The sequence below is a fragment of the Shewanella sp. SG44-2 genome (assembly GCF_014164215.1).
GTDB classification, from domain to species: domain Bacteria; phylum Pseudomonadota; class Gammaproteobacteria; order Enterobacterales; family Shewanellaceae; genus Shewanella; species Shewanella frigidimarina.
Genome location: NZ_JACJEU010000008.1, coordinates 173,014 through 219,041, shown reverse-complemented (window position 1 = coordinate 219,041; position 46,028 = coordinate 173,014). Strand labels below are relative to the sequence as shown.

The following is a 46,028-nucleotide window of genomic DNA, read 5'->3' as shown; positions in this document are numbered from 1 at the left end:
CTGAAAATTTTGATTAATAGCAGATTACTCTAACTTAAGTGGTTCGATTAATATTGCTATAAGTTAACGTAATGCCATCAACTGAAACACTCAGTCAATGACATCACTGGCAACTAGCAGATGGCGACTAATAACTAGCCACTAATGTCTAGTATAAGTACACATTTAAACTACAGGCACCATGAGCCCCCACCACTAATGCTTGCTCAATATCAGCGGTTTTAGACGGACCCGCAATAAATAATCCTAATTCGCCTGGCTGTAGTGCCACTTGTTTAACCGCTTGGTGCATGTTGGCGACAATATTGTCTTTGGCCAATGCCAATATCAGGTTTTCACAAATAAAAGGCGTTACTCGATGACTGGGTTGATTAACCCAAATAGCGCCGTTTTCGGCCACACCAAGATCGCCAGGGATCACAGCATAATCAATATCAGCCAGATCGTGAGCGGTCTCAGGCACTTGGCGATTACCTTTAATACCGTCCAATAACGAGATCACCTGCATATTTTGTTGGATCAATTCATCTACAGCCTGTTGTAACGCTGCTAAACCGCCTTCACTATGCAGCGTGCCTGCTACTGTGTTCAAACTTGCATTAAATTGGCCAACAAGATCATCATTATTAGCAACAACATCCATGGCAGGCATAGCATGTTGATCCAAAGCCGATTGCTTTAGTGCAGATAAAATAGTGTGTTTATTCGACATATTAACGACTCCGATTCTTATTATACCAGCTGGCAAAGCTAGACTCTGGCGCGACAGGCAACTCACGGTATTTACCCCATGCACCACTAAACGGCTTGAGTAAACTCCCCGGTAATACTCGCAGTGCTAATCTTGCTGCAGACATAGAGGTATTCATTAAGGTTTCATTAGACATAAAACGGCCCACTAACGGCATATAGCCACCTTTGCCATACGGCAACCTCTTAGCTTCTGCTTTCAAACGACGATGATGGGCAATAATTTTATCTAACGGCACCATCGTTGGGCACACATAAGTACAACTGCCGCATAACGTACAGGCCCAAGGAATTGAGTTGGTATCGTCATGCTTAGCACCTACCGCAATACCAATAGGACCAGGAATCGTGTAGTTGTAGCTATAACCACCTGAACGGCGATACACAGGACAGGTATTTAAACAGCCGCCGCAACGAATACACTTTAACGACTCAGCTAAAATTTTGTCTTTCATCATCTCAGTGCGACCATTATCAACAATGATCACATGCATCTCGCCGCCCTCTTGTGGGCCACGGTAAAACGATGAATAAGTGGTAATAGGTTGCCCTGTGGCATTGCGGGCTAATGTACGCAACAACACCCCAACAGAATCCATATCAGGAACCACTTTATCGATGCCCATTGAGTGCAATTGCAACTTTGGCAAGTTAGCGCCCATGTCTGCATTACCTTCGTTGGTACACACAACAATCGCACCTTGGTCTGCTATCGCCATATTGACACCGGTCATGGCAGCATCTGCAGTAAGGAATTTCTCTCTTAAATGCGCGCGAGCAGCTCGGGTTAAATACAGCGGATCAGACTCACCCGCTTTAGTGCCTAACTGTTGATGAAATAACTCGCCCACTTCCTCTTTTTTCATGTGTATAGCGGGCACCACAATATGCGAAGGTGGCATATTGGCGAGCTGAATAATTCGTTCACCTAAATCGGTATCAACCACTTCAATACCGTGGCGTTCTAAATACGGGTTCATGTGGCATTCTTCGGTTAACATCGATTTTGATTTAACCAGTTTTTTAACCTTATGTTTCGCTAAAATCCCATGAACAATTTCATTGTGTTGCTGGGCATCGCTAGCCCAATGCACCTTAATGCCATTACTCAAGCATTGTTGTTCAAATTGCTCAAGGTACTGGGCTAAATGGCTCAAAGTATGCAGTTTGAGTTGCGAGCCAAGCAGCCTTAGTTGTTCCCATTCAGGCAAACTGCCTGCAGCGCGATCACGTTTTTCACGTAATGCCCACAGGGCTTTAGAATGCCAATCAACTCGGGTTTCATCGCGACAAAAAATATCAGCTTTATGGGCATGCACCTTAGAACCCGATGCGGTATATAGTTCGGTCATAGTGGCTCCTATAAAGCATCATTAATGATTTGGGCAATGTGACGGGTTTCAATCGGTAATTTTTGACGACGGATCATGCCATCTAAATGCAGCAAGCATGAAGGATCAAACCCCACGACATACTTAGCCCCAGTTGCCGCATGAGCTTGGGCTTTATCTTTACCCATTTTGGCCGACACCGCGCCTTCATCAACGGCAAACGTGCCGCCAAAACCACAACATTCATCAATACGAGCAGGATAGACAATCTCGAGCCCGGCAATGTTGCCCAATACCGCTTCCACTTTATTAAAGCGTTGTTTACCCATTTGCTCTGTCGGCGTCGCTAAATTAAGCATACGAATACCATGACAGCTCATTTGCATGCTTATTTTGGCCGCTACAGGGCGGGCAAATGCTTTAATCGGGGCAATATCGTGCAAAAATTCCGTTAACTCATAAAGCTTACTAATAACCTCTTGGGCTTCTTGGCTGCCATCAAACTCATGGAAGTTTTCTTTAGCTGCCACCAAACAACTGGCAGCAGGACACACAATGGCATCACAATCGACACCTTTAAAAGCGTTGAGTAATTTAAGGGTGGTGTTTTTTGCTTCATCAAAGCAACCCGAGTTTGTCATCGGCTGACCACAACAGGTTTGCCCAGCAGGAAAAATGACTTCATGGCCTAACTTTTCTAATAATGTCAGTGTTGCAATGGCCACTTCTGGCATCATTTGATTCACTAGACACGGTATAAATAGTGCTATTTTCATAAGTTGGTATTATCCCCAGGCGCGTTATTACACATCATCTGAGTGAGTTTAAAATCAACTCAGCAATGGCTAACGACTCATTATCGAGTTATCAATGTATGCCTGTACCCTTATAAAATGTAGTGCTAATTAAGCAAATATCGCGGCAGACTTTTTCACTTTTGATCTGAATACGCTTTCATCAGCACCAAAAGCTCACATCAATAACGACAAAAACCGATGCTCACAGATGAATCAGCAATGAATAAGTGCAACACCATGGTATACCTCGATGTGTGGTAACCAGTAGTTAACATTGTTCATTAATTCAAGTCAGTAGCCTGCGACATTGTGTCGCAGTTTGGTGTTTTTATATTGTCAGAATGGTTGAGGTTAAGCACACTCATGTGATGGATAACGTCGGAAACATCCCCCGTTTAATAACTTATATCTAACTGACGTTATCGATTTTTGGTACATACTTTGGCGTTGTTTGGTTGATGGCTTTGAGTCGCAATCAAATGTCTACTCAATGCTTGGTGACTTTACTCAGCCTCTATCTGCTATGGGAATGGGGATAGCGGCTGATTAAAGGTATCACTTTAAATCTGAATAAGATTATTGGGCCTCTATTGATATAGAGGCCTTTTTTTATGGTTATTTCACTTAAATTTTATACCTACACCCAATGAGACTAGCGCCCCAATTAAGGTTGTGATGACCACAGAGATCAGTGAGCCAATCAGTACATACTCAGTCATGCTTCGGTTGGCTGATTGATTTAACTCACCAAATCTGAATATCGACTTAGCGGCTAATACAAAACCCACTGCGGCATAGCTGCCCACCAACATAAACGTCAGTATTAATAATCGCTCTAGGTAACCAATCAACTCGCCACCCGCAACAAGGCCGCTCACATTTGCTGTCTTATCACTAACAGGATCTGCAATAACATCTGTGTCGGTAACGGCGTCGGTGTCAGTATCCATTGTTGAGTTAACGATGGGATACTTATTCAACACAGCGCCAATCACAATTGAAGTTGGCTTTAGAATGAGTACATAAGCAAACACCACCAACACGCCATCAGAGAAACGTTCATGCTGTAACACTGCATCAATCGATGCGCCATCTGCAACATGAAAAGCAATCGCAGCCAGTACCGAAACATGCAAAGCCTGATCAATAACAAAGTAGGCTAACTTATCTCCCTTTGGTGTAGTGACCTTCCATAAATCGATAATAAAATGACTTACCGCGACAATAACGATTAAGCAAACCGTTGAACGCCAATCAATCCCGAGTGCCATTGCAGGCAGTAACAATGCAACACCCTGTAAAGCCGCGTGAAGGTACAACTCAGGTGAACGGTAAGTGCGAGCTTTTTTCGCTTCTACCCACCGATCGGTCTGAAGATAAAAGTCACAGATGGTGTGAATTAATAAAAATGGAATGAGCACGCTGAAAAAATCAAACATACTTGAGCCCCGCGACTTTCTTTATAAACCGACAATTTAACTCATGGATCAACGGCCAACCAGACGCTTTAAGTGACTTGCTGACAGTGGCTGTAGCCACATCGAGCATGTCAGCTAACTCACTAATCGACAAATCCTCATTGGTTCGAAGCATTGGCAACATTACTTCACATTGGCGCGCAGTTAAGTCGTTAAGTTGCTTATCAAGGTACTTAAACAGTAAGTCAAAATACTCAGTGAGAGCGATGCTATCGGAGCTAAACAATAATCGGTCATTCTTAAGGCCACTGAGTCCGCGGCCAGACAGCACAAATGCTTGCCCCATCGACTCCGACACCGACTCACGTAAATCGGCATTTGCAGCAATTGCAAAACTAATCCGGCTATCAAATGCTTTACCAAGCGCCTTAATACCAATCCGGTATATAACGGTATATCTCAACGCATTTTCAATATCATGCACGACAGACTGAAACTCATCACCGCGCTCAATACTGTGCGCATTTTCGCTATGCCCCTCGCTAATCCAAGACTGGATAGATTTGATCCGTTTAAGTAGTTGCTCAAACTGCGCAGAAGTTAGCTTTGTTGAGTCAACAACATCGCCAACAATCACGGCTATAGGTTTATTGGTAGGCTCCACATAACGCTCCTTTGTTTGCAGATTTAGACCAATTTAGCCAAAAATGGCTAATAATGCAAGCTTAGCCATTTTTGGCTAATAACGACTAAGAGCATTGATAGCACACAGGCTGATTTAGCCGTTTATGGCTAAAAATAAACATTTAGCCACTTTAGGCTAATGATAATATACCAGCCTAATCGTCAGATACGTTGAGAAAACCATCCTGACGCAGGTGACATAAAGCATGACACCAATCAAAGCTGATAGATTATCTCAACATTACGACGAGCAGCTTAAATGCGAGCATCCACCTACCCCAAAGAACTCAGATGCCTTGAGTCGATAGTATTTGTCTTCAATTTCTTGAGACTGCTCTGCATATGGCTGGGTCATCACCTTCTGCAATTCTCGAACGAGTGCATAATTGCCAACACTGGCTTGCTGATAAGCAGGCACCAACAACCACTCGCGTAAAGTATATTTAGGGTTAACTCGTTGCATCTGCGCAATAATATCATCACGGTTACGTGACTGTGCGTCTGCAATAAGCATAGTGCTATTGCCCTCGGTGCCTAATAGTGTTTGCCACTGTACTAACCAAGCAGACCAGCGTTGCTCCAACCCTTTTGGCCCTTGCGCTAAGTCTCGATAGAAGCTTTTAGTCAGTGAACCAATATCATCAGGCAACGACGAAAGCTCTCGGAAAAACAGAGTGTAATCCACTGGGGTTTGCAGCATCAGCGTTTCAAGCTCATTAAATAACCCCGCATCAAAAGTGTTAAGCCCAAGCTTGGCCGCCCACATCTGCTCCATCTTTGTTTGCATCTCAGTGGCAAAACCATCGACCAACTGCTGGAGCTGTTCTAGATAATCTGGTGTAGACATCAATAATGGGCTTAGTGCTGTACAAAACATCAAGAAATTACGTTCTGCTGCCACGCCTTGATTCAAAAATGCAAAATGTTGTCCGCCACCCGTCCATGGTTGATATTGTGGATTGAACACATCGCAAAATCCGAACGGGCCGTAATCGAGCGTAAAGCCACCAGCGGCACAGTTATCGCTATTAAAGTTACCCTGACAATAACCAACACGGATCCAGTTCGCTATCAATGAAGTTAAACGGCTACGGAATTCACGCGCCAGCAAAAGCACTTTTTGCTCGTTAGTGAGTTTTTGGTCGATAACATCAGCGTATTCACGATCAATTAAATGCAACATCAGTTGTTCAAGCTCTGCCATCGCTTGCGGATGTTCCTGCGTGCGGGCGCGGCGACCAAAAAGCTCAAGTTGGCCAACCCGAATAAACGAGGGTGCCACACGTGTCGAGATAGCAACCGCCTCACTAATCATTTGGTCAGGATCTTGTGCGTTAGAGCCCTCAGAATACCAAGGCCGCTGCACAGTCTCGGTTTTAGATACATACAAACTCAGCGATCGCGACGTTGGTACGCCAAGCGCGTGCATGTGTTCTTGCGCGAGAAACTCACGCACACTGGATCGCAGCACAGCGCGACCATCCGCACCGCGGCAATATGGCGTGCGGCCACCGCCTTTAAGCTGCATTTCCCAGCGTTTATCATTAATCACAGCCTCAAGCACAGAAACAGCTCGACCATCGCCGTAGCCATTACCCGTTCTGAACGGACATTGTTGGATGTATTCGGTACCAAAAATGGACAATGCATATCCACACGCCCACCCGACCTTGCTCATTGGCTCTGGAACGTTCGACAGGTCACCGGAGAACATGCCCATAAAATCGGCAGACTGCGCCATGCTGTCAGCAAAACCCAATTCAGCAAATAAGCTGCTGCTGTGTGCTACATATTCTGGATTTTCAATCAGCGTCGGTTTAACGGGAACGTAGTGGCCAGAGAATACTTGTCGCGGCGCGTGGTCGTCGCCATTAGCTGTCGCGTCAGGATCGCTGTTGAGCGTGTCCATCAATGAGTAGTTGACCAATTTAGCGAGATCGTCGACTGTCTCGACAGTAACGGGAGTTTGCTGGGACAGTTGATTAGTCATAGGGATACCTTGTTGTTTGAGTCGAAGGGGTGTTCACAACTTGATGGTTCATCGTGTCGACGATGATTCGATTTGTTAGATTTCTGGAAGCGGATCTTGTCAGCATATATGTCGAAGGCCTGAGCTGTGATATTTGAAAGAGCCTGAGAGAAATAGATGGAACCGACACCCATGGTAACGACTCGTTATAGTAATGGAAAGCTTAGCTTGCTGCATCTGCAAAGTATCTATTTCATCATATGATATATGGTATCTGAATTATGGCCTGCGGCCACTAACGTCGTGGCGCTTCACCCACACCCGATTTATCAAACTTCGTTTGAATTAGATCGCAAGGTTCCACCCTGCACGGGCCAAAAGGGGATCAACAGCAATCCCCTCTTGGATCACCCTTGCCGTTCCGGCAACATTTTCGCTATTTACAAAACAATAGCGGCGAAAAAATTGCGACGGAAAGTAATCCAGCTTTTAACTTCATTTGAATCCTGCCTCGGACTTATTCGAAAATGCTAACGCTTACGATGGGGCGTCCCTTCCCCTCGAAAGCTAGCCTGACATCCATGTCAGAACTCACGCTATTTTCTTCAACGCCCTCAAGTTCAGAGTTGAATTTGACCATTTTCAAGTCAAGAAAACTAACTCGTTTTTGCCCCATTCCGTGCTAGCTCTCCAAACTGAATAATCATCAGGCAACGACGTTTGCCATACAATTTCTAATAGATAGGCAAAATTCAAGACCTGCCCCGAAGGACCGTAAATGCTCACTGACTTAAATACATTTTTAAGTAAGGCTCTTTATGTGCAATATAAGGTTTTGTATATGACTCGTACAATTCTCGTTGTTATCAATTAAAGACCTTAACTCATATCATTCGGAAAGTTAGATTGCTTTGGCCTGCTCGCTTAAGGCGTGTGAGGTCACTAAAACAGCGCTTGTAATCCACATTCCACTCGATGCCTCAAATAAAACATAGGCATAAAACCAAACAACCAGAAAATACTGGGGCCTACTTGTACATAGGATGCTCAATTAGTTGCTGTTATCCCTAGTATTGTGTAACTTGGAATTACTTGATAACCAACAACAGAAAATATGGCTAAGTCAAAACAAAGAGACGATTTCAAAGCTAAGATAAAAAGGGAACTCGCAGACAGAGCAAGCAACCTATGCTCTAAACCTGGATGCCAAAACCTAACGAAAGGCGCAAGGGCTGGAGCCCCGGGCTCCGCAGGTGTTGGTGTTGCAGCTCACATTTCAGCTGCGTCCGAAGGTGGTCCAAGATACAACCCTGACTTAACTCCCGAACAACGTAGCGATTACCAGAATGGAGTCTGGCTTTGTCAAACTTGCTCTGTACTCATTGACAGTGATGCCCTTAAGTACCCCGTAACTACTCTTGTACAATGGAGGAATGAGGCCGAAGCATACTCCAACGCGAACCTAGGCAAACCCCTATATGATGCGAGCACAGTAAGAAAAGAATGCATCAAAAGCGTTGTTGAGCATGCTACTGGCGACACCATTTCGTCATCAACGCAACTAGCGGTCGAAGCGCTAAACATCAACAACACAGAGTTATCTAGATTAGACCCGCGCTTTGACATCACAACTAACATTGTCAACAGCAAGGTCAATATTTTTATAGTTCCAAAAGACGAGATCGTCACAATATCAATAGAGCCCGTAGGATCCGATGGTGTCCTATATGAGTCTCTAGAAAGTCTTATAGAGGAGGGAAAAGAGTTTTCTATACCTACCGATCAGATTAAGGCAAGTGGATCTGCGCTCTTTGATAGGATTCTATCAGAGCCAGGTGGCGTGTTAAGCGCACGCCCTAAGATTGTAAAGATCCAATGTCAGCTATATGCATCAAATAAAAATACGGAATTACTGATATGTAGCTTCAATGCAAGCATGTTTGGCGGCACTAACCTCATAACAATAGAAGGAATGGCACTGAATAAATTTCTACATTTTTCTTCAAAAATATCAGATATTAACTATTCATCATTTACAGTTTGCACTAAGTCTTGGTTAAACAAGAAAATTAGCGTTCTCCCTTTTTTCCATAAACTTGAACGCGCTGCTGCTATACTTCACGAATCGGGCGTTCTGAAGGTTGTGCATGATGACTCCGAGCGAGGTGAGGTCAAGCTTGGGCAAACAGACCCCGAAGGCGTTAACCCTCTTATAGAGCACTTAGTTTCCGTAATCAGGTATGTAAGTAATGCACGTATCGTGAACAATTATTTTAAGGCAAACCTCACATTTCAACACTTCAATATACCGGTAGAGCAAATAAAAGCTTTAGACGAAATCTGTGAGCTTATTGAAAAACCGAAGGTCATAACCTCTGAGCAGGTAACATCAAACATTAAAACAAATGTACTTCTCCACAAGGATTTTTGTGCCATCGCAACAAGCCCCATAGGCAAATCTAATATGAATATTATTATAAACCCACAAGGAACCTTGCTTACACTATTCAACCAACCTATCCCCAAATACTTCATAAGTTATGAGTTTACCGACGTAACTTTATTATCAAAAGACGAGTTAATCCCTGGCACAGAAATAGAACTGGAGATAGAAATGAACGAGGGAAGCCAGTGTATTAAATCTCTCCACAAACAGAACCCTAGCCTATAATACAGGGGACTAATGGCGCTCTGCTTTGCTTAAGTCGACTTAGGGCTAGATTTAGTTCTAATCCTCTTACCCCCGGCTGTTCTGGTTGCTCGTTGCTGGATTGAAAACCCATAAACAATTTCTTCATATATCAGGCCTAGCGATAGGACTGGAATAACTTTTTTATGAATTTTTATCTAAGTTCTTACTCACCATCCTTAGGCAAGACGACTGCAACTACACCCGAAACACAACCGCAATTTTGAATAAACTAAGATATTTTTTCTAATCGATGCAAGGTTAACTAGAGTGGTTGCACTAGCTCACTTCTGTCCATAAATAAGCTAGATAACTTCTCAAGTAATGTCCAACTTTCGTTAGCCAATACAGTTTCATCTTGGTCTGGTATGGACTAAGCGCCACAACGGTCATGGCTATGTGCAAGACCTAATAGGTTTAATATAACCCGATTTGTCTTCACCGATCTCTAACACGTTAACGTCTTCCATAAAGGTAAAAAACTCATCATTCTCATTAAGTTTTATAAACACGTTTAATTCATTATTTTTAACAGAAAACTGACTATTTTTACATACAGACTCGACACTAAGATTAAAGCTTCCTCCGCCATCGCTATTGTTCATTCTGTATTTCTTTACAAGCTCCTGCCCTCGAAGCATTTTTAACGTATCATCTTGACTCAATTGCAAAATATAAAACTTACTGTCCCGATTTATTTCTTGTGTTAACTCATTAGGTAATACGTATTGAGTATTCAATTTTACAAAATACTCGTCCTCAAAATTATAGTTTGGGTCATTCGTTGTAAATTCAAACTTAATCACTACGTCGTTATTACTAACCACGATTCCATTAGGGGCTTGAACCGCGACAACTATCTCACTTGGTTCAAGTTCTAGCGGATTGACACTCATCATTTTATACATTGTTGTCAGTGGAATACTGCTGCATCCAGAAACAGCACAAATCATCATTAAAAATATAAAAACAAATCTACGTTTCATAATCCGTTAATACCTTACTAAAAATTAATAGTACTGAAATCCGTTTTATTAGTTTGATAAGCACAACTAAACCTCTAATAGTTATACTCATTTATTTATGTTGTGTCACGTTCAACAGCAATGTATATCACACCGCAGTTATTGTTCTAGTTCATAAATGCCTTATTCAACTCTGAACTTGAGGCCGTTGAAGAAAATAGCGTGAGCTGGCCATGGATGGCCCGCTAGCTTTCGCGGTACAGGATGTACCATCGGAAGTGTTAGCATTTTCGAATAAGGCTGAAGATGGTTACATTCGCTGTCAGAAGCTCGATAATTTCCGTCGCAATTTTTTCGCTGCTGTTGTTTAGTTAAAAAGCGAAAATGTTGCCGGAACGGCAGGGGTGATCCAAGAGGGGATTGCTGTAGATCCCCTTTTGGCCCGTGCAGGGTGGAACCTTGCGATGTTAGTCTGGTGTGAGTGAAGCGCCACGACGTTAGTGGCCGCAGGCCATAAAGCAATATCTAAAAACACCCTTTGTCCAAAGTAGGACAAACACCCAACTCCCCTATTCTACCGATTATCTGCCGTTGGCTTTTTCAGCAATTTGCGCTGCAAGGTTCTGCGGTGCATGCCCAGTTGGCGGGCAGTTTCTGATACGTTACCATTGTTGGTGGCGAGGACTTGTTGAATGTGTTCCCATTCGACCCGTTTGGGGTTAAGGGGTAGTTCTTCAATATCACCATAAGTCGTTGTAGTGTCTGGTGTGACTAATAATGCATTTAATAAGGTTTGAGTGTCGACGGGTTTGGCGAGGTAATTGTCTGCGCCGAGGCGGATGGCTTCCACCGCAGTCGCGATGCTGGCAAAGCCAGTGAGCAATACCATGTGGACGTTGGGTAATAATTGTCTTAACGGTTTAATTAACGACAAACCATTATGTTCAGCCAGTTTCATGTCTAACACGATATGCGTTGGCACAAATTGCCTGGCCATTAATAAACTGTCGCTGGCGTGATGGCAGCTTTTACACTCAAAGCCATGTTTGCCAAGGCGGCGAGCTAATATGGTCGCTAGGGCTAAATCATCTTCTATAATCAACAGCTTATTCATGGTGTTCTCAATTCAGCTTGTATTTACTTCAACGTCTATTATTTGAATTTCGGTTTATTTCAATTTTGGTTTATTTCAACGTCTGTTTACTTCGATTCGCTTCTATTCGTTTAAAATAGCTGCAACTCGCTTTTTATACGCTTAACGGCAACGTCACGATGGCTTCGGTGCCGCATTCTGAGTGTGGTTTAAGGTATAACTTACCGCCTAAACGCTCGAAGCTGGTGTGACTTAATAATACCGCGATGCCCATCCCTTTGGGACTTTTTACCATCTTACTGCCTAATGTTTGTAACAAATGAGTCGCAATGCCGACACCGTAATCACGTATAGTCATAGTCAGCTGATTGGGTTGTGACAAACCAATATTGATATCTACGCGGGTCTGGTGTTGGTTATCTTCACTGGCTTGAATACCATTTTGAATTAACGCCATTAATGCAGGCAACAAGCTCATGTCGGTCATGACTATACGTGACTCAACTTGTGGTGCTATGGCGATATTCAGTTGCGCTTCTGGCATCAACAAACTTATCTGTTCGGTTAAGGTTGCCACTAATTTGTCGACACGCTGCTCTGTCAATTTGTGCTCTCGTATCGACTCGGTCGCTAAACGTAAGTCTGCTAAGGTGACCTCGCAGCGATTCAACGCTTGCTGCATTTCGCTGATCAATTCCATTTGTTCTGCATCATGATGGGTATCGACTAACTCATCGGTGAGTAAACGCAATGTGGCTAATGGCGTTGCTAGTTGGTGGGCCATTTGCGCTGATGCGGTGCCTAAGGCCAATATTTTTTCCTGGCGTAACTGGGCTTCTCGTAAATAACGTAGCTCGGCATTTTTTTGCCTAATGCGTTTAGCAATAAAGCCTACGGTAACGGTTAACACCAATGCGGAAATCACAAAATTAAACCACATGCCTAAATAGTGCGATCCCATGTCCATACTGTGGCTTGCAGGCATAACATGATTTGCTGCCATTGGCATTTGGCTCATGTCATGATCCATTACCGAGCCACTATTTTGTTCGGTGATATCAACAATCATCAAAGTATAAAATATCGTCGATACGATGGTTAAGCACCACGGTGCCCATCTGGGTAAGGTAATCGCTGAAATCGCAATCGGTAATAACAGCAATGAAACAAAGGCATTGGTTGCCCCACCGGTAAAATATAACCAGGTGGCCCAAAACAAGGTGTCTAACAATAAGGTTAAAAACAACAAACCATTGTTGTTCATGCTGAGTCGATGAAATCGGTAGCTAAAGCCGACATAACAAGCTTCAAATATGAGCACGTAAGACAAGGTTACTGGAGGCGTGGTTAAGCCAAATAAGTCGGTAGCAAACAGAATAAGGCCGATTTTAAGTCCCCAATTGACTAATCGCAGTAACGCTAATTGTTGCTGACTTGCATTAAAAGGCAGACTCGCATTTGTCATACTATTATTTATCCTAATTTTTATGATGTATTAAGCTAAAGAACCCGCTTTCAAATGTTAGAGCCTTACAACACGGCAATTGTGGAGCATTTTATCAAAAATTTACCCTTGCAGTGCCAATATTAACGATATTAATTCAGCGAAGCAGACTCACTTTTTTAGTCAAAAATAAAGTTAACAACTAACAAAAACGCCTCGCCTAGCGTTAAATATGTAGATACAATGCATATCGATTCAAATAACAAAATCAACCAACTGCATTATAACCCCTCTTACAGGGTTATTAACGCATTTGGACGTTGGCAGTGTTTGCATTCATAGGTCATTTTTTCGAAATGTAACCTTTTTAAATATCTAATAATAAAACGATAAAACCAAGGAAGTTGTTCAATGATTAACGACATTATATCGCTCGCCAACAATGTGCTATGGGGCGAGTACCAAGTACTCATTTATATATTGGTATTTGCCGGTATATGGTTTTCATTGAAATTAAGATTTATTCAACTTCGCCATTTTGGTTACATGTTTAAAGTGATGAAAGGCAGCACACAAGGTGACAAATCTGGCATTAGCTCGTATCAAGCATTATGTACTGGCCTGTCTGCCCGAGTGGGTACAGGTAATTTAGCCGGTGTCGCGATGGCGATTTCGTTGGGTGGCAGCGGCGCAGTATTTTGGATGTGGGTTATCGCGCTACTGGGTATGGCAACCGGATTTGCCGAAAGTATTTTAGGTCAGTTGTATAAAGTGCGCGACGACCATAAAGAATACCGCGGTGGACCCGCTTATTATATCCGCGCTGGGCTGAATAAACCTTGGTTAGCGGTATTATTCGCGCTGTGTTTATTCCTGGGTTACGGCATTAGTTTCAGTGCCATGCAAGCCAACACGATTACTGACGCACTCAACCACACTTTCGAGTTATCGCCGGTATATTCCGGTGCGGTTATTACCTTTATTGCTGGCATCATCGTTATGGGAGGTCTTCGCAGTATTGCGCGTTTTGCTGAGTTCGTGGTGCCGTTTATGGGATTGGCATTTATTTTATCCGCGGTGGTGGTCACCATTATTAATATCCAACAAGTACCCGGAGTATTGATGGATATTATTAACTCTGCTTTTGGGTTAAACGAAGCGGCTGCTGGCGCACTGGGTGCTGCGATTAAAAATGGGATTCAACGCGGTTTATATTCTAACGAAGCCGGCGCCGGTAGTGTGCCGCATGCCGCAGCTGGTGCCACACCAGTTCCTAATCACCCGGTTGCGCAAGGTTACGTACAAATGCTGGGGGTGTTTATCGACACTATGGTGTTGTGTAGCTGTACCGCGATTGTGATTTTATTGGCTCAAGGCAGTATTGGCTCTGAAATGGAAGGTATTCGGATCACTCAAAACGCCATGACTTACCATATGGGAATAAGCGGCGATATGTTTGTTGCTATCATTATTACTCTATTCTCTTTTACTTCTGTGGTGGCCAACTATGCTTATGCCGAAAGTAACTTACATTTATTTAAGCTCGACAATATCTATGGCCGCACCATTTATACACTTTTGTATTTAAGCATGGTGTATTGGGGAGCGAATGCCTCATTAAAAGAAGTGTGGAACATGGCCGACATGGCACTAGGTTTAATGACGGTAGTGAACATCAGCGCCATAATGCTGTTAACCCCGACCATCGTAAATTTAACTCGCGATTATCAAGTTAAACTTAAAACCACTAACAAGCCTGAATTCAAACTGGCCGATGTAGAAATACAAGGTAAAACAGAAGACGGTGTGTGGTCTTAGCCTGTAATCAACGTATTTATACAATAGAGTTAACTTGAGTGTAATTTAGTGGTTAGTTTTAAAGCGGAATTGAATAAATTAGTTCAATTCCGCCCCTATATTTACAATAGCGCCATTACGACCGCACTAATACAACAGAACTATGACAACAGCTCTATGACAACAGCACTAGTAAAAAATAAGCCTGCTTACCGTTACGTTATCTCCTACTCTATTAACTTTTCAATTAGTCCAGCATTGAAACTGCATTGTTGATTAATCGACATTATTTGCTCAGTTCATATCACATCCATAATTAACCATAATCAGCAGCAATAGCCGTTATGATTAAAAAATTGCCAAAAGGTACTGGCCTTATCTCATAGGGTTAACGTAAAATAGAAGGCTAACAAAAGAGGATGTAATGGCTAATATTTCTAAATTTGATCGCGAAGACGTACTTGAAAGAGCAAAGAATCTGTTTTGGCAGAAGGGCTTTTTAGCCACATCCACGCGAGAAATTCAAACGGCAATGGATATGCGACCAGGTAGTATTTATGCCGCTTTTGGTAGTAAAGCTGATTTATATCAAGCGTCACTTATGCGTTATGCCCAAGCTGGCGAACAGAATTTAAATAACATGTTAGAACAGCACGATCGTGCGTGGGTTGGATTAACCCATTATCTACGCGGACTGATTAAACCATGCTGTGAAGGTTCACCAAGCGAATTGTGCATGTTGGTAAGAACGTTATCTGAATTAGATGAATCTCATCTTGATACATTAAACGTTGCCCGTGAGCTGCTCAGCAAATTTGAACACCGATTTGCCAGTATTATTGACAAAGCTAAACTTGAAGGCGACTTACCTGCCCATTTAGACAGTCAACTTACGGCTAAAAAAATTCAAATCAATATTATTGGTTTACGCTCTTATTTAAAAGCTACCGATGACGTTGATATGGTGAGACAACAGCAAGAAGAGTTTTTTACGCAACTCGCCAGCGTTTAACCACAAAAAAGCGCCTTATTAAGGCGCTTTTTTAATTCACGTTTTAACTCACGTTTTAGTTGATACCTTGATTACCTTGCTCGCTAACGTCTTCTTGAGTACTGCGTTGCGTCTCAATTCAGATAATAATATTAGCCAACATTAATTGCGCAAATAAATATCTGTACGTTACAGGTTACTTGCGAGTTGCTCTTAACATCCACGCTGTTTTTTCGTGTATTCGCATGCGATCAGACACTAAAGCAGCAGTTGACTCATCGTCAGCAGCTTGGGCTAACTTAAGCACTTGTCGCGATGTTTTAACCACTTGTTCATGGCCTTGGGTCAGTAAGTCAACCATATCAGCAGAACTCGGCACACCTTCAACTTCTTTAATTGAACTCAGGCGAGCAAACTCTTTATATGTTCCCGGTGCTGCCACATCCAAGGTACGAATACGCTCGGCAATATCATCAACCGCTACCGCAAGCTCAGTGTAATGTTCTTCAAACATTAAGTGTAATTCGCGAAAATGTACCCCTGTGACATTCCAATGGAAATTATGGGTTTGCAAATAAAGTGTATAAGAGTCGGCCAATAAGCTTTTTAAACCTTCGGCTATTTTTAGTCGGTCATCTTTTTTTATACCAATATCGATGTCAGTCATTTTATTCCTCATAAAGTAGAATTAATTAGTCATAACATTACAGCATTTGTATAAATGGTGATTACAAGCCAGCAAGCTCAACAATACATTATTAACAACTTGCTTACATTGTATCCCAGCGTGTCTTTGTCGTCGTTTTATGACACCAACGAAAACAGTTCACGCTGTTAAAACGAATATCACACCACTAATAAAACTGAACTCAATTCAAATAATGTTCATTTATAAAACAGATATATTAATTGAATGTCTACATGAATTAACGTAATAAACTCGCGTAAACCAAATCATCTCGAATCTATTCATTACGGTTTCGCTAACTCATCGTTAATGTTAGTGAGTATTTATACTAACATTATCATTTAATGGATCAACCGCTAGCCATTAAACTCTGTTAATACTTTTATCTTAATAAGTACAAGCAAACATTGAAGTGGATCTCATATTACTGCACGACGAGGAAACAACACAAAATACATATACATGACCACCACAAGGTTAATCAGCAGCACAATTACACTGAGCATACTAAAATGGCGAATCATTTCATAAAGCTCAAAAGGTAAATATATCGCGCCGCTAAGCAGTGCAAACCATTGGGTCCAGCGCATGTTATGCCATAAACCATAGGCTTCAATAAAGCGCACCGATGTATATACTGCCGCACCAAACGCCATTAACGTCAGACTAGATTGCGATACTGAACCCACCGCAGAAATAAAAATACCAGGGTAATGACTCGCTGGATTTAGGTGCAAATGCCTCACCAACTCAAGCGCTAACGCAGACAGATTTTGGCCCGTGTAGACATGCAAGCCAATGGCAACCAGTAATGCCAGTAAGCCTTTTGTTGCTTCAAGCACCGCGACAGCACGAACGCCGCCATCAGAATGTTTCATTATTATTGCTTTCCTGAAATAAAGATTGGTTTATATTAAGGTCGGTTGATTTTTCAAGGTTGTTTTTGCAGCGAATTATTGGTCATTACTTAAACAGGAGCTACAAGGAATAGACGTTGAGGTGTAGTCATTCTACATAAAAAGTCGATAACGCAGTAGAAATGAACAACAAACGCTGCCCGAAGGGTTCGGCTAAAAACGTTTTACTCCTTGTTGAGCGATTCTTTGGTAAGCACCTCGATTAAAATGTTGTTATATTGAACGAAATTTAACCAAAAAAGTTTACCAGGCCCTAATGTCTTATACTGATTAAGCCTATGATGGCTCATTAATACTAAAGCACATCAACGTAAGTATTTAGTCATTGGCGTAAAACCGCGCAATAAAAGATACATTAGTTAAATAACAACCCTGATTTCTTCGCTTAGCACTGAAACTGCATTTCCATATAGATTATGTATACACCTGTATGTTCAACAAAAATAGTGTAGAACGACTTCATATTCAATTTTTAACATTTAACATTTAACATTTAACATAGAGTCTGGCATTTTTACTGCTATGACAGTGCCTTTAGCACAAATAACATTGTTTGCAGAGACTGTTATTTCTACTACGACTTTCTTTTCTTTTACTTCGACAAAAGTCCCAATTAATTCAAGTTCAGCTCCCATGGGCGTTGGCGCTAGATAGCTCACATTCAATGCCGCGGTAACAAAACGTAATGGCGGCAATGTTCCCATAGCTCGATTTGCCTGCTGAAAAGCCACCGCTGCGGCGCTACCTGTGCCATGGCAGTCAATTAATGATGCTAATAAACCTCCATAAACAAAGCCGGGGATAGCCGTATAGCAAGCTTCAGGCGTATAATGAGCAATGGTTAAGCCCTGTGGGTTTTTATTGTTACTTTGCCAGTAACTTTTAAGTTGATGACCGTTAGTATTATTTTTTCCACAGCCATAACAATGGCTAAGCTCATCTGGATAACAGTCTTGAAAAGCAATTTCGCTCACAATATTTTCCTTCTATGCTAGGGTCTGTTGATCTTTGCGGGTTAAATTTTGTTCGAGATAAAAACGTTTTAATCGAGGCGAGTGGATTGCTGCCTAGCAATCTAAGTACCACTTGATTTACAAAGAATCGCTCAACAAAGAGTAAATCGTTTTTAGCCGAACCCTTTGGGCAGCGTTTGTTGTTCATTTCTACTGGGTTATCGGCTTCTATTGTAGAATAACTACACTACAAAGCCTCTACCTTGTAGATCATGTTTAAGTAATGAACAACAACTCGCTGCAAAAACAACCTTGAAAGATTGACAGACCCTAATGTAATGCCCTTTGGAATTACATTATGATTTTTGAATGATTAAAAACTGCGAATAACGGTTAATCAAAATCCCTTTGTTCATCAATCACCTTACCATCATCAGGTAAGCTATTAAGGGGTACTAATTCTACTGAGCCTGTTAATTTGGTTACTGTCTTTAATGTTTGGGCAATTTTATCTTTCAGTACCTGTTCATTACCATCACGAAGGGCTGATTCAATGACTTCACAAACTAGGTGCATCTTATCTTGATGATTAACCTGACTCACGACTAAACGCGCTTTTATAATACAGGCATCACTTTGACAGACTTTGTCAACTTGTTCAGGATGAACAAACATACCTTTAACTTTAGTGGTTTGGTCTGCACGTCCCAACCATCCCTTTATTCGCATATTGGTTCTACCACAAGCGCTTTCACCTGCCTTGATTGCAGATAAGTCTCCTGTCGCAAAACGAATTAAGAGATAATCTCGATTAAAACTTGTGATCACAACCTCGCCTATTTCGCCATCAGCAACCGGTAATAGGCTACCTGGACGCACAATCTCAACAATGACATCCTCGCTAATAATAAAGCCATCGTCGGCTATAGTTTCATAACCAATTAAGCCAACATCTGCAGAAGCATAAGCTTGTAAGGTACTAATTCCTGCAGCGTCAAACTCGCGTCGAAGTGCTGTAGGTAATGCTTCACCTGTAACCAATGCTTTTTGTAAACTACTCACATCACGATTGTCAGCAGTTGCTTTATCCAATAAAATTTTCAAAAATGAAGGTGTACCACAATAACCGTTAGGCTTTAAATCCTCGATAATATCGAGCTGTTGTTCCGTTTGTCCTGGCCCTGCCGGTATAACCACACAGCCACAGGCTCGCGCTCCTGAATCTAAAATAAACCCGCCAGGTGTTAAATGATAAGAGAGACAGTTTTGAACAATATCACCTTGCTTAAATCCAGCTGCATGGAAAGCTTGCCCGAGTCGCCACCAGTCATCCGCACAATGTTCAGGATCATAAATAGGCCCTGGCGATTGAAAAATTCGATGCAATTTTGCGCTTGCAGCATTTAATCCTGCCAGCGGAGGATTCAGCTTTTGCAGATTAATCAAATCTGATTTTCGCGTAATAGGTAATTTAGCTAATAGCGCTCTACTATCAATTTTATCAACATCAATATTGTTCAGTGTCTGCTGATAGTGTAAACATTCATGTTTAGCAAAGTTAAGAAAATCAGGCAGTTTAGTGAATAGTGAATGCTCTCGAGCATCTGCATCTTGGCACGCATTTTTATTAAAATAGCTGTTCATTGTTAGCCTATATTTGTGATTTTTCATTTAATTTGAGTTTTTCTAAATGAGTACTTAATTAACGTCACAAACTAATTAGTCAATAATAGTTATAACCAACGCTTGCGGCGTTTATAAGATTTCAAGCCTTTAAAACTCTTACGTTCTTCATTACCGCCGCCAAGATAAAACTCTTTAACATCTTCATTACTCATGAGTTGTTCTTGCGTACCATCAAGCACAATTTTTCCTGATTCCATGATATAACCATAATTTGCTGCACGTAGAGCGTAATTGGCATTTTGCTCGACCAACAACATAGTGATCCCTTGGTCTTGGTTAATTTTTTTAATAATACCGAAAACTTCTTTGACTAATAGTGGGGATAGACCCATTGATGGTTCATCTAAACAAATCATCTTTGGACGCGCCATTAATGCACGACCTATTGCAAGCATTTGCTGCTCACCACCGGATAAATAACCCGCTAATCCAGTCCGTTCTTTCAAGCGAGGGAAATAGTGGAATACCATTTCAATATCTTGATTTATTCGAGAATCTTTACGGGTAAAAGCACCCAGCTTTAAATTCTCTATTGATGACATATCCTCAATAATGCGGCGCCCTTCCATCACCTGAAATAAGCCACTAGCAACAACATCTTCAGCATTTTTACTGTCAATACGCTCACCCATAAAAGTAATATCACCTTTCGTTACCTCACCATTTTCGGTTTTTAACAAACCTGAAATAGCTTTAAGCGTCGTTGATTTCCCAGCACCATTAGGGCCTAGTAAGGTAACAACTTCGCCATCTGGCACATCTAAGCTTACACCGCGTAATACCTGAATAACGTCATCGTAAACCACTTCAATATTATTCACCGTTAATATAGATGATGTGGGTTGTATTTTTGTTGCAATTTGTGGCATATCTACTCCGTCGATGCTATTTGGCTATTAAGATGGTTACTGAGAAACACACACTATGCTGTGCTCCCAGCAACCTAAACGTTATTGAATTAAGTGTTAATTAAAAGCCTAACCAATCGTCTCTACGCTCTAGCGTAACTTGCGATACTTTCTCTACGACGACATCACCGCCGTTATAATTACCTTTATAGATATTGACCTGGTTAATTCCACGATGGTCTTCATTACTCCAATTAGCCGCTAAACACACGCCCTCTAATCCTTTAGGCACCCAGTTTTTATGCACGTACATGCCTTTTTTAACATTTTCACCGGTAATACCGCCGTTATCCTTTGCCCATTCCATTGCTTCTTTCATAAAGAAGGTTGAACAAACACCGCGCATATAATGATGAACACGCTCTTCTGTACCTGACTTATCAGACTGCTTAGATATTTCACGTACTAGCTTCATACCAGGCGCATCATCATTCCAAAAGGGTGTCATGGTCGGGAAAATATAATCCTTTATCCCTTCGCCCGCAGCGGCGAAGATATTCTTATCCCCGCCCCAAATATTCGACATAAATTGAATATCAGTACCTACGGTGTTACAAGATTTCACCAGTGAAAGCACTGAACCGCCTAAGTTACCAATGTAACCATAGTTAGAACCTGAACTTTTTAAACTTAAACATTGCGCCTTAAAGTCACCGGGTTTCATTGAAATAACAATCGATGGTTGTACATCAAAACCGAGTTCAGTAGCGTATTCCGCACATGCCGCTTTGGGTGCGTTAGGAAATGGATGATTGGCACCGATATGAGTGAATTTAGGCTTACCTTTTTCACCTTTGTCTTTCCAATCTTGTGCCGCCCATTGCACTAAACCACGACAAGCATCTGAGTAAGAGGCGCCATAAAAAAAGTTATAAGGTGCTGGTTTTTTAGTATGTGGATTTTTTCCGGTAGGATCAGTTAAATGACCAGAGTATGACGCTGAAAAAACTGGAATTTTATCTTTTGCAACAAAAGAAATTAACGCTTCAGTATCAGCGGTTCCCCAACCTTGCATCGCGACCATTTTTTTACGTGAATGCCATTTTTTATATGATGCGATGGCTTGCGGTACTTTGTAGGCATAGTCGATAGTTTCATATTCTAAGGTTGTGCCTTTAATACCACCGTTCGCATTAATGTAAGCGAGTGAATCTCGCACACCATCAGCATAGTTTTTACCCACAAAGGCTGTTGGTCCTGACATGTCGGCTAAATGTCCGACAAATACAGAATCTTCTGCTATTACCTGAGTGCTCATCCCCAAAGCACAGTATACGAATAGAGAACTTAATTTTGCTTTATGTTGCATGACTATTTCCTTCTTCTTTTAATGGCTATATTGCCAATGAATTGTTGTAATAATTTTTATTTATTCTTTCCCTTTCTATCCACACGGATTAGTAAGAAAAAGGGTAGAATTTCCAATAGTTTTTAATTTGTGCCCAACGATGTGCCATACCTTCGGGCTCAAAAATGAGGAATAAGATGATGACCAAACCTATTGCCATTTCTTTGATGTAAGCCAAACCATCAACCACGGCAGGAATATTGCCCCAGTCAGTCATTTTCATTAGGCCAACACCGCTTTCTAGCACTTCTGGCAAAAACACCATAAACACAACGCCCATCAACGTGCCTTTAATAGAACCCAAGCCACCAATAATGATCATCGCTAGAAATTGAATTGACATAAATAAGGTAAAACCTTCAGCAGACACATAGCCCAAGTAATGCGCATATAACGCACCACCAATACCGGCATAAAATGAAGAAACACCAAACGATAACAAGCGATATTTATTGAGTTTAATACCCATAATTTCTGCAGAAAGGTAATGATCTCGTACGGCAATAAACGCGCGCCCTTCTCGGCTACGCATTAAATTACAACCCCAGATATACATGAAAACTAAAGCAAATAATGCCACATAAAAAAAGCTTTCATCGGTATCAAAGACAAAGCCGAACAAACTAATAGGGTCTGCAGAAGAACCCGATGAACCACCTGAGAACCAGTCGGCACGTGCAAAAAAGTCTTCCAAAATAAATTGTGCTGCGAGTGTTGCGATTGCTAAATACAAACCTTTAATACGAGAAGCAGGTAAACCAAATATCATGCCCACCCCCATAGTTAAAAAACCGGCCAGTGGAATACAAAGCAATACCGGTATACCAAATGAAGTATTCAGCCAAGCGGATGCAAACGCACCAAAGCCAAAAAAAGCACCATGACCTAAGGATATTTGTCCGGTGTAACCAACGAGAATGTTTAACCCTAAAGCAGCTATGCCCAAATACGATATTTGAATAAATAGCGTCAAGTAGTAAGCGTCAACAACAAAAGGCGCAAGACATAGCAGTGCAATAGTAATTACTGCGATACTTTTGATGGTTTTAGTTTCAAAAATAGTATTATCTTGTTTATAGCTAGTACGAAAATCTCCGCACGGTCGCATTGTTAAACTCGACATAATTAACTCCTAAAAATTACATATAATATGCAATACACGAACAGAACTTTTTAATCCTTAGCGCTGCTCATGTTTTATTTTGAAATTGCAAATAGCTTAAATTCGTTCAATATCTTTGGTTCCGAATAAACCGTACGGTTTAAACCAAAGAATAATTAACAATACATAGAATGGTGCGATGTCATACATGTTGCCGATATGAAGATATTGACTATCAAAAAACTCTGCCACATTCTCTAGCACGCCAATAATTAAGCCTCCAACAATAGCGCCAATAATGGAATCTAGTCCGCCAAGGATCACGGCTGGAAACACTTTAACCCCCATCACGGCTAGTGAATTTGAAACACCGTTTACCATGCCAATAACAATACCTGCGGTTGCCGATACTGTTGCAGCAATTCCCCAGCTCATAGCAAACACTTGCTTAACAGATATCCCTAAACTCTGTGCGATTTGTTGATCGAAAGCGGTTGCTCGCATCGCTAAACCATATTTGGAATATTTAAAGAATAAGAAGAACGCGACCATGATAATTAACGCTATCACTGTGCTCATTAAGTAAGCTGATTCGATATTCAAACCAAAAATTTGGATATTTTCAGTTTCAAATACTTTTGGAAAACTCTGTGCAGACACACCGAATATCCACTTCATTAACGCTTGGAAAAATATTGATAACCCAATGGTGACCATAATCACTGAAATAATGGGTTCGCCAATCATCGGCCTTAGTACAATCATTTGGATTAAAATACCAAATATTGCCATAAATACCATTGTTGCTAAAAAGCCGACGATAAATGGTAATTCCAAGTAAATCAGCATTGCCCAACAAACCCATGCACCAACCAATAGAAACTCACCTTGGGCAAAGTTAACCACTTGAGTGGATTTATAAACCAGTACAAAACACATACCGACTACGCCATACAGCAAGCCAACAATTAAACCATTGATAACCAGTTGGATTAATAATTCATAATTCATGATGCTCTCCGTTCTGATGTGAGTTCATTTGTTGATGTATCGGGATTAGGTAAAAGCGAAGCCACTGTAAGCGCTGTTTGAATACGCGTTTTAGTACCATCCTGAAAGACAATAACGGTATCAATATCAACCTTTTCTTTGTCTTCATAGATAGATGAAATAATATCGCCGTATTTATCGGCAATAACCCCACGCCTCACTTTACGTGTACGTGTTAATTCACCATCATCGGCATCAAGCTCTTTATAAAGTAGTAAAAACTTATGGATTTTTTGTGCTTCAGGCAGTGATTCATTAACACGTGCAATCTCTTCACTCATTTTTTCATACACCTGGGGGAGCGTAGATAAATTGGTGTAGTTAGTGAATGCATAACCTTGTTGTTCCGCCCATTTGGCGACAATGCTAAAGCGAATACAGATAAGAGCAGAAAGATACGGACGATCTTTTCCTAAGATGACGGCTTCACCGATAAATGATGAAAACTTCAATTTATTTTCAATATATTGTGGTGAGTACTGGACGCCATTGCTGGTACAAGCAAGATCTTTAATACGATCAATGACCACTAGGTGGCCAGACGGTTTAAAGTAGCCTGCATCACCTGTTTGCATCCAACCATCAATAACATCTTCGTCATACGCTTTTTGGTTATTTAAGTAGCCTGTAAACATTCCAACTGTTTTAGCAATAATTTCACCAACACCTTCTTCATCAGTGTTAATGACTTTTACTTGGGCATTATCAAAAGCAACCCCTACACTATCGTAATCAACATCACCTTCATGATGAATTGTGTAGGCACCACACATTTCAGTTTGTCCATAAAGTTGACGTAACGGCACTCCGATAGTTTGGAAAAACCTAAAAGTATCAGGTCCCATAGCAGCCCCGCCCGTAGCAGCGGATTTTAAAAATGAAAAACCCAACCTATCGCGTAGAGCTTTCATCAATAAGACATCAGCAAGCCAAGACTTTTTACCCTGTGCTTGGCTCTCTTTAGCCAACTTCATAGCATAGTTAAACAGTTTTCTTTTAAGCGGGGTTGAATCCATCATACGCGCTTGAACATCTGCCAATATGCCTTCCCAAACGCGAGGCGCAAGCAAAACAAAACTCGGACCAATTTCACGTAAGTCAGACATTAAGGTTTCTTGCTCTTCAACAAAGTTGACAATTTGGCGGGCGATCAACGCTTGACCAACGGCATAAACCTGTTCCATGATCCAAGGTAATGGCAGCACAGAAACATAATTATCACCCGCATTACGAGGATCGGCTCTTAAGTAAGCGCTACAGTGCTTAACAAAATTTCCTCCATTTAACAGGGCAATTTTAGGTTTAGACGTGGTACCTGATGTCGTGCAGTAAATTGCTGTATCTTCTGGCGTTGTTGCTGCAACTAATTGGTCATAATACGTTGGTTGTGCTTTATCAATTTCTTGACCACGTTTATAAAGTGTCTCTATATCAATAAGGCGTGGATCATCATATTTACGCATACCTCGTGGGTCGCAATATACAATGTACTTCACTTTAGGAATGCCATCACCAAGCTCAAGTAACTTGTCACATTGCTCTTCATTCTCAGCAATAACAACAGTCGCGCCACTGCTATCGAGTAGGTAAATCACCTCGTCATGCATCGAGTCTTGATAGATTCCAATCGAGTAACATCGCATCGCATGGGCAGCGACTTCGCCCCACACCCATTCAGGTCTATTATCACCAAGCAAGGCAATAGCATCGCCTTTTTCTACTCCCATATCGAGTAAAGCTGTTGATAGCCATTTCACACGATTGTTATAGTCATTCCAGGTGAATTCATTCCAAATACCAAACTCTTTCTCACGCATTGACACATCGTTAGGCCAATTTTTTGCATTATGTTGTAAAATTTTAGGGAAAGTATTTAAACTTTCCATTTCAAAATCATTTTCATTATTGCTAATTGATGAAGCCATTAGTTAACCCCCTCTAATTGCAATATGTCTTCTTCCTCTTCTTCAAGACCAAGATAAGCACGCTTAACATATGGATCAGCCATCACTTCATCAGGTAAACCACAAATCAGTTTCTTGCCAAAATCAAGTACCATGACTTCATGAGAAATATCCATAACCACCCCCATGTCGTGCTCAATCATTACCACGGTAATACCAAACTCTTCATTCAAATCGAGAATGTATCTGGCCATATCTTCTTTTTCTTCAAGGTTCATGCCCGCCATGGGTTCATCTAAAAGAATTAATTTCGGGTTTAATGCCATTGCACGAGCAAGCTCTACACGTTTGCGTAAGCCGTAAGATAATGTGCCTGCAATTGATTTTCGAATATGAGAGATTTCTAAAAAATCAATAATCTCTTCCACTTTCCGACGATGTGCTAACTCTTCTTTTTGTGCACCAGACACCCAATATAAAGGTCCTGTAAGCCAATTATTTTTTAGCAGGTGATGACGACCAACCATAATATTGTCTAATACCGACATATGCCCAAATAAGGCTAAATTTTGAAAAGTACGTCCCATACCAAGATCGGCACGGTCATTGGGGCGTAAATCGGTAACATTTTTACCATCAAAGATTATTTTTCCACTATTAGGACGATAGCGCCCCGAAATGCAATTGAGCATTGAAGTTTTACCCGCTCCATTTGGCCCTATAATGGAAAAAACTGAGCCTTTTTTTACTGAAAAGCTAACATCAGTAAGGGCTTTCACACCACCAAACGCCAGTGATATTTGCTCTATATTGAGTATTGACGCAGTCATACTCAACCTCCTAAATTCAAGTGGGGATAAAATTCTGTCACAACTATTATGTTAAAAAATAGAGGGGGAAAACCCCCTCGAAAACGCAACAAAGATTGGGAAAGTTACGTAAATTTAAACAGTAGAATTGATAACGAGATCACAGTGCGTATCTCATGGTTGCTTGTATGTAGTTAGAATTTTTATCTAGCTCATCAAGAGAAAAGTTACCGACTTCAAAACCTACCGTGAGTTCCTTCGTTAAGTCTTGAAACAGATTAACTCCCCACTGTGTACGTTCTCGATTTGAAACATCACCTTCGACTTTTCCGTACAAAACAGTTGAGCGTAAAGATTCAGTCCAAAAATGGCGGTAAGCAACAAGTACAGAGGTTAAATCTTCCACTTCTTCACCATAAAGATCTTTAACAGCAGCAACGCCAACATAGCGACCTAGTTCACCTTTATGAAATTGGAAACGGATATCATCCTTACCCGTGGTGTTAATTCGACCGGCAATTGAGGCACCAAAAGCGGATTCACTATTTCCTAAACTGGTATTTAATTGACGTGCGAGACCCGAAACAGAAATACTGCCCCAGTCCCCTTCAATATTATATCGAGCAATAACATCCGGTACGCTGTCATTAGCGGTATCACCACCCCAGCTTTCTGGATTTTCAATTGCTACTTGAAAATTACCCATGTTATAGCGAATTTGGCCCTGGCGAATGAACACTAAGCCGGTAGTTGCACCAGCAAAATCAGCGGACTCAGGAATAGCACTTGTATTCATAAACGTTGACCACGTTTGACCAACCGTTAACTCTTTATATTTAACAAAAGCATGACGGATACGTGGATGGGCTGAATTAGAAACTATTTCATTACCGCCACCCCCCCAAAAATCCATTTCGATAAAACCCATAACATCGCCATGAACATATTTGGTATTGAAGCGTGTTTCGTTGGCAAAAATTTTAAATTTAGAAGCATCTTCGGTAAGTGGTTCGCCATCTCCTATCCAAAAATCTTTATAAGCAACATCACCATCAACATAACGAGCATCAATTTTAATGTAACCACCAAAAGTTAATTTATCATCTTCTGTTAAGTCAATTTCGTAGCCAGCAAACGCAGAACTTGTTGCTGCCATAAACGAAGATGCAAGTAGAATTTTTTTATATTTTGAATTAAACATTTAACTATTTCCCCTTGTATTTGTTTAATCAATACTATGGCAGTCGAACAAATCGACAATTGGAAATAAGGCCTAGCACCTAACACTTAGTCCTTTAGTCCAATTCCGTATAATTAATCTTGTGAGGGAAAATAGCTAAAGTTAAGATGAACAAATAAAATCAACTGGCGTGATAATAAGGAATATATGTTTTCAAATTGGCTATTGGTAAGCGTAAGCATTGGCTATATCAGCTTATTGTTTCTCATTGCCTATTTAGGTGGAAAATATCGCCATAAATTATTAGAAAAACAAAATGCAATTATCTATGCATTATCGCTTGGTGTTTATTGCACCTCTTGGGGGTTTTTAGGCACATCGGCACAAGCAGCAAATAATTCATTTACTTATATTTCGGTATATCTCGCACCAATATTATTATTTATTTTTGCATGGCCCTTTATTCAACGCATAATAACAACAAGTCTCAAGCTCAAGATCACTTCCATTGCGGACCTACTTTCTGCCCGTTTTGGTAAATCCCAAAGCTTGGCATTTGTTGTCACGCTAGTTGCGTTAATTGGTACTTTGCCTTATATAGCCTTACAGCTAAAAGCTATTGTTTACTCATACAAAATATTACAGCAAAATCAAGATCTTAATGTTTGGCAGATTGGTCTGGTTGTGAGTGGCATTTTGGCAGGCTTCACGATTATATTTGGCATAAGAACCATAGATGTTACTGAGCGTCATCCCGGTGTAATGATTGCTATTGCTTTTGAGTCTGTCGTTAAATTAATCGCTTTTTTATTGGTGGGCCTCTTTGTTTCCTTCGTCATCTATGATTCACCCATCGACATTTGGCGACTATCACAAAACAATATTTCATTTACACAACAATTTGATAGCAGCAGCCTGATCGGTATGGTGGGTTTATTAATTATCGTGATGTCTGCCTTCCTATGTTTACCAAGACAATTTCAAGTAATGTTTGTTGAAATTAAGGAAAAAAAAACCAGTAATTTAGCAAGATGGTTGCTCCCCATCTACATTATTGTTTTTGCTTTTTTTGCTGGCCCGATAGGCCTTGCAGGGACATTAAATTATGGTCAATCAATAGATGCAGACGCTTATGTGTTGTTTCTTCCGGCCTATAACGGGCAAGTATGGCTTTCTTTATTTGCTTTTCTTGGCGCCATTTCTGCTGCTAGCTCTATGGTTATCGTGTCGACAATAGCGTTAAGCACGATGTTAAGTAACGAAATAGTATTCCCATTAATGTTCAAGTTAGCACCACGAAAAAATCATGATTTTCTACATTTTCAATCACGCTTATTACTGATCCGTAAAGCCCTTGTCATTGCAGTGATCACACTCAGTTATTGTATGTTACTACTTTCTCCTCCTGACACATTAGCGTCATTGGGGGAAGTTGCATTTGGGGCTATCGCACAAATTGGTCCAGCTCTTTTAGCCGCTTTTTTCTGGCGAAGAGCGACTCAAAAAGGTGTGTTATGGGGAATAGTAAGCGGGTTTTCTATCTGGACATTATTGAATTTATTACCACAACTTGGCTTCTATCAACATCCTTTAGCGCATACAGGCTGGCCTGAAACAACCATGGTGACACTCTTTGGCCTCTGCATTAATATTTTAGTGCTGTATATTGTTTCACTACTAACACGGCAAAGCATCCGTGAAGAAATGCAGAGTAAATTTTTTTATAAAGAAGATAAAAATCAGCTCTCTTATTTACCTAAGCAACCGAAAGTTGATCTGCTCGAATTAGAATATCTCGTTGCACGCTTTATTGGCCAAGAAAAATCAACTGATTGCTTTGCACAATTTAATCAATCACACAAAAATAAAAAACATAAAACCTACAACGAAGCCTTGTTATTTCATGCAGAAAACACACTCGCCAGTGTTATGGGCTCAGCATCTGCAAAGCTCGTTATTTCCTTCGCTTTAGGTGGTCGCGACATAGCATTTGACCAAGTAGCCCAAATTGTTAAAGACAATTCAACACAACAGTTAGAATTTAGCCGTTCGGTATTACAAGGAGCAATAGAAAATACCAGTGAAGGTATATCAGTCATTGACGGAAATTTAAATTTAGTCGCATGGAATAAACAATATCTCGACATTTTTAATTATCCCAAAGATCTGGTTTATATCGGTTGCCCAATAAGCCAACTTATTCGTTATAACCTCGCTAATCAAAAACACTACATACCCGATATAGAAGCTCAAGTTCAAAAACGATTACAATATATAAGAGCGGGTAGTAAACATAAGTCAGAACGAAAGCTACCAAATGATAAAATCATTAACATTGAAGGGAACCCAATACCTGGCGGTGGTTTTGTGATGATTTTCTCCGATATTACTGAGTTTCGTCAAACAGAAAATTATCTTAAAGAAGAGAACACCGACCTTGAAAGTCGCGTATTATCACGCACTATAGAATTAGAGCAAGCAAACTTAGAACTCGAAAACGCCAACCGAGAATTAGCCCATGCGCAGCTTAAAGCGGAGCAAGCACATTTGAAAAAAAGTCAATATTTACGTGCCTGTAGCCATGACTTATTGCAACCATTATCCGCCGCTCGACTGTTTTCATCTGCTGTATGTTTAAGTTCAAGAGTGTCTAGTCAAGAACGACAGCAAATAAAACAAATAGACAATTCACTCGAGATAGCAAACAATTTACTCTTAGACTTAAATGAAATAGCCCGTATCGAAAGTGGCAATATTATCCCAGATATTTCGGTTATCAGTGTTGAACAATTATTCGCTATGTTGCGGTCAGAGTTTTCAGTGCTAACTAAAGATTATCATATCGATTTTCATTGTCATTCAAGTAAGCTATACATTAAAAGTGATTTAACGTTATTAGTAAGAATTGTGCAAAACTTCCTAAGTAATGCCTTCCGTTATGCTAACCATGGCAAGGTATTATTAGGCTGTCGTCGTAAAGGTCAAAATTTATGTATACAGGTACTCGATAACGGACCAGGAATACCTGAAGATAAGCAACAACAAGTATTTGAACAATTCACTCAGTTATCAACAAATTTGGTAGGACCAAAAGGCTTAGGTTTAGGGCTAAACATAGCACAAAGTTTAGCCAACATTTTGCAGCATGAACTTGGGCTCATCTCAAAGGTAGGGTGTGGTTGCTTATTTAGCGTTGACGTTCCCATTGCCAAAGAGCCTAAAACAATACAAGCAAAAGCCACTCGTGCCAGTGCAACGTTACAAGGGGTAGGCGTACTTTGCATTGACAACGAGATTGATGTAATTTCGGGCATGAGTGACTTATTAACCGCGTGGAAATGTCGAGTTTTTACTGCCCGTACTGCTAAGCAGGCTCTTGAAATTTATCAGGCTCACGAAGAAGATATCGATATATTATTAGTAGATTATCAATTGGTTGACGAAAAACAAAGTGATTATCTTCAATACAAAAACTCACATAAAAGAACCAATTACTCAAATAATCACAATAAGAATAATCGCTGTGCTAATGAAAATAGACTCAATGGCATTGAGTTAATTGCTTGTCTACGCGCGAAAAGTCATTACCCATTACCGGCAATATTAATTACTGCAACAACAGATGAGTCCGTATTAGTACAAGCACAACAAGCTGATATAGGCTATTTAAGAAAGATCATAAAACCACTCGCTTTACGTGCTTTAATGAGCTCATTATTAACGAGAAAACTAGAGCAAAATTACATTCCTAACTCATTCCATTAGCACAATCGCTATTGTGTAAAAGATGCATTTGCCATTTGACGATCATTTAATAGAATAACGGCTTGGGTGCGATTTTTTACGCCTAGCTTTAAAAATATAGTACTTGCATGGCTTTTTATTGTGGATTCTGAAAGATTAAGCTCATAAGCTATTTGCTTATTAAGCAAACCTTCAGCAAACATCAATAATATTTTCCGTTGCTGTGGTGTTAATGATGTTAATTTATCTTCTTGTTCTACGATATCATCATCAGGATTATAACTTCCGATTGGCGTCCACAGCTTCCCATTAATAACATCATTTATTGCTTTTATCATTGCTGGAACTGGTGTCGACTTAGGTATAAATCCCGCAGCACCTAAGTTCATGGCCTTGCGAATCGTCTCCGGCTCTTCAAAACCAGAAATAACAATCACACCAATTTCTGGATATGTGTGTCGAATATTAATCAAAGTGTTAAAACCTTGTGCCCCCGGGATATCAAGATCGAGTAGTATCAGATCAATATCAGAGGTTTCTTCCAATTTTTGCTCTAATTCAGGAATCGTCTGTGCTTCAAGTAAACAAGAACAAACAAAGCTAGACTTCAACATGAACGACAATGCTTGTCTAAAAAGTGGGTGGTCATCTGCGATAATGATCTTAGTATTTAATGTCATTTTATAACTTAATATTTAGATTAATGAGCTTTTAGTGTTAGCTAAGTTAATTTGCGCCAAGCTAGTGTTAACTCGATAAGGTAACAATATTATAAATAACTTCAATGGCAATTATGGCAAACAAGACTAAAGGACTAAGCCATCAAACGTAAAGAATCACGTTTGAACGACAAAGCACAGGCGTGTTTTAAAGGATTCTACGGCCTCAGCTAAGACATAATAAGCTAACGACAAATCAGAAATGAAAAACGGAAAAGGTCTACTTAAGAGTTTACACTTAATGTATTTTTTTAGTTAGAGATCAAAGAATGACTGCTGCTAAAGTAAGTTTAAATTGAGGTGTTAGCGTTCAAATGCTTGGTTACAGGCTCAAACAATCAAATTAAAATGTTAAAGAATATTGCCAATATTTAGTGATCATACTTATGGTGAACAACCTATTCAAGTCGTACGTAATAGCTTAGGTTCTGGTAAGTTGAGGGATAATAGCTAACTTACCAGTTAGACGCCAACAATGTCATTTGGCCACATGAATAAAAAAGGTTGTTGTGAAGGTTATGCTGTTGCAAAAATATTTTTGGGTAGCTATATGCAAGATCGTGTATCTGGAGAAACAATGAAGCTCTTTAAGATGCACTAGTTGTGGTGATGAATTGCATCACATATTACTTAATGTATCAAAGGCATGGTGATTTTGAATTGAAATTCATGTGTTTAAAAAACAGCCTAACAGAGGTGTTTGAATTTACATGACTAGGCCAGATAATTGCTCGACTTGTTGATGCTCATCATCAGATAGTGCACCGTAATCTCTTGGGTATGACCAACCATAACCCCAGCGAAATTGAGTGGGTAAATAAGGCGAACCACCTACTCTTACTCCGGCCAACATTAATAAAGCAATTTGTGGCTGACCAACATTGGTGACGCAAACACGTAACGCTTTATCTGATGCGAGGCGTTCATTAAATGTGCCGCCTTTCCAATAGTCATAATCATGTTTTTGGCAACATGCTAACCATAATTCGCTTTGCTCAAAAGTACCGTCAGGGAATGCACTGCAACCATCACTAGTGAAAGGTGTTAGCGTGTCAGCCTGTGCAGGATTGACTAGCATCGACACACTGGCGAAAACCAGAGCAGTGCAATTTAGGCAATATTTGTTCACTATTAAGATCCAGCTTAGATTATTCACACATTATGATGCCACAGCAACGATGACAGTAATAGAATAAAACATTGCTTGTTGATTAAATCATCTTTTACATCAATGGGTAACGCTTTATAACTGCCAAACTAATGAACCAGTTTAATGTGCCAAATTAGCAAACCATTTTTGGTACGGTTGATACACGTCGTAAAGCCAATTAAAGACTGCGGTATACACTAAAATAAAGCCTAAAACCCCAGCTTCTAATACTAAGGTGTCAATCAGACTTAATGACAAATACCATGACACTAATGGGATGGTAAAAAATAACATCCCGCCTTCAAAACCCAATGCATGAACGACTCTAATGCCAATTTTACGCTCAACTCTGTCTGAACCGTTGAGCTTATCAAACAATATGTTGTAAACGTAGTTCCATAAAACAGCAAACAATGACAAACAAATACTCACTATCAACATGTCTGTGCTGTTTTTTTCCACTAACATCGCACTCACTGGCACAATAAAGGCCAACGCTATCACCTCAAAAGACACGGCGTGGAACACTCTTTCTCTTCTTTGCATGTTTATCTCTATTTAATGGTGACGTTTTGGCTATTTTCATCCAATATATAGATACATTAAAGTTGGTAAGTATCGGTAAAAACGATATGTATAGTATTGAACAGCTTGAGGCCTTTGTGGCGACCGTAAAAACGGGGTCATTTTCATCTGCAGCAAGAGCGCTTAATAAAGCACAATCTGTTATCAGTCAGCATGTGATAAACCTTGAAATTGACTGTAATAGCGAACTATTTGATCGCAGTGGCCGCTATCCTCAATTGACACCAGCAGGTAAAAAACTACTGCCCCATGCCCAAGTGTTGCTCAGCCAGCATCAACGACTGCGCGATTGCGCCCAAAGTTTAGACCAACAAGCAATATCTGAATTGACGATTGGTTTAGATGAAGGAATACCTCTACAAAAGCTGTTCAATATTATTAATGAGCTCGAAGCTAAGTTTCCGACAATTACGCTTGAGTTTTTAACCGCATCAAGCATTGATATTATCGATATGATTGACACTGAGCGGGCTGTCACCGGCATTATTTTCAGTGAGTTAACGATCCCGGCTCACATCGATTTTGAATCTATTGGGTCAATTAAATTTGATATGTATGTGGCCAGCACACATCTGTTAGCACAACAGATATATGATAATTTAGCCCATTTGAAATTGCATCGACAACTATTGATACGCTCTCGAAATACTAAATCCAGTAGCTTTCAATTCGCCATTAGCCCAGACGTTTGGTACGCCGACAATTATTATATTTTGTTAGAACTTGCATTGCAGGGCCATGGCTGGTGTTTACTGCCCAATCATATTGCCAATCACTACGTGGATAGCGGGCAACTAGTCATGTTACCGTCTGAATTTAAAGAGATTGGTTGGCAAGCAAATGTTGATGTTATTCAACACCATCGCTACAGTCACGAACCGGTGTTTAAGCAACTCAGACATTCTTTGCGACAATTACTAACGTATTCAGCATGATGATGAACACTTTTAAAATTGTTATTTGAGTTCACAACGACTTCGTAGTTAATGCATTAAATGAGAAAACCTAGTATGCAACAGCATCAGAAACCCCTGTTTATTTCGCATGGTTCTCCTATGATGGCTGTTGAAAACAGTAATACATCGTGTTTTTTACAAAGACTTGGCCAAAAAATTCCAATACCTACAGTCGTTATTGTGTTTTCAGCTCATTTAGATGTCATTGACGATATAGTGATTACCGCTGGAGCGCGTCCTGAAACAATACGCGATTTTTATGGTTTCCCTGATGAACTGTATCAAATTCGCTACCCTGCACCGGTTGCGCCTGTATTGGCAAAAAAATTGCCGACACATGTAGCAGGTATTAAGGTCTATTTATCTCCAACACAAGACTGGGATCATGACGTGTGGATCCCACTGAAATTAATGTACCCGCAGACGAACATTCCCATTGTACAATTATCCATTAATACCCTTGTAAGTGCAGCGTAAAACTATCGATATGGACAGCTTATAGCATCGTTAAAACACGATAACATTCTTATCATTGGTTCTGGTGGAATTAGCCATAATCTAAGCGAGGTTTTTCGTCAGCCTAAAACACAAAATGGCGTTGCTATGATGAATCAATTCACAAAGTGGGTTGAAGAAAAATGAGTAAGCAATGATACCGAATCGTTGTTGAACTAAATACAGCTCGCGCCATTTGCACAGTTTAATCATCCGACTCAGGAATATTTTACCGCTTATTGTTGCTTTAGGCACAAGTGCAGCAAGTGTTGCCAAAAAAATACATCAGGATGTATTAGATAATAAAGAAGAGAATAAAAATTTAAGTTTATGTATCCGCTATATTAATTGCTATCTATTGGATAAAATACCCGCTATCACATGTCGGTAATCCAAACACATTGGACGTAGTTGGTAATTCGTCATAAACTGCAATGAAGTCTTATATTTCATTGTCGATACATTTATAAACTCTACCTAAGTATTTTTTGATAAAAGCTTGATCTTCATTGAGTTATTTCGCTTATATTACAGTACTAAATACGCTATATTATTAAACATATCTTGCTATAACAATATCATGTCTTGCATGGCTCATACGTTGATAAGTAAACCCAAGGAAACGATTTATGCTGATTGAACATGACATTACTGACGTTTGTGTTGGAATGTATGTGGTCGAAATAACCGAACCCAAAGATACGTTTTCGCTCGCTAAACCTGGTGTGCTTAAAAGCGAACGAGTCATTGACGCATTAAAACGGAAATCGGTCACTAAACTGCTTATTGATACCAGCAAAACTGAAGTTATTGTCGAAAAAGCTGAGCAAAAAATCAGTGTGCCTAAATCTCAACCAGCTCGTAAACTCACGCCTGCACGCATTGATGTTAAAGCAAATTTCTTTAATCAAGAAATAGTGAGAGCACGCCAAGTGTTTAATGAGTCAAAAGACATTCAGAAAAAGCTGTTTCATAATGCACAGCATGGTTTGCCTCTGGACATGGATCCGGTACAAAAAATTACTGCTGAATCCACAGATTTAATTTTTAATAATCCAAATGCTTTGTCATGTGTGATTAATATTCGTAATAAAGATGAATATTTATTAGAACATTCTGTGTCGGTGTCCGTGCTGATGACCATGTTTGCCGTGTACAAAAAAATCGACAAAGACATTGTTAATCAATTAGCTATTGGTGCATTTTTACATGATGTTGGAAAAATCATGATCCCAGATCGGATTTTAAACAAACCAGACAAACTGACCGATGAAGAGTTTCATATTATGAAAACTCATGCCAGTTACTCAATTGAAATCATGAAAAGCACCCCAGGGATCAGTCCGTTGAGTTTAGAAGTAGCAAGCTTACACCATGAAAAACTCAATGGATTAGGTTACCCATTTGGCGTACCAGCAGAAAAAATCACCCTTTATGGCCGTATGATCAGCATATGCGATATTTATGATGCGCTGACTTCGCACCGCTGTTACAAACAAGGTTATGCCCAAGTTAAAGCGTTCAGTATTTTGCGCGCGTTAGCTGATAAAAATGAATTAGATAAAGACTTAGTCGATCAATTTATTCGCTGTATGGGTGTTTACCCTGTCGGGTCGGTGGTTCAACTTGAATCAAATAGACTGGCTATTGTTGAAGGTCATAACCCGAAAGACCCTATCCGTCCGTTAGTCAGACCCTTCTATCGTTTAAAACCAGATCATTTTGAAGCAGGAAACAAAATTGATTTAGCCACGGTCACTGATGACTTAATTGTTAAGTGTGTACGTGCTGATGATTTTAATCTAAACATGGAACAAATTATTGAGTATTTAGCGCACGAAGGATAGAGAAATGCCATTAAACGAATTTAATGGCATTTTTTTTATTGATTATTTATCAAAAAGTTGCAACATAACACTTAGTCATTCGCTATTTAGATGCAGGCAATACTTTTAGTCCAAATAAATATCGTGTCAGCTTAAACGGCCTAATCACGTAGTAACATAGCAAGGCACACACCACAAAAGCACTCATTAATACACTGACAGATTTAACCGCAATAGACGCCTGCCACTGCACAATATAAAACGCCAATATAACAATCACGGTTTGATGCAGAATATAAAACGGATAGATTAATTCATTGGTTTGATGTAACCATGTTGGCGTCTTTTTAATATGAGCAATCGCAAAACCTGCCATGGTTAATAACCCAGACCAAGACACTAGCGTACAAACTAACCACCATAGTTGCCATCGTGTGGTAAGTGACAAATACGGGCTTAAATCAGGTGAGTAATAGTAGCCATAAAACAGGATTGAACTCACAAGCAAACTGACTAAATAAGTGTATCGATGTTCAGCTATTGCCCGCCAAATAACCTCACTTTTAACAAAACACATGCCCGCAAAAAAGAAAAACAGATAGAACACACTTAATGACAGGTTTTCGATATGATGACTGTCTGATGGCGCAACATATTTGAGCCCACCACGTAATACGATTAACACTAACACTAAAGAGAGTAAGCCAAAACGATGACGACTGATTCGTTCAAGCCATTGTTGTAATTTATTGCCGGTTTGACGTGTTAACCAGTGCCTAAATGGCACAGCAAGCAGCATAAAAATGACTAAAAACTCTATAAACCATAAATGATTACTATCAAACGACAACAGCAATTGACCATACGCCGATGCTAAAGAGCTATATTCAGTGATGTTTTCATAATAATTTTGTGGCGGCACAATCAGTATCATTCCCACCAGCAAAGGGATAAAAAGCCGGTGAAATTTACTCGATAGAAATTGCCGAACAGGCATTTTTTGCAGTAACAAAAAGCTGGCTGCACCCGCAATAAAGAACAATGTTTGCAGTCTGAGTTGTTCAAAGTACACCATGATATCATCAAGAACCTTGCTCGACTCATTGTTCATCACATGCCAGCCGTCACCATTAAAGGGCATAAACACATGGTGTAAAAATACCGCAAAAATCAATATAACCCTTAACCAATCGAGTTCTGAGTAACGCCTATTATTTTGTAACACTTCTTGCATAATCAATGCCTTGCTTTGACCTGTTAATATAAAACGTTGAGTATCGATCCGGCTTAAATGTATTGTTCCATCTCACTTAAACTTCATCACTTAAGCTGCACTTCTTAAACTCTATCATTCAAGCTCTATTAATTAAGCCATACTTTTGGCAATTTTAGCTTTGTTGTGTAATGCCAACGCGACAAAAGCATCTACAGTAGCACGATCATTAGCACGCTTTACATGTAGCTGAGTGGGTATAGCTTTATGTGCATCTGTGAAAGATAAAAAATGACAGCCTTGACTGTATAATTTACGAATACAATAAGGCGCAATTGCAACACCTAAACCAGCAGCCACCTCAGTTAACAAGGTCTGCATGTGTTTAGGTTGGCTGATAATATTGGCCGAAAACCCCGCTTGTTTGCACAGCATAATGGTATCGTCAAACAAACCTACAGCTTCGTCACGGTTAAAAATAATCAACTTTTGCGGTTGTAATTGACCCAGCTCTATTTGGCTATATTCAGCCAGTGGATGGTGTTGTCCCACAACGGCTACCAACTTGTAGATGTAAATATCACTACTGTTAAATTCATCCATAATCCCGCTGGGTAATGGCCGCGAAAACCCAACATCTATGCGGTTATCTTTAAATGCTTCAATTTGTTCTGTCGCGGTCATTTCAAATAATGTGACATGCACATCAGGATATTGCTGCGAACTAAATCTGCCATAAAAGTCAAACATGCTGAACTTAAATGAGCGATATTAAGCTCGCCGATTTGTCCATCATAGGCGCGTTTAACCTGGCTTTTAGCTTTGCTGGCCAGAGCTAATATTTGCTTAGCATCATTAAGTAATTGCTGTCCTGCAGTAGTGATCAATACCTCACGCGAGTTGCGGGTAAACAATAATACCCCTAGCTCTTCTTCCAACATGGCAATATGACGGCTAATCGCTGGTTGTACCGTATTGAGATCACGCGCCGCGGCAGAAAAACTTTGGTGTGACGCTACGCTAATAAAGCTTTTCAATGTTTTTATATCCACAATCACCTCAAATACGTTTTTGCTATAGATTCAATAAAATAATAACATTTTTATTATAGACGCTAACACTTTACTCTTTAGCCTAGTTATATTTACAAAGTCCCAATCACAGAGTCGTCTGCCAAAGGCTAGCTAAATTAGTTGCTATCGAGGGAATATATGAAAAGTTTACAACAGCAAACCGACGCTAAAATGATTGAGGGACGACAAAAGAACCCTGATTTCATGAAAGTCGTTGACGATATTATTGAGCAAGCAAAAGCATTTCAACAAGGTGATAGTGCAATTAATCTTGGCCAAAAAGCGCCCAACTTTTCGTTACCTCATTCGGATGGGAAATTAATATCTTTGGTAGATTTACTGCACCAAGGCCCTGTTGTAGTGACATTTTATCGTGGCAGTTGGTGCCCGTACTGCAACTTGCAGCTTCGTGCTTTACAAGCACGGTTAGCCGATATTCATACCCTTGGAGCTCAATTGGTTGCCATCAGTCCGCAAGTGCCGGATGGCTCTATGACAAAAGATGAAATGCAAGACCTAGAGTTCTTGGTATTGTCAGATCAAGATGCAAAAGTTGCATCACAATATGGGGTTGCATGGCAAGTGCCTGAATTTCTCGCTGAACATATGCGCGTTGATCGCAAACTCGACCTTGAAGCCATCAATAATGGCAATGGCAGTGTGTTACCGATCCCCGCGACATTCGTTATCGGTCAAGACGGCGTTGTCACCTGGCGTTATGTCGACGTAGATTACCGAACTCGTTCAGAGCCAGAAGACATCATACAAGCATTAAAGCTGCTGGCTTAACGTTCAATGCTGATACCAATGACAGAGTGATAGAACAATCACTCTTTCGCCCTCTTTTCTTAATCTTAGTTCTTCAGCAAATCACAGGTAAAACAATGACTCGTTTATCTAAACTTGGCAGCTTTTCGCTGCTGTGTATTGCCAGCCTCACCATTATGGTTGGCGCCCTTGTTGCTCCGGGATTATTAAGTATATCGAATGCATTGGGCATCAATGAATATGCGGTATGGCTGGTGACTTTCCCGGCATTAGGTGCAGTATTATTTGCCCCAATAGCGGGTAAATCAATTGATAAGTTTGGTGCTTATCGGGCGCTCATCGTCGGTTTAATACTCTATGGGGCCTTGGGTTTTGCGGTGTATTGGCTGAATGGCCCTTGGTTTGTATTGTCTAATCGTATTTTATTAGGCGGTATTACTGCGGTAGTTATGGCGAGCAGTACCGTACTTATTTCGCAATGGTACACCGGTAATGAGCGGCTCAGCATGATAGCTAAACAAGGTATGGCTATTGAATTAGGTGGAGTATTGTTTCTGTTTTTAGGCGGTACATTAGCCAGTATTAATTGGGCTTATCCGTTAAGTTTATACTTAGTTGCTTGGTTATTTTTACTGATGCTGTTGTTATTTGTGCCGCGTAAACATCCATCACTCACGATTGAGTCTGAATGTGATAACAACCAGACTCAACAAGGGCTATCACTTCATCAGGTTTATCTTTTTGCCACTATGGCAATGGTGATCTTTTTTACCGCTATTGTCGTGCTCCCGAAGAGCATGGTTCAACAAGGCTATAACGAAGCTCAAGTGGGTAATTTACTAGCGTTTATCTCATTGGTTGCAGTGGTTGCTGCGCACTTTATGCCAAAAATTGTCAAACACATGAGCGCAACATATATGTTAGCTGTCGCATTTGTAGCATATGCCCTCGCGCATGTTGGTTTTGCAAACGCAAACGGTATGCCGATGTTACTCATTGGAGCTGTCTTTGCGGGTATTGGTTTTGGTTTTAGTATTCCGTTACTTAACCATATGACGGTAGAAAAAAGTGCAGCCAACGTTAGAGGCAAAAATTTATCCTATTTTACGATGGCCGTATTTGGCGGTCAGTTTATCACTTCGTTTGTTGAATTTATTCCCGGTGGCACCACTGTGAGCTTTTCTGCCGCCATGCTATTAGCCAGTATTGTGGCTGTGATATTGGTCGCCATACAATTAGCAAGACAAAGGGCTGTTTGAGAGCTGTTTGTTATCCAGAACTTAGGTTATTTATTATGAGTAACAATATCTCCAAGGCTAATGAATTAATAATGAGTGCTAAATATCATCATTTTTGGTCGCTGTAGACATTATGGATTTTCTGTTTGTGCTATTTTATTGTATCGATATTCAATATTAACTCACGAGTACTAATGAATACGTTAACCCTTGAATATATCAAAAGCATATTACCGCCACGGCCGGATAACAGTCATAAAATGACGTTTGGCCATGTATTGAATATTGCCGGTTCGCTGCATTACCGCGGGGCAGCTTATTTGTCGAGTTTATCCGCATTACGAGTGGGCGCGGGTTACGTCACCTTAGCCAGTAGCCCATCGGTATGTGACAGTGTGAGTGCATTAACACCCAACATCGTTACTTTTGCGTTACGAACGTTGTCGCCATTATCGGTTCACTCACTACAACGCACAGCAAATCTACATCAAAAAGATGCGCAAATCGTCGATGTACAAACTCTTTCACCACAAGCTGTTTTACAGCTCAGAGATAAATTGACTCAAGCCAGCGCCATTTCAATTGGCAGTGGTTTAAGCATTGGCCAAAGTACCGATCAATGCATCGATATCACAGCTATTAACACTGAGTTAACTGTAGATGTTGACGTGACTCTTTGCACTGAGATGAGCGCAGAGATAAGCACTGACTTGAACTCAGATTTGAACTCAGATTTGAATTCAGATTTACGTTCAGAGTTGCCTATTTGTAATGTCATCAAAGATAATCAACCACACTCAAACGAGTTAATCCCCCCACAAGGGAATCATGGTTTTTTTTACGCCCTACTCAACGAAATACAAACCTGCACAAAGCCAGTAATATTCGATGCTGACGCGCTAAACTTTATTAGCCACTTACTTAACCCACCAGTACCATTTGGAACAACTACGGTGACTTTGCCTAACAAGAGTATTATCACACCCCACCCAAAAGAACTGGCAAGATTACTCAATATGGATGTCGCAACACTACAAACACAGCGGATGCATTTTGCTCGCTTAGCGGCAAAACAGTTAAATACGATTGTGGTGCTGAAAGGTAAAAACACCGTGATAACTGACGGTAATGATGTTTTCATTAACCCAACAGGTAACAGCGCGCTAGCCAAAGCCGGAACCGGAGATGTGTTAACAGGTATGATTTCAGGGTTTTGCGCTCAAGGCGTTAGCCCAATAAATGCAGCGTGTTTGGGTGTGTATCTGCATGGTTTGGCAGGCAACATTGCTGCAGAGGACTTAAGCCAATATGGCATGTTAGCCAGTGACCTACTTAGCTATATTCCTAAAGCTATTTTAAAAGTATTAGCCATTTAGCCAATGCGAAATCAGCGCGTGATGGTGACCAATACCGAGATGGCTTACCAAAGGCTATATCGTAATAGTGCATGCTATAAATGTTTATTCATACCCTATTTTAAAACACAAAAGTAAATGACCTCTGCATTGATGACTAGTGGTTATATTTCAAATTGTCTTTATATACTCTATTTTTTATTTTAAAAAATACCCGGAAATACTGTGTACTCCGGGTTACCATTAGCTATTTCAGGTTGAGACTATTTAGCAGCATTACGTGCTTCAGTCAGCCAACCGTTCCATTTATCCTGATTTTTGGTAATCCACTCATCTACGTGGCCTTGAATATCCTGGGTACTCTTTTCACCTTCGTTCATCCGAGTATTTTGTTCATTGATATCACTAAGTGGCACTGTAAATACCTCAAAAAATTTCCTTGCTGCCGGATTTTGCTTGGTGAATTTCTTGTTGGCGACTATCTGGATGTCAGACACGACAAAACCCAGTTTTACCGGGTCAGAAACCGCGCCTTCAATTCCATTCACTGTCATCCGTTCAACTGCAGAACTTTGCGCCTTTGTCGGCTTTATTTCAGGCACGTTGATCCACACAACATCCTTGCCTGGCTTCAGTTTAAAAATGGTCCAATTTGGTGCCCAAGTATAGAAGAAGATTGGTCCACCATTTTTATAACCCGCCATCGCCGATGCCATTCCTGCTGCATATGAAGCGGTCACCGGATTGATAGCATCTTTGAGATCGTATACATCCATATGGTGGCTGATTATTTTTTCACATCCCCAGCCTGGTGGGCAGGCGGTAAGATCTGCCTTGCCATCACCATTGGTATCAAATGCTTTCTTCACCTCAGGGCGTTTAAAATCTTCAAGAGAAGTAATGTTATATTTATCTGCCTCTTTCTTAGACACCAAATAGCCCTGTAGACCACCGGCCTTAACCACAAAACCTACTTTTTCGCCTTTGTCATAAAATCCTTTCGGCATCTGGTCATCATGATTTGGAAACCAGCCATTGGTCCAGTAATCAACATCACCGAGAGTCACTGTCTTGTAAAAGATCGGATTCGACAGATCTTTAGGTTTTTCTACATCATACCCAAGTGTTTCAAGGCCTCGTCGTACAAGCGCTTCCTGAAAAAATCCCGTGTCCCACGTGGCTCGCGCAGGTTTGACTGTTACGCCTTCACCTGGCTGGTGATTATCGGCAAGAGCTGCTGACCCTGTCATGGTCATTGCAGCTAAAGCGACACCCATTATTACTTTCTTAATTTTCATTTTCGTTCCTTATTTTTTTGTTGCCATAGATTGGGTCATTATCTTTAAATAATTACCAATAATAGACCTGTACCTTTGGACATAAATAAGCACATTCATTTTTTAGGTCATATTTCAAATAATATTTTGAATTTGAAAGCATTTTTAAAAAGTATGATAAGAACTTAGGCTTGTTCTGTTAAAAAGCATCATTGCCTCATAAAGGGCTACATCATTATCAGCTTTGCCCTCTTTTTTTAAAACGCTGACATACGTTTTACTGAACACTTGGGGGTTTGAATAAAAAATAACCCGTAAGCACTGTATGTGTGCTCCGGGTTACCAATAAGCTATTGCAGGTTGAGACTATTTAGCAGCATTACGTGCTTCAGTCAGCCAACCGTTCCATTGATCTTGGTTTTTGGCAATCCACGCATCTACGTGGCGTTGAATGTCCTGTTCACTCTTTTCGCCATCGTTCATCCGAGTATTCTGTTCGTTGACGTCGGCAAGCTGCAGGGTAAATACTTCAAAAAATTTCCTAGCTGCCGGATTTTGCTTGGTGAATTTTTTGTTGGCGACGACCTGGATGTCAGAAGCAACAAAACCAAGTTTTACCGGGTCAGAAACTGCGCCTTCAAGTCCCTTTATCGTCATTCGTTCAACAGCAGAACTTTGCGCTTTGGTCGGATTGATTTCAGGCACGTTGATCCACACAACGTCCTTGCCTGGCTTCAGTTTAAAAATGGTCCAATTTGGTGCCCAAGTATAGAAGAAGATTGGTCCACCATTTTTATAACCCGCCATCGCCGATGCCATTCCTGCTGCATATGCCGCTTTCACTGGATTGATAGCATCTTTGAGACCATATACGTCCATATGATGGGTGATTATTTTTTCACATCCCCAGCCTGGAGGGCAGGCAGTCAGATCGGCCTTGCCATCACCATTGGTATCAAAGGCTTTCTTCACCTCAGGGCGTTTAAAATCTTCAAGGGAGGTAATATTATATTTATCTACCTCTTTTTTAGACACTAAATAGCCACCCAGTCCACCGGCTTTCATTACATAACCAATCTTTTCAGCTTTTTTATCGAAGTTTTTCGGTAGTTGATCGTTATGCATTGGAAACCAACCATTGGTCCAATAATCAATA

Annotated in this window: 38 protein-coding genes (1 of these 38 running past the window's edge); 10 read left to right on the top strand and 28 right to left on the bottom strand. The window is 40.5% G+C overall.

Features of this window, described 5'->3' with window-relative positions:
- Nucleotides 1–148: 148 nt before the first annotated feature.
- The 6 genes from H5181_RS09095 to H5181_RS09070 all read right to left on the bottom strand — a co-directional run bounded on the left by H5181_RS09095 (nt 149) and on the right by H5181_RS09070 (nt 6,970).
- The gene (locus H5181_RS09095) at nt 149–712 is read right to left on the bottom strand and encodes an LUD domain-containing protein (protein ID WP_011637318.1); all 564 of its coding nucleotides are present in this window, start codon (nt 710–712) and stop codon (nt 149–151) included.
- A gap of 1 nt (nt 713) precedes the next feature.
- On the bottom strand, nt 714–2,102 hold the full coding sequence (locus tag H5181_RS09090) for a lactate utilization protein B (protein ID WP_182750845.1): 1,389 nt from the start codon (nt 2,100–2,102) through the stop codon (nt 714–716).
- Nucleotides 2,103–2,110: 8 nt separating this feature from the next.
- Nucleotides 2,111–2,857, bottom strand: coding sequence for a (Fe-S)-binding protein (locus H5181_RS09085; protein ID WP_059746370.1), 747 nt, complete (start codon nt 2,855–2,857; stop codon nt 2,111–2,113).
- A 641-nt stretch (nt 2,858–3,498) separates the two neighbouring features.
- Nucleotides 3,499–4,317, bottom strand: a complete 819-nt coding sequence (locus H5181_RS09080) for a DUF3307 domain-containing protein (RefSeq protein ID WP_182750844.1) — start codon at nt 4,315–4,317, stop codon at nt 3,499–3,501.
- Nucleotides 4,310–4,960, bottom strand: coding sequence for a MarR family transcriptional regulator (locus H5181_RS09075; protein ID WP_102036580.1), 651 nt, complete (start codon nt 4,958–4,960; stop codon nt 4,310–4,312). The genes H5181_RS09080 and H5181_RS09075 overlap by 8 nt, the downstream gene beginning before the upstream one ends.
- Nucleotides 4,961–5,221: 261 nt before the next feature.
- Nucleotides 5,222–6,970, bottom strand: a complete 1,749-nt coding sequence (locus H5181_RS09070; RefSeq protein ID WP_182750843.1) for a YdiU family protein — start codon at nt 6,968–6,970, stop codon at nt 5,222–5,224.
- A gap of 1,093 nt (nt 6,971–8,063) precedes the next feature.
- On the opposite strand from H5181_RS09070, the gene H5181_RS09065 reads away from it, so the two are divergent.
- Nucleotides 8,064–9,620, top strand: a complete 1,557-nt coding sequence (locus H5181_RS09065) for a hypothetical protein (RefSeq protein ID WP_182750842.1) — start codon at nt 8,064–8,066, stop codon at nt 9,618–9,620.
- Nucleotides 9,621–10,033: 413 nt separating this feature from the next.
- Here H5181_RS09065 and H5181_RS09060 read toward each other — a convergent pair whose 3' ends face one another.
- The 3 genes from H5181_RS09060 to H5181_RS09050 all read right to left on the bottom strand — a co-directional run bounded on the left by H5181_RS09060 (nt 10,034) and on the right by H5181_RS09050 (nt 13,161).
- A complete protein-coding gene (locus tag H5181_RS09060; RefSeq protein ID WP_182750841.1) occupies nt 10,034–10,624 on the bottom strand; it encodes a hypothetical protein in 591 nt (196 codons plus the stop codon).
- A gap of 553 nt (nt 10,625–11,177) precedes the next feature.
- Entirely contained in the window at nt 11,178–11,717 is a 540-nt protein-coding gene (locus H5181_RS09055; RefSeq protein WP_182750840.1) for a response regulator transcription factor, read from the bottom strand.
- Nucleotides 11,718–11,850: 133 nt separating this feature from the next.
- A complete protein-coding gene (locus H5181_RS09050; RefSeq protein WP_182750839.1) occupies nt 11,851–13,161 on the bottom strand; it encodes a sensor histidine kinase KdpD in 1,311 nt (436 codons plus the stop codon).
- A 390-nt stretch (nt 13,162–13,551) separates the two neighbouring features.
- Here H5181_RS09050 and H5181_RS09045 point away from each other — a divergent pair, with 390 nt between their 5' ends.
- On the top strand, nt 13,552–14,958 hold the full coding sequence (locus H5181_RS09045; RefSeq protein ID WP_102036284.1) for a sodium:alanine symporter family protein: 1,407 nt from the start codon (nt 13,552–13,554) through the stop codon (nt 14,956–14,958).
- 403 nt (nt 14,959–15,361) lie between these two features.
- Entirely contained in the window at nt 15,362–15,949 is a 588-nt protein-coding gene (locus tag H5181_RS09040; RefSeq protein WP_182750838.1) for a TetR/AcrR family transcriptional regulator, read from the top strand.
- 175 nt (nt 15,950–16,124) lie between these two features.
- On the opposite strand, the gene H5181_RS09035 is transcribed toward H5181_RS09040, so the two are convergent.
- The 11 genes from H5181_RS09035 to H5181_RS08985 form a co-directional block, all read right to left on the bottom strand.
- Nucleotides 16,125–16,595: a Dps family protein gene (locus H5181_RS09035; protein WP_011637305.1), complete on the bottom strand. Its 471-nt coding sequence runs from the start codon at nt 16,593–16,595 to the stop codon at nt 16,125–16,127.
- A gap of 440 nt (nt 16,596–17,035) precedes the next feature.
- Complete coding sequence (locus tag H5181_RS09030) at nt 17,036–17,494, bottom strand: DUF2127 domain-containing protein (protein ID WP_011637304.1); 459 nt, start codon at nt 17,492–17,494, stop codon at nt 17,036–17,038.
- Between the two features lie 518 nt (nt 17,495–18,012).
- A complete protein-coding gene (locus H5181_RS09025) occupies nt 18,013–18,507 on the bottom strand; it encodes a hotdog domain-containing protein (protein ID WP_182750837.1) in 495 nt (164 codons plus the stop codon).
- Between the two features lie 372 nt (nt 18,508–18,879).
- Nucleotides 18,880–20,130, bottom strand: coding sequence for a phenylacetate--CoA ligase family protein (locus H5181_RS09020; RefSeq protein WP_182750836.1), 1,251 nt, complete (start codon nt 20,128–20,130; stop codon nt 18,880–18,882).
- An 89-nt stretch (nt 20,131–20,219) separates the two neighbouring features.
- A complete protein-coding gene (locus H5181_RS09015) occupies nt 20,220–21,002 on the bottom strand; it encodes an ABC transporter ATP-binding protein (protein WP_341539173.1) in 783 nt (260 codons plus the stop codon).
- Between the two features lie 139 nt (nt 21,003–21,141).
- The gene (locus H5181_RS09010) at nt 21,142–22,389 is read right to left on the bottom strand and encodes an ABC transporter substrate-binding protein (RefSeq protein ID WP_011637300.1); all 1,248 of its coding nucleotides are present in this window, start codon (nt 22,387–22,389) and stop codon (nt 21,142–21,144) included.
- Nucleotides 22,390–22,477: 88 nt separating this feature from the next.
- Nucleotides 22,478–23,551: a branched-chain amino acid ABC transporter permease gene (locus H5181_RS09005; RefSeq protein WP_011637299.1), complete on the bottom strand. Its 1,074-nt coding sequence runs from the start codon at nt 23,549–23,551 to the stop codon at nt 22,478–22,480.
- 96 nt (nt 23,552–23,647) lie between these two features.
- Nucleotides 23,648–24,541 (bottom strand): branched-chain amino acid ABC transporter permease, encoded by an 894-nt coding sequence (locus H5181_RS09000; protein WP_011637298.1) that lies wholly within the window; start codon nt 24,539–24,541, stop codon nt 23,648–23,650.
- On the bottom strand, nt 24,538–26,505 hold the full coding sequence (locus tag H5181_RS08995) for a long-chain fatty acid--CoA ligase (protein WP_123778266.1): 1,968 nt from the start codon (nt 26,503–26,505) through the stop codon (nt 24,538–24,540). Before H5181_RS08995 ends, H5181_RS09000 begins: the two co-directional genes overlap by 4 nt.
- Complete coding sequence (locus H5181_RS08990) at nt 26,505–27,314, bottom strand: ABC transporter ATP-binding protein (RefSeq protein WP_123778267.1); 810 nt, start codon at nt 27,312–27,314, stop codon at nt 26,505–26,507. The genes H5181_RS08995 and H5181_RS08990 overlap by 1 nt, the downstream gene beginning before the upstream one ends.
- Before the next feature lie 139 nt (nt 27,315–27,453).
- The gene (locus H5181_RS08985) at nt 27,454–28,494 is read right to left on the bottom strand and encodes a DcaP family trimeric outer membrane transporter (protein WP_123778268.1); all 1,041 of its coding nucleotides are present in this window, start codon (nt 28,492–28,494) and stop codon (nt 27,454–27,456) included.
- 186 nt (nt 28,495–28,680) lie between these two features.
- Between H5181_RS08985 and H5181_RS08980 the strand changes: the two genes are divergently transcribed.
- The gene (locus H5181_RS08980) at nt 28,681–32,238 is read left to right on the top strand and encodes a PAS domain-containing hybrid sensor histidine kinase/response regulator (RefSeq protein ID WP_182750835.1); all 3,558 of its coding nucleotides are present in this window, start codon (nt 28,681–28,683) and stop codon (nt 32,236–32,238) included.
- An 8-nt stretch (nt 32,239–32,246) separates the two neighbouring features.
- Here the strand turns inward: H5181_RS08980 and H5181_RS08975 are convergent, their stop codons facing one another.
- The 3 genes from H5181_RS08975 to H5181_RS08965 form a co-directional block, all read right to left on the bottom strand.
- On the bottom strand, nt 32,247–32,897 hold the full coding sequence (locus tag H5181_RS08975) for a response regulator transcription factor (RefSeq protein ID WP_123778270.1): 651 nt from the start codon (nt 32,895–32,897) through the stop codon (nt 32,247–32,249).
- A gap of 745 nt (nt 32,898–33,642) precedes the next feature.
- On the bottom strand, nt 33,643–34,014 hold the full coding sequence (locus tag H5181_RS08970) for a hypothetical protein (RefSeq protein WP_182750847.1): 372 nt from the start codon (nt 34,012–34,014) through the stop codon (nt 33,643–33,645).
- Nucleotides 34,015–34,206: 192 nt separating this feature from the next.
- Entirely contained in the window at nt 34,207–34,632 is a 426-nt protein-coding gene (locus H5181_RS08965; RefSeq protein ID WP_182750834.1) for a PACE efflux transporter, read from the bottom strand.
- Between the two features lie 86 nt (nt 34,633–34,718).
- On the opposite strand from H5181_RS08965, the gene H5181_RS08960 reads away from it, so the two are divergent.
- From H5181_RS08960 to H5181_RS08950, 3 genes are all read left to right on the top strand, one after another.
- Nucleotides 34,719–35,606 (top strand): LysR family transcriptional regulator, encoded by an 888-nt coding sequence (locus H5181_RS08960; RefSeq protein ID WP_041413545.1) that lies wholly within the window; start codon nt 34,719–34,721, stop codon nt 35,604–35,606.
- Between the two features lie 75 nt (nt 35,607–35,681).
- Nucleotides 35,682–36,104, top strand: a complete 423-nt coding sequence (locus H5181_RS20740; protein ID WP_259397012.1) for a class III extradiol ring-cleavage dioxygenase — start codon at nt 35,682–35,684, stop codon at nt 36,102–36,104.
- Nucleotides 36,105–36,751: 647 nt separating this feature from the next.
- Nucleotides 36,752–37,969: an HD-GYP domain-containing protein gene (locus H5181_RS08950; RefSeq protein WP_182750833.1), complete on the top strand. Its 1,218-nt coding sequence runs from the start codon at nt 36,752–36,754 to the stop codon at nt 37,967–37,969.
- 82 nt (nt 37,970–38,051) lie between these two features.
- Here H5181_RS08950 and H5181_RS08945 read toward each other — a convergent pair whose 3' ends face one another.
- The 3 genes from H5181_RS08945 to H5181_RS20735 all read right to left on the bottom strand — a co-directional run bounded on the left by H5181_RS08945 (nt 38,052) and on the right by H5181_RS20735 (nt 40,213).
- Nucleotides 38,052–39,182 carry an acyltransferase family protein gene (locus tag H5181_RS08945; RefSeq protein ID WP_182750832.1) on the bottom strand — a complete coding sequence of 377 codons (1,131 nt, stop codon included), beginning with the start codon at nt 39,180–39,182 and terminating at the stop codon, nt 38,052–38,054.
- A gap of 132 nt (nt 39,183–39,314) precedes the next feature.
- The gene (locus H5181_RS08940) at nt 39,315–39,911 is read right to left on the bottom strand and encodes a LysR family substrate-binding domain-containing protein (protein WP_259397011.1); all 597 of its coding nucleotides are present in this window, start codon (nt 39,909–39,911) and stop codon (nt 39,315–39,317) included.
- Complete coding sequence (locus H5181_RS20735; protein ID WP_310734274.1) at nt 39,842–40,213, bottom strand: LysR family transcriptional regulator; 372 nt, start codon at nt 40,211–40,213, stop codon at nt 39,842–39,844. The genes H5181_RS08940 and H5181_RS20735 overlap by 70 nt, the downstream gene beginning before the upstream one ends.
- Nucleotides 40,214–40,372: 159 nt before the next feature.
- On the opposite strand from H5181_RS20735, the gene H5181_RS08935 reads away from it, so the two are divergent.
- The 3 genes from H5181_RS08935 (at nt 40,373) to H5181_RS08925 (ending at nt 43,616) form a co-directional block, all read left to right on the top strand.
- Nucleotides 40,373–41,023: a peroxiredoxin-like family protein gene (locus H5181_RS08935; RefSeq protein WP_182750831.1), complete on the top strand. Its 651-nt coding sequence runs from the start codon at nt 40,373–40,375 to the stop codon at nt 41,021–41,023.
- Nucleotides 41,024–41,118: 95 nt separating this feature from the next.
- Nucleotides 41,119–42,261: an MFS transporter gene (locus H5181_RS08930; RefSeq protein WP_182750830.1), complete on the top strand. Its 1,143-nt coding sequence runs from the start codon at nt 41,119–41,121 to the stop codon at nt 42,259–42,261.
- 173 nt (nt 42,262–42,434) lie between these two features.
- The gene (locus tag H5181_RS08925; RefSeq protein ID WP_182750829.1) at nt 42,435–43,616 is read left to right on the top strand and encodes an NAD(P)H-hydrate dehydratase; all 1,182 of its coding nucleotides are present in this window, start codon (nt 42,435–42,437) and stop codon (nt 43,614–43,616) included.
- Nucleotides 43,617–43,858: 242 nt separating this feature from the next.
- Here the strand turns inward: H5181_RS08925 and proX (H5181_RS08920) are convergent, their stop codons facing one another.
- Both proX (H5181_RS08920) and proX (H5181_RS08915) read right to left on the bottom strand, forming a co-directional pair.
- Nucleotides 43,859–44,893 (bottom strand): glycine betaine/L-proline ABC transporter substrate-binding protein ProX, encoded by a 1,035-nt coding sequence (proX, locus tag H5181_RS08920; protein ID WP_123778276.1) that lies wholly within the window; start codon nt 44,891–44,893, stop codon nt 43,859–43,861.
- A 345-nt stretch (nt 44,894–45,238) separates the two neighbouring features.
- Nucleotides 45,239–46,028 carry the 3' portion of a glycine betaine/L-proline ABC transporter substrate-binding protein ProX gene (gene proX / locus H5181_RS08915; protein WP_182750828.1) on the bottom strand. It continues 245 nt past the right edge of the window, so the window shows 790 of its 1,035 coding nt (coding positions 246–1,035); its start codon lies beyond the right edge, outside the window — the gene reads right to left on this strand; its stop codon occupies nt 45,239–45,241.

What these genes read in the sequence shown, in the direction of transcription:
- H5181_RS09085 (WP_059746370.1), bottom strand. Translation starts at nt 2,857, where the DNA reads ATGAAAATAGCACTATTTATACCGTGTCTAGTGAATCAAATGATGCCA.
- H5181_RS08970 (WP_182750847.1), bottom strand. Translation starts at nt 34,014, where the DNA reads ATGCTAGTCAATCCTGCACAGGCTGACACGCTAACACCTTTCACTAGT.
- H5181_RS08945 (WP_182750832.1), bottom strand. Translation starts at nt 39,182, where the DNA reads ATGCAAGAAGTGTTACAAAATAATAGGCGTTACTCAGAACTCGATTGG.
- H5181_RS08990 (WP_123778267.1), bottom strand. Translation starts at nt 27,314, where the DNA reads ATGACTGCGTCAATACTCAATATAGAGCAAATATCACTGGCGTTTGGT.
- H5181_RS08940 (WP_259397011.1), bottom strand. Translation starts at nt 39,911, where the DNA reads ATGTTTGACTTTTATGGCAGATTTAGTTCGCAGCAATATCCTGATGTG.
- H5181_RS09090 (WP_182750845.1), bottom strand. Translation starts at nt 2,102, where the DNA reads ATGACCGAACTATATACCGCATCGGGTTCTAAGGTGCATGCCCATAAA.
- H5181_RS08965 (WP_182750834.1), bottom strand. Translation starts at nt 34,632, where the DNA reads ATGCAAAGAAGAGAAAGAGTGTTCCACGCCGTGTCTTTTGAGGTGATA.
- H5181_RS09070 (WP_182750843.1), bottom strand. Translation starts at nt 6,970, where the DNA reads ATGACTAATCAACTGTCCCAGCAAACTCCCGTTACTGTCGAGACAGTC.
- H5181_RS08960 (WP_041413545.1), top strand. Translation starts at nt 34,719, where the DNA reads ATGTATAGTATTGAACAGCTTGAGGCCTTTGTGGCGACCGTAAAAACG.
- H5181_RS09030 (WP_011637304.1), bottom strand. Translation starts at nt 17,494, where the DNA reads ATGAAACATTCTGATGGCGGCGTTCGTGCTGTCGCGGTGCTTGAAGCA.
- H5181_RS08975 (WP_123778270.1), bottom strand. Translation starts at nt 32,897, where the DNA reads ATGACATTAAATACTAAGATCATTATCGCAGATGACCACCCACTTTTT.
- H5181_RS08980 (WP_182750835.1), top strand. Translation starts at nt 28,681, where the DNA reads ATGTTTTCAAATTGGCTATTGGTAAGCGTAAGCATTGGCTATATCAGC.
- H5181_RS20740 (WP_259397012.1), top strand. Translation starts at nt 35,682, where the DNA reads ATGCAACAGCATCAGAAACCCCTGTTTATTTCGCATGGTTCTCCTATG.
- H5181_RS08935 (WP_182750831.1), top strand. Translation starts at nt 40,373, where the DNA reads ATGAAAAGTTTACAACAGCAAACCGACGCTAAAATGATTGAGGGACGA.
- H5181_RS08995 (WP_123778266.1), bottom strand. Translation starts at nt 26,505, where the DNA reads ATGGCTTCATCAATTAGCAATAATGAAAATGATTTTGAAATGGAAAGT.
- H5181_RS09080 (WP_182750844.1), bottom strand. Translation starts at nt 4,317, where the DNA reads ATGTTTGATTTTTTCAGCGTGCTCATTCCATTTTTATTAATTCACACC.
- H5181_RS09095 (WP_011637318.1), bottom strand. Translation starts at nt 712, where the DNA reads ATGTCGAATAAACACACTATTTTATCTGCACTAAAGCAATCGGCTTTG.
- H5181_RS09055 (WP_182750840.1), bottom strand. Translation starts at nt 11,717, where the DNA reads ATGAATAAGCTGTTGATTATAGAAGATGATTTAGCCCTAGCGACCATA.
- H5181_RS08925 (WP_182750829.1), top strand. Translation starts at nt 42,435, where the DNA reads ATGAATACGTTAACCCTTGAATATATCAAAAGCATATTACCGCCACGG.
- H5181_RS09000 (WP_011637298.1), bottom strand. Translation starts at nt 24,541, where the DNA reads ATGAATTATGAATTATTAATCCAACTGGTTATCAATGGTTTAATTGTT.
- H5181_RS09005 (WP_011637299.1), bottom strand. Translation starts at nt 23,551, where the DNA reads ATGTCGAGTTTAACAATGCGACCGTGCGGAGATTTTCGTACTAGCTAT.
- H5181_RS08930 (WP_182750830.1), top strand. Translation starts at nt 41,119, where the DNA reads ATGACTCGTTTATCTAAACTTGGCAGCTTTTCGCTGCTGTGTATTGCC.
- H5181_RS09010 (WP_011637300.1), bottom strand. Translation starts at nt 22,389, where the DNA reads ATGCAACATAAAGCAAAATTAAGTTCTCTATTCGTATACTGTGCTTTG.
- H5181_RS08950 (WP_182750833.1), top strand. Translation starts at nt 36,752, where the DNA reads ATGCTGATTGAACATGACATTACTGACGTTTGTGTTGGAATGTATGTG.
- H5181_RS09050 (WP_182750839.1), bottom strand. Translation starts at nt 13,161, where the DNA reads ATGACAAATGCGAGTCTGCCTTTTAATGCAAGTCAGCAACAATTAGCG.
- H5181_RS09060 (WP_182750841.1), bottom strand. Translation starts at nt 10,624, where the DNA reads ATGAAACGTAGATTTGTTTTTATATTTTTAATGATGATTTGTGCTGTT.
- H5181_RS09040 (WP_182750838.1), top strand. Translation starts at nt 15,362, where the DNA reads ATGGCTAATATTTCTAAATTTGATCGCGAAGACGTACTTGAAAGAGCA.
- H5181_RS08985 (WP_123778268.1), bottom strand. Translation starts at nt 28,494, where the DNA reads ATGTTTAATTCAAAATATAAAAAAATTCTACTTGCATCTTCGTTTATG.
- H5181_RS09065 (WP_182750842.1), top strand. Translation starts at nt 8,064, where the DNA reads ATGGCTAAGTCAAAACAAAGAGACGATTTCAAAGCTAAGATAAAAAGG.
- H5181_RS09035 (WP_011637305.1), bottom strand. Translation starts at nt 16,595, where the DNA reads ATGACTGACATCGATATTGGTATAAAAAAAGATGACCGACTAAAAATA.
- H5181_RS09045 (WP_102036284.1), top strand. Translation starts at nt 13,552, where the DNA reads ATGATTAACGACATTATATCGCTCGCCAACAATGTGCTATGGGGCGAG.
- proX (WP_123778276.1), bottom strand. Translation starts at nt 44,893, where the DNA reads ATGAAAATTAAGAAAGTAATAATGGGTGTCGCTTTAGCTGCAATGACC.
- H5181_RS09020 (WP_182750836.1), bottom strand. Translation starts at nt 20,130, where the DNA reads ATGAACAGCTATTTTAATAAAAATGCGTGCCAAGATGCAGATGCTCGA.